53 protein-coding genes and 1 pseudogene are annotated in these 54199 nt (G+C 71.8%); 25 read left to right on the forward strand and 29 right to left on the reverse strand.

Going from position 1 to position 54199, the window contains the following annotated elements; all coding sequences use genetic code 11:
- Nucleotides 1-133: 133 nt before the first annotated feature.
- Nucleotides 134-1030 carry a GntR family transcriptional regulator gene (locus tag ACIO5D_RS28600; protein ID WP_400798775.1) on the reverse strand — a complete coding sequence of 299 codons (897 nt, stop codon included), beginning with the start codon at nt 1028-1030 and terminating at the stop codon, nt 134-136.
- A 384-nt stretch (nt 1031-1414) separates the two neighbouring features.
- Between ACIO5D_RS28600 and ACIO5D_RS28605 the strand changes: the two genes are divergently transcribed.
- The 7 genes from ACIO5D_RS28605 to ACIO5D_RS28635 all read left to right on the forward strand — a co-directional run bounded on the left by ACIO5D_RS28605 (nt 1415) and on the right by ACIO5D_RS28635 (nt 7170).
- Entirely contained in the window at nt 1415-2587 is a 1173-nt protein-coding gene (locus ACIO5D_RS28605; RefSeq protein ID WP_363615229.1) for an ABC transporter substrate-binding protein, read from the forward strand.
- Nucleotides 2588-2625: 38 nt separating this feature from the next.
- A complete protein-coding gene (locus ACIO5D_RS28610; protein WP_363615231.1) occupies nt 2626-3603 on the forward strand; it encodes an ABC transporter permease subunit in 978 nt (325 codons plus the stop codon).
- Complete coding sequence (locus ACIO5D_RS28615) at nt 3591-4436, forward strand: ABC transporter permease subunit (protein ID WP_363615233.1); 846 nt, start codon at nt 3591-3593, stop codon at nt 4434-4436. Before ACIO5D_RS28610 ends, ACIO5D_RS28615 begins: the two co-directional genes overlap by 13 nt.
- Before the next feature lie 89 nt (nt 4437-4525).
- Nucleotides 4526-5605, forward strand: a complete 1080-nt coding sequence (locus tag ACIO5D_RS28620; protein WP_363615235.1) for an ABC transporter ATP-binding protein — start codon at nt 4526-4528, stop codon at nt 5603-5605.
- A 76-nt stretch (nt 5606-5681) separates the two neighbouring features.
- Nucleotides 5682-6356 (forward strand): HAD family phosphatase, encoded by a 675-nt coding sequence (locus ACIO5D_RS28625; protein WP_363615237.1) that lies wholly within the window; start codon nt 5682-5684, stop codon nt 6354-6356.
- A gap of 5 nt (nt 6357-6361) precedes the next feature.
- Nucleotides 6362-6682, forward strand: coding sequence for a DMT family transporter (locus ACIO5D_RS28630; protein WP_400798734.1), 321 nt, complete (start codon nt 6362-6364; stop codon nt 6680-6682).
- Nucleotides 6683-6720: 38 nt separating this feature from the next.
- Nucleotides 6721-7170, forward strand: a complete 450-nt coding sequence (locus ACIO5D_RS28635; protein ID WP_400798736.1) for a hypothetical protein — start codon at nt 6721-6723, stop codon at nt 7168-7170.
- Between the two features lie 617 nt (nt 7171-7787).
- Here the strand turns inward: ACIO5D_RS28635 and ACIO5D_RS28640 are convergent.
- The 3 genes from ACIO5D_RS28640 to ACIO5D_RS28650 all read right to left on the reverse strand — a co-directional run bounded on the left by ACIO5D_RS28640 (nt 7788) and on the right by ACIO5D_RS28650 (nt 10940).
- Complete coding sequence (locus ACIO5D_RS28640; protein ID WP_400798739.1) at nt 7788-8552, reverse strand: hypothetical protein; 765 nt, start codon at nt 8550-8552, stop codon at nt 7788-7790.
- A gap of 250 nt (nt 8553-8802) precedes the next feature.
- The gene (locus ACIO5D_RS28645) at nt 8803-9525 is read right to left on the reverse strand and encodes a toll/interleukin-1 receptor domain-containing protein (RefSeq protein ID WP_400798742.1); all 723 of its coding nucleotides are present in this window, start codon (nt 9523-9525) and stop codon (nt 8803-8805) included.
- Between the two features lie 191 nt (nt 9526-9716).
- Complete coding sequence (locus tag ACIO5D_RS28650) at nt 9717-10940, reverse strand: helix-turn-helix domain-containing protein (protein WP_400653908.1); 1224 nt, start codon at nt 10938-10940, stop codon at nt 9717-9719.
- Nucleotides 10941-11252: 312 nt separating this feature from the next.
- Here ACIO5D_RS28650 and ACIO5D_RS28655 point away from each other — a divergent pair, with 312 nt between their 5' ends.
- Entirely contained in the window at nt 11253-11756 is a 504-nt protein-coding gene (locus tag ACIO5D_RS28655; RefSeq protein ID WP_400653906.1) for a hypothetical protein, read from the forward strand.
- Nucleotides 11757-11884: 128 nt separating this feature from the next.
- Nucleotides 11885-15733 carry a hypothetical protein gene (locus ACIO5D_RS28660; protein ID WP_400798745.1) on the forward strand — a complete coding sequence of 1283 codons (3849 nt, stop codon included), beginning with the start codon at nt 11885-11887 and terminating at the stop codon, nt 15731-15733.
- 489 nt (nt 15734-16222) lie between these two features.
- Here the strand turns inward: ACIO5D_RS28660 and ACIO5D_RS28665 are convergent, their stop codons facing one another.
- The 3 genes from ACIO5D_RS28665 to ACIO5D_RS28675 form a co-directional block, all read right to left on the reverse strand.
- A complete protein-coding gene (locus tag ACIO5D_RS28665) occupies nt 16223-16903 on the reverse strand; it encodes a phosphonatase-like hydrolase (protein WP_400798747.1) in 681 nt (226 codons plus the stop codon).
- Nucleotides 16904-16915: 12 nt separating this feature from the next.
- A complete protein-coding gene (locus tag ACIO5D_RS28670) occupies nt 16916-18037 on the reverse strand; it encodes a TIGR03364 family FAD-dependent oxidoreductase (protein WP_400798750.1) in 1122 nt (373 codons plus the stop codon).
- A 146-nt stretch (nt 18038-18183) separates the two neighbouring features.
- A complete protein-coding gene (locus ACIO5D_RS28675) occupies nt 18184-19425 on the reverse strand; it encodes an alpha/beta hydrolase (protein ID WP_400798753.1) in 1242 nt (413 codons plus the stop codon).
- A gap of 96 nt (nt 19426-19521) precedes the next feature.
- Between ACIO5D_RS28675 and ACIO5D_RS28680 the strand changes: the two genes are divergently transcribed.
- A complete protein-coding gene (locus ACIO5D_RS28680; RefSeq protein WP_400653897.1) occupies nt 19522-20016 on the forward strand; it encodes a MarR family winged helix-turn-helix transcriptional regulator in 495 nt (164 codons plus the stop codon).
- Nucleotides 20017-20143: 127 nt separating this feature from the next.
- On the opposite strand, the gene ACIO5D_RS28685 is transcribed toward ACIO5D_RS28680, so the two are convergent.
- The 3 genes from ACIO5D_RS28685 to ACIO5D_RS28695 all read right to left on the reverse strand — a co-directional run bounded on the left by ACIO5D_RS28685 (nt 20144) and on the right by ACIO5D_RS28695 (nt 22137).
- Nucleotides 20144-20656 (reverse strand): pyridoxamine 5'-phosphate oxidase family protein, encoded by a 513-nt coding sequence (locus tag ACIO5D_RS28685; protein ID WP_363613549.1) that lies wholly within the window; start codon nt 20654-20656, stop codon nt 20144-20146.
- A 144-nt stretch (nt 20657-20800) separates the two neighbouring features.
- The gene (locus ACIO5D_RS28690) at nt 20801-21466 is read right to left on the reverse strand and encodes a phosphatase PAP2 family protein (protein WP_400653895.1); all 666 of its coding nucleotides are present in this window, start codon (nt 21464-21466) and stop codon (nt 20801-20803) included.
- Nucleotides 21466-22137: a DedA family protein gene (locus tag ACIO5D_RS28695; protein WP_400653893.1), complete on the reverse strand. Its 672-nt coding sequence runs from the start codon at nt 22135-22137 to the stop codon at nt 21466-21468. The genes ACIO5D_RS28690 and ACIO5D_RS28695 overlap by 1 nt, the downstream gene beginning before the upstream one ends.
- 114 nt (nt 22138-22251) lie before the next feature.
- Here ACIO5D_RS28695 and ACIO5D_RS28700 point away from each other — a divergent pair, with 114 nt between their 5' ends.
- From ACIO5D_RS28700 to ACIO5D_RS28710, 3 genes are all read left to right on the forward strand, one after another.
- Entirely contained in the window at nt 22252-22728 is a 477-nt protein-coding gene (locus ACIO5D_RS28700) for a BlaI/MecI/CopY family transcriptional regulator (protein WP_400653891.1), read from the forward strand.
- Entirely contained in the window at nt 22725-23879 is a 1155-nt protein-coding gene (locus ACIO5D_RS28705; RefSeq protein WP_400653889.1) for a M48 family metalloprotease, read from the forward strand. The genes ACIO5D_RS28700 and ACIO5D_RS28705 overlap by 4 nt, the downstream gene beginning before the upstream one ends.
- A gap of 252 nt (nt 23880-24131) precedes the next feature.
- A complete protein-coding gene (locus tag ACIO5D_RS28710) occupies nt 24132-25712 on the forward strand; it encodes a GAF domain-containing protein (protein ID WP_363613539.1) in 1581 nt (526 codons plus the stop codon).
- On the opposite strand, the gene ACIO5D_RS28715 is transcribed toward ACIO5D_RS28710, so the two are convergent.
- Entirely contained in the window at nt 25634-26131 is a 498-nt protein-coding gene (locus tag ACIO5D_RS28715) for an SsgA family sporulation/cell division regulator (protein ID WP_363613537.1), read from the reverse strand. The two genes, ACIO5D_RS28710 and ACIO5D_RS28715, sit on opposite strands and share 79 nt — an antisense overlap.
- Before the next feature lie 372 nt (nt 26132-26503).
- On the opposite strand from ACIO5D_RS28715, the gene ACIO5D_RS28720 reads away from it, so the two are divergent.
- From ACIO5D_RS28720 to ACIO5D_RS28735, 4 genes and pseudogenes are all read left to right on the forward strand, one after another.
- Nucleotides 26504-27706, forward strand: a complete 1203-nt coding sequence (locus tag ACIO5D_RS28720) for a hypothetical protein (protein WP_400798756.1) — start codon at nt 26504-26506, stop codon at nt 27704-27706.
- A gap of 178 nt (nt 27707-27884) precedes the next feature.
- Nucleotides 27885-29126, forward strand: a complete 1242-nt coding sequence (locus ACIO5D_RS28725; protein WP_400654044.1) for a TerD family protein — start codon at nt 27885-27887, stop codon at nt 29124-29126.
- A 176-nt stretch (nt 29127-29302) separates the two neighbouring features.
- On the forward strand, nt 29303-29791 hold the full coding sequence (locus ACIO5D_RS28730) for a GNAT family N-acetyltransferase (RefSeq protein ID WP_400653881.1): 489 nt from the start codon (nt 29303-29305) through the stop codon (nt 29789-29791).
- 31 nt (nt 29792-29822) lie between these two features.
- Nucleotides 29823-30020, forward strand: a pseudogene (locus tag ACIO5D_RS28735) (Uma2 family endonuclease); the annotation flags it as partial.
- 75 nt (nt 30021-30095) lie between these two features.
- Here ACIO5D_RS28735 and ACIO5D_RS28740 read toward each other — a convergent pair.
- On the reverse strand, nt 30096-31025 hold the full coding sequence (locus tag ACIO5D_RS28740; RefSeq protein ID WP_400653879.1) for a proline dehydrogenase family protein: 930 nt from the start codon (nt 31023-31025) through the stop codon (nt 30096-30098).
- Nucleotides 31026-31117: 92 nt separating this feature from the next.
- Nucleotides 31118-32746, reverse strand: a complete 1629-nt coding sequence (gene pruA / locus ACIO5D_RS28745) for an L-glutamate gamma-semialdehyde dehydrogenase (protein ID WP_363613529.1) — start codon at nt 32744-32746, stop codon at nt 31118-31120.
- A gap of 301 nt (nt 32747-33047) precedes the next feature.
- Here pruA and ACIO5D_RS28750 point away from each other — a divergent pair, with 301 nt between their 5' ends.
- Nucleotides 33048-34652 carry a helix-turn-helix domain-containing protein gene (locus ACIO5D_RS28750; protein ID WP_363613527.1) on the forward strand — a complete coding sequence of 535 codons (1605 nt, stop codon included), beginning with the start codon at nt 33048-33050 and terminating at the stop codon, nt 34650-34652.
- A gap of 51 nt (nt 34653-34703) precedes the next feature.
- Here ACIO5D_RS28750 and ACIO5D_RS28755 read toward each other — a convergent pair whose 3' ends face one another.
- Both ACIO5D_RS28755 and ACIO5D_RS28760 read right to left on the reverse strand, forming a co-directional pair.
- Nucleotides 34704-36182 carry an alkaline phosphatase PhoX gene (locus ACIO5D_RS28755; protein WP_400798758.1) on the reverse strand — a complete coding sequence of 493 codons (1479 nt, stop codon included), beginning with the start codon at nt 36180-36182 and terminating at the stop codon, nt 34704-34706.
- Between the two features lie 251 nt (nt 36183-36433).
- Nucleotides 36434-37816, reverse strand: a complete 1383-nt coding sequence (locus tag ACIO5D_RS28760; RefSeq protein ID WP_400798761.1) for a hypothetical protein — start codon at nt 37814-37816, stop codon at nt 36434-36436.
- A gap of 120 nt (nt 37817-37936) precedes the next feature.
- On the opposite strand from ACIO5D_RS28760, the gene ACIO5D_RS28765 reads away from it, so the two are divergent.
- A complete protein-coding gene (locus tag ACIO5D_RS28765; protein ID WP_400653875.1) occupies nt 37937-38380 on the forward strand; it encodes a VOC family protein in 444 nt (147 codons plus the stop codon).
- Between the two features lie 82 nt (nt 38381-38462).
- Here ACIO5D_RS28765 and ACIO5D_RS28770 read toward each other — a convergent pair whose 3' ends face one another.
- Nucleotides 38463-40088 carry a hypothetical protein gene (locus ACIO5D_RS28770; RefSeq protein ID WP_400798764.1) on the reverse strand — a complete coding sequence of 542 codons (1626 nt, stop codon included), beginning with the start codon at nt 40086-40088 and terminating at the stop codon, nt 38463-38465.
- A 364-nt stretch (nt 40089-40452) separates the two neighbouring features.
- Here ACIO5D_RS28770 and ACIO5D_RS28775 point away from each other — a divergent pair, with 364 nt between their 5' ends.
- Nucleotides 40453-41775, forward strand: coding sequence for an MFS transporter (locus tag ACIO5D_RS28775; protein WP_400653873.1), 1323 nt, complete (start codon nt 40453-40455; stop codon nt 41773-41775).
- Here the strand turns inward: ACIO5D_RS28775 and ACIO5D_RS28780 are convergent.
- The 9 genes from ACIO5D_RS28780 to ACIO5D_RS28820 form a co-directional block, all read right to left on the reverse strand.
- The gene (locus tag ACIO5D_RS28780; protein ID WP_400653871.1) at nt 41772-42431 is read right to left on the reverse strand and encodes a Uma2 family endonuclease; all 660 of its coding nucleotides are present in this window, start codon (nt 42429-42431) and stop codon (nt 41772-41774) included. The genes ACIO5D_RS28775 and ACIO5D_RS28780 overlap by 4 nt on opposite strands.
- Nucleotides 42432-42575: 144 nt before the next feature.
- Nucleotides 42576-42995 (reverse strand): metal-sulfur cluster assembly factor, encoded by a 420-nt coding sequence (locus ACIO5D_RS28785; RefSeq protein WP_363613513.1) that lies wholly within the window; start codon nt 42993-42995, stop codon nt 42576-42578.
- 22 nt (nt 42996-43017) lie between these two features.
- On the reverse strand, nt 43018-43470 hold the full coding sequence (sufU, locus tag ACIO5D_RS28790; RefSeq protein WP_363613511.1) for a Fe-S cluster assembly sulfur transfer protein SufU: 453 nt from the start codon (nt 43468-43470) through the stop codon (nt 43018-43020).
- 18 nt (nt 43471-43488) lie between these two features.
- Entirely contained in the window at nt 43489-44748 is a 1260-nt protein-coding gene (locus ACIO5D_RS28795; protein ID WP_363613509.1) for a cysteine desulfurase, read from the reverse strand.
- Entirely contained in the window at nt 44745-45509 is a 765-nt protein-coding gene (gene sufC, locus ACIO5D_RS28800) for a Fe-S cluster assembly ATPase SufC (protein ID WP_363613507.1), read from the reverse strand. Before sufC ends, ACIO5D_RS28795 begins: the two co-directional genes overlap by 4 nt.
- Before the next feature lie 6 nt (nt 45510-45515).
- The gene (locus ACIO5D_RS28805) at nt 45516-45833 is read right to left on the reverse strand and encodes a bifunctional 3-phenylpropionate/cinnamic acid dioxygenase ferredoxin subunit (protein ID WP_188303622.1); all 318 of its coding nucleotides are present in this window, start codon (nt 45831-45833) and stop codon (nt 45516-45518) included.
- Nucleotides 45833-47065, reverse strand: coding sequence for a Fe-S cluster assembly protein SufD (gene sufD, locus ACIO5D_RS28810; RefSeq protein ID WP_363613505.1), 1233 nt, complete (start codon nt 47063-47065; stop codon nt 45833-45835). The genes ACIO5D_RS28805 and sufD overlap by 1 nt, the downstream gene beginning before the upstream one ends.
- 58 nt (nt 47066-47123) lie before the next feature.
- Nucleotides 47124-48539 carry a Fe-S cluster assembly protein SufB gene (gene sufB / locus ACIO5D_RS28815; protein ID WP_400653865.1) on the reverse strand — a complete coding sequence of 472 codons (1416 nt, stop codon included), beginning with the start codon at nt 48537-48539 and terminating at the stop codon, nt 47124-47126.
- A 9-nt stretch (nt 48540-48548) separates the two neighbouring features.
- Complete coding sequence (locus ACIO5D_RS28820; RefSeq protein WP_400653863.1) at nt 48549-49391, reverse strand: helix-turn-helix transcriptional regulator; 843 nt, start codon at nt 49389-49391, stop codon at nt 48549-48551.
- 164 nt (nt 49392-49555) lie between these two features.
- Here ACIO5D_RS28820 and ACIO5D_RS28825 point away from each other — a divergent pair, with 164 nt between their 5' ends.
- A complete protein-coding gene (locus ACIO5D_RS28825) occupies nt 49556-50482 on the forward strand; it encodes an ABC transporter ATP-binding protein (RefSeq protein ID WP_400757817.1) in 927 nt (308 codons plus the stop codon).
- 50 nt (nt 50483-50532) lie between these two features.
- Nucleotides 50533-51252 carry an ABC transporter permease gene (locus ACIO5D_RS28830; protein ID WP_363613565.1) on the forward strand — a complete coding sequence of 240 codons (720 nt, stop codon included), beginning with the start codon at nt 50533-50535 and terminating at the stop codon, nt 51250-51252.
- An 87-nt stretch (nt 51253-51339) separates the two neighbouring features.
- On the opposite strand, the gene ACIO5D_RS28835 is transcribed toward ACIO5D_RS28830, so the two are convergent.
- From ACIO5D_RS28835 to ACIO5D_RS28850, 4 genes are read right to left on the reverse strand one after another with little or no spacing between them, the layout of a single operon-like run.
- Complete coding sequence (locus tag ACIO5D_RS28835) at nt 51340-51627, reverse strand: hypothetical protein (protein WP_400798768.1); 288 nt, start codon at nt 51625-51627, stop codon at nt 51340-51342.
- Nucleotides 51624-51872 (reverse strand): hypothetical protein, encoded by a 249-nt coding sequence (locus tag ACIO5D_RS28840; RefSeq protein WP_363609341.1) that lies wholly within the window; start codon nt 51870-51872, stop codon nt 51624-51626. Before ACIO5D_RS28840 ends, ACIO5D_RS28835 begins: the two co-directional genes overlap by 4 nt.
- Nucleotides 51860-52120 (reverse strand): hypothetical protein, encoded by a 261-nt coding sequence (locus tag ACIO5D_RS28845; protein ID WP_400756299.1) that lies wholly within the window; start codon nt 52118-52120, stop codon nt 51860-51862. Before ACIO5D_RS28845 ends, ACIO5D_RS28840 begins: the two co-directional genes overlap by 13 nt.
- Nucleotides 52117-52539, reverse strand: a complete 423-nt coding sequence (locus ACIO5D_RS28850) for an ATP-binding protein (protein WP_400798770.1) — start codon at nt 52537-52539, stop codon at nt 52117-52119. Before ACIO5D_RS28850 ends, ACIO5D_RS28845 begins: the two co-directional genes overlap by 4 nt.
- A gap of 284 nt (nt 52540-52823) precedes the next feature.
- Here ACIO5D_RS28850 and ACIO5D_RS28855 point away from each other — a divergent pair, with 284 nt between their 5' ends.
- The 3 genes from ACIO5D_RS28855 to ACIO5D_RS28865 are packed head-to-tail and all read left to right on the forward strand — an operon-like array spanning nt 52824 to nt 54104.
- On the forward strand, nt 52824-53687 hold the full coding sequence (locus tag ACIO5D_RS28855) for a helix-turn-helix domain-containing protein (RefSeq protein WP_400798778.1): 864 nt from the start codon (nt 52824-52826) through the stop codon (nt 53685-53687).
- Nucleotides 53680-53871 carry a DUF397 domain-containing protein gene (locus ACIO5D_RS28860; RefSeq protein ID WP_400798773.1) on the forward strand — a complete coding sequence of 64 codons (192 nt, stop codon included), beginning with the start codon at nt 53680-53682 and terminating at the stop codon, nt 53869-53871. Before ACIO5D_RS28855 ends, ACIO5D_RS28860 begins: the two co-directional genes overlap by 8 nt.
- Nucleotides 53872-53912: 41 nt before the next feature.
- The gene (locus tag ACIO5D_RS28865; RefSeq protein ID WP_400653851.1) at nt 53913-54104 is read left to right on the forward strand and encodes a DUF397 domain-containing protein; all 192 of its coding nucleotides are present in this window, start codon (nt 53913-53915) and stop codon (nt 54102-54104) included.
- Nucleotides 54105-54199: the final 95 nt, after the last annotated feature.

Below are 54199 nucleotides of genomic sequence, written 5' to 3' on the forward strand. Positions count from 1 at the left end.
CGCCGCCCATGGCGGCGGCCGCCGGGCCGCGGGGGTGCGCGCCCTCCGGGCGGGCGCGCCCCGCCGGGATCATGCCGCGCGCGGGGGGGGGGGGGGGCCGGGGGGGGGCCCGCCCCCCCCCCGGCCCGGCCGCTCAGTCGGTCTCCCGCGCGTGCCGCGAAAGCGCCGACGTGGCCAGCGAGTTGTGCACGCTGAACGCCACCGTCCCGGGCAGGTAGCGGTCCTGGGACCACTCCACCGGCGTCCCCGTCGGGTCGGTGGTCCGGCGCCGCTCGCGCAGCAGCGGGCTGCCGCGCCGGCAGCCGAGCAGCCGGGCGTCCTCCACGTTGGCGGCGACGATGTCGATGGTGTGGTCGGCGTCCGTGAACAGGATGCCGTGCTCGCGCAGCACTTCGGTGTGCGAGACCACGTCGGGCGGCAGCTGGGCGACGATCTCGCCGACCCGCGGCGGGTAGACGGTCCGCTCGACCATCACCGGCGTCCCGGACAGGGTGCGCAGACGGACCGTCAGATAGACCTCGGCGCCCGGCTCCAGGCGCAGCTGCTCACGCTCGGCGGCGTCGGCGGGGCGACGGACCAGCGAGTCCAGGATGCCGCCGGGCTCCTCGCCCATCGAGTACGCCCAGTGCGTGAAGCTGAGCAGCTCGGAGAAGCTCTGCACCCGCGCAGTGCCCAGCACCACCCGCCGGGTGCCGCGCCGGGAGGTGACCAGCCCGTCCGAGCGCAGCACGGCCAGCGCCTGGCGGACGGTGCCGCGCGAGACGCCGTACTGCTCGGCCAGCGCGCCCTCGGCGGGCAGCCGGCCGGCCTCGCCGTACGCGCCGGTGGTGATCGCCTCGCGCAGGTCGGCGGCCACCTTGCGGTAGAGGGCGCCGGCGGCGCGGTCCTCGGCCGGTGCGGCGGCGGCACGGCCACGGCCCGGCGGCGGGGCGGGCTCCGAGGCCGTCGTGAGGTCCTCGCCCGGCGCGGCCGAGCGGCCCTGGCCCGGCGCGGTTCCTGCGGCCGCGGGGCGGTCGGGCTCCAGTGCCACGTCAGTCAATGTCCCTCCTGGGGCGGTGTCCTGCGCAACCGTACCGGCGCGGACAGCCCGACCTTATCCCGCTGCGCCCTCGAAGCATCGCACTCGGCCGATCACTCCCGGACGGCCCGATTCGACCGTTCCCGCAGCCGACCCCGGTTCCGGGCCGTCCGTTCACCTTCCCGTCACCGGGCTCCGGCGTACTTACCCCCGTCAGCGAAGTTGGCTAGTCAACTCGGCCCCGTCCGAACCGCCTCTCCGCCCGACTCCGGCCCTCGCGAAGGCCACTCTCAGGACCCCCGGGCCCCCTGAGGCCCCTCGCGAAGGCAGCCCTCGCGAACCTCCCCCTCGCGACCGGCACCCCTCGCAGTACGCCCCCGATCAGGAGACTGACCCGTGACCGTGCACCGTGCCCGCGCCGCCGCCTTCGCGGCCGTACTGACCGCCGCCGCGCTCTCCCTCACCGCCTGCGGCTCCGCCGGTTCGACCACCGCGAAGTCCGGCGACGCCGCCAAGGCCGGCACCAAGGACGCCAAGGACGCCACCTCGCTCGCCGACTTCGGCGGCATGGACGGCCTGGTCGCCGCCGCCAAGAAGGAGGGCAAGCTGCACGCCATCACGCTGCCCCGGGACTGGGCGAACTACGGCAAGCTCATGGACTCGTTCAAGGCCAAGTACGGCATCGAGATCGAGGACGAGAACCCGGACGGCTCCAGCCAGGACGAGATCAACGCGATCACCTCCCGCAAGGGCCAGGACCGCGCCCCCGACGTGGTCGACCTCGGCAGCGCCTTCGCGCTCCAGGCGGTCAAGGACGGCCTGCTCGCCCCCTACAAGGTCGCCACCTTCGACAAGGTGCCGGACACCATGAAGGACGCGAACGGCGCCGCCGTCAACGACTACGGCGGCTACGTCTCCATCGGCTGCGACGCCAAGAAGATCGCCAACTGCCCGAAGACGTTCGCCGATCTGCTCAAGCCGGAGTACAAGGGCCAGGTCGCCCTCAACGGCAACCCGACCAAGTCCGGTTCCGCCTTCGGCGGCGTCTACGCGGCCGCGCTCGCCAACGGCGGCTCGCTGGACAACATCCAGCCCGGCATCGACTTCTTCGGCAAGCTGAAGCAGTCCGGCAACTTCAACCCGGTCGAGTCCACCCCGGCGACCGTCGAGAAGGGCGAGACCCCGATCTCGATCGACTGGTCCTACCTGAACGCCGGCTACACCGACGAGTTCAAGGAGAAGGGCGTCGACTGGAAGGTCTCCGTCCCCAGCGACGGCAGCTACGCCCAGTTCTACAACCAGGGCATCAACAAGTGGGCCCCGCACCCGGCGGCCGCCCGCCTGTGGCAGGAGTACCTGTTCAGCGCCGAGGGCCAGAACCTCTTCCTCGGCGGCTACGCCACCCCGTCCACCTTCGAGGCCCTGAAGAAGGACGGCACCCTGGACACCGCGGCCGCCGCCAAGCTGCCGGCCATCGAGAAGCCGTTCACCACCTTCCCGACCCAGGACCAGATCACGGCCGCCAAGAAGGTCGTCACCGAGAACTGGACCAAGGCCATCGCGGGCTGACATACCGTCACCTCACCTCGAACGGGCTGATCCCACTCATGACCACGGCTCCCACCCCGGTGCCGACCACCCCCGCCGCCACCGTTCCCGGTGGCGGCGCGGGGGCGTCCGCCACCGACACCACCACCGCCACGACCACCACCCCCACCCCGCGCCGCGGCCCGGCGCTGCGCCTCGGCGGCGGCTCCTGGCTCGCCACCGTGCCGCTCTTCGTCTTCTTCGCGATCGGCTTCGGCCTGCCGGCCGTCGCGATCGTGATCGGCGCCTTCACCACCTCCAGCGACGCGGAGGGCGGCGGCGGCCGGTTCACCCTCGACAACGTCACCGCCTCGGTCCAGGGGGCCTACTGGACGGCGATGGTCAGCAGCCTCAAGCTGTCCGCGCTCACCGCGCTGCTCTCCACCGTGATCGGCCTGCCGATCGCCCAGGCCGTGGTGACCTCCCGGTTCACCTGGCTGCGCCAGGCGGTGCTCACCGCCTCCGGCGTCCTGGCCAACTTCGGCGGACTGCCGCTGGCCTTCGCCTTCGTCGCCACCCTCGGCAACGCCGGCGAGATCACCAAGCTGCTCCACCTCACCGACCACGGCTGGTCGCTCTACTCCTTCACCGGCCTGACCGTCGTCTACCTGTACTTCCTCGTCCCGCTCATGGTGCTCACCATCACCCCGGCCCTGGACGGCCTGCGGGTGCAGTGGCGCGAGGCGGCCCACAACAACCGGGCCACCACCGTGCAGTACTGGCGCCACGTCGCGCTGCCGATCCTGCTGCCCTCGCTGCTCGGCGGGTTCGTCCTGCTCTTCGGCAGCGCCTTCGCCGCGTACGCCACCGCCGCCGCCATGGTCGGCGCCACCGTGCCGCTGGTCAGCCGCTCGATCGCCGACGCGCTCTCCGGCAACGTCCTGGTCGGCCAGGGCAATCTCGCCCTCGCCCTCAGCCTCAACATGATCGTGGTGGCCGTCCTGGTGATGGCCGTGTACCTCCCCCTCCAGCGCCGGAGTGCCCGATGGCTCAGCTGACCTCCGCCCGCACCTCGTCCGGGCGCCCGAAGGTGCGCTGGTGGCGCGGTGCCGTCCTGCTCCTCGCGGGCGTCTACTTCGTCGTCCCGCTCGCCGCCTCCGGATACTTCTCCATCGACGACCCGAAGGGCTACTCCTTCGAGGCGTACACCGGCCTGCTGAGCGCCCCCGGCTTCCTCGACAGTCTCTGGCTGACCCTCCAGCTCGCCGTCGTCACCGTCCTGGTGCTGCTGCTCCTGCTGGTGCCCGCGCTGATCGCGGTCCGGCTCGGCGCGCCCCGGCTGCGCCCGGTGATCGACGTGCTCTGCACGCTGCCGCTGGTCGTCCCGCCGGTCGCGCTCACCGCCGGCCTGATCGGCGTGCTGCGCTGGGGCCCGGACTACCTGATGGACACGCCGTTCTTCCAGACCTTCGTGTTCATCCAGGACCCGGACTTCCCGCTGGTCCTGGTCATCGCGTACGTGCTGATGTCGCTCCCGCTCGCCTACCGGGCGCTGGACGCGGGCCTGCGCGCGGTGGACGTCCGCACCCTGGTCGAGGCCGCCCGCAACTGCGGTGCGAGCTGGCCGCGCGCGGTGTTCACCGTCGTCCTGCCGAACCTGCGCGGCGCGCTGCTGAACGCCTCCTTCCTCACCCTGGCCCTGGTGCTCGGCGAGTTCACCGCCGCCTCGATCCTCGGCTACCAGCCCTTCCCCGTGTGGATCTACTCGGTCGGCAACAGCCAGGCCCACATGTCGGTCGCGGTCTCCATCCTGAGCCTGCTGATCACCTGGCTGCTGCTGCTGCTGCTGGCCGCCGTCGGCCGCGAGCGCCGGCACAGGACCACGTCCTGACGTCCGCACCGCTCGGCCGCACCGTTCGGCCTCACTGTTCGACCTCCCGACGTCCCGAGCTCCTGAATTCCACGGAGAAACGAACCCCCATGACTTCCCTCGCAGTTGAGAAGACCGCCACCGCCCCGGGCGGCGCCACCGTCGAGTTCCGCACCCTGCGCCGGGCGTTCGGCACCACCACCGCGCTGGACGGCCTGGACCTCACCGTCCGGCCGGGCGAACTCCTCGCCCTGCTCGGCCCGTCCGGCTGCGGCAAGACCACCGCGCTGCGCATCCTGGCCGGCTTCGAGCAGCACGACTCCGGCCAGGTGCTGGTGGACGGCGAGGACATCACCCGGATCCCCGCGCACCGGCGCGACGCCGGCATGGTGTTCCAGTCCTACAGCCTCTTCCCACACCTGACCGCCGCCGACAACGTCGCCTTCGGCCTTCGGATGCGCGGCACCGGCAAGGCCGAACGGCGCGGTCGCGCCCAGGAGTTGCTGGAACTGGTCGGCCTGCCGCAGCACGCCGACCGCTACCCGCACCAGCTGTCCGGCGGCCAGCAGCAGCGCATCGCGCTCGCCCGCGCGCTCGCCCTGCAGCCGCGCGTCCTGCTGCTCGACGAGCCGCTGTCCGCGCTGGACGCCAAGGTCCGCCTCTCGCTGCGCGAGGAGATCCGGCGCCTCCAGCAGGAGTTGGGCATCACCACCCTGTTCGTCACCCACGATCAGGAGGAGGCGCTCTCGATGGCCGACCGGGTCGCCGTGCTGCGCGCGGGCCGGCTGGAGCAGTGCGCCACCCCGTCCGAGCTGTACGCCCGCCCGGCGACGGCCTTCGTGGCCGAGTTCGTCGGCACCATGAGCCGCATCCCGTGCACCCGGACGGCCGACGGCGTCGAGGTGCTCGGCCGCCGCCACGCCGTGGACGGCACCGCGCCCGCCGAGGGCGAACTGGAGGTCCTGGTCCGGCCCGAGAACGTGTCGCTGGCCCCGGCCGGGGACGGCCCGGCCCTGGTGGTCTCCGCGTCCTTCCTGGGCGCCGTCACCCGGCTGACCGTCCGCCTCGCCGACGGCACCGAGGTCAAGGCCGACCTGCCGACCGAGGCCGCCGCCACCCTGCCGATCGGCTCCCGCGCCGCGCTCACCCTGCCCGAGCGGCCGGTGCTGGTGGACCGCCGTACCGTCTGAACCGACCTGTCCGTCCCTACTGCACTGCCTCTGCCGCCTCTACTGCCTCTGCTGCTGAACCACCGAAGGTACCGCCATGCCTGAGACCCCCCTGCCCGCCGCCGTCCTCTTCGACATGGACGGCACCCTGGTCGACACCGAGCACCTCTGGTGGCAGGCCGCCGCCGAACTCGCCGAGGAACTCCAGCACCCGCTGACCGACCAGGACGCCCCCGAGGTGCTCGGCCAGGCGATCGAGCACACCGCCGCCCATCTGCACCAGGTCAGCGGCACCTCGCTCAGCGAGGCCGAACTCGCCCACCGCCTCGGCGAGTCCTTCTTCGGCAAGGTCTCCGCCGAGACCGTCCCGCGCCCCGGCGCCCTCGCGCTGCTCGCCGAACTGCGGGACGCCCGGGTGCCCACCGCACTGGTCTCCGCCTCGCCGCGCCGGGTGGTGGAGCTCGTCCTCTCCACCATCGGCCGCGACTGGTTCGCCGTCACCCTGGCCGCCGAGGACACCGAGCGCACCAAGCCCGCGCCGGACCCGTACCTCGCCGCCGCCGACCGCCTCGGCCTGGACCCGGCGGCCTGCGTGGCCGTCGAGGACACCCCGACCGGCGTCGCCTCCGCCACGGCCGCCGGCTGCGCGGTGCTCGCCGTGCCGTCCACCGCCACGCCCATCCCCGACGGCTCCCGGGTCACCCTGCTCGACAGCCTGGTCCACGCCGACCTCGCCCTGCTCGGAAAGCTCGGCGCCCGCCCGGCCGGCTGACCACCGTGCCCTACCTCCTGCTCGCCCTCGCCATCACCAGCGAGGTCTGCGCCACCAGCTGCCTCAAGCTCACCGAGGGCTTCACCCGCCTCTGGCCCAGCCTGGGCGTGGGCATCGGCTACGCGCTCTCCTTCCTGCTGCTCGGCCGGGCCCTGAAGCACATCCCGGTCTCCGTCGCCTACGCCGTCTGGTCGGGCGCGGGCACCGCCGCGGTGGCCGGCATCGGCGTCATCGCCTTCGGCGAGTCCCTGGGCCGCCTCCAGTGGCTGGGCATCGCCCTGGTGATCGTCGGCGTCGTCGTCCTCAACCTCAAGGGCGGCCACTGACCGCCGGCGTGTCGGTGCCGGGTGCGAGCATCGGGCCCATGGGAGTTCTCTTCAACTACTACACCGCCGCCGACGACCGGGCCGCCGCCGGGGCGATCGTGCGCGACGACGACGAGCCGTTCGGCACGGGGTACGACGAATTCACGGTGAAGGGGATCGACCCGATGGTCGGCCTCCTTCCCGCCGAGTCCCTCCTCACCGGCAGGCCCGAGGCGCAGCTCGCGGCCGATCCCGGGCGCAACCGGCTGGTCGCGATGCTCGAGGACGGCGAGATCGTCGCCCTGACCATCCCGGACGCGCTCCGCGACGCCCTGACCGCCGCCGACCACCACACGCTGACCGCCGCCGGCCTGTCCTGGTCCCGGTCCGACACCTTCGACATGCTCCCGGACGAGGCCCACCTCACCGAGTTCCTGGAGCAGTTGGCCGCCCTGGCCCGCCGGGCGGCGTCCCGCGGCCACCACCTCTACTGCTGGATCTGCCCGTAGCCACGCACAGCCCCTTCCACCCAGGGCCGGCCCCACCCGTGTACAGGAAGTCGACGCGTCCGACTTCCTGTACACGGACTCCTGGTCGTACGACGGTCAGTTGGGGACGTCATCCAGGTCGAACACGCTGCCGAGCTCACCGGCGGCGGGCGTCTCGACCTTCGGAACGGTGCCCAGACCCGAGTACGTCACGCACGATATCGAAGAGCCCCACCGCTTGCGGTGGGGCTCTTCGACGTTGCCGAAGGAAGCCCGTGCCCATACGCACCGATCCCTTTATCGCCGGTGATCGCTGCAGCGTCCGGTTCACCCTGGTAAGTGACCCGTTCCGGGTGATCATCCTCCCTGCGCGTCAGGTGTCGGTCATCCCGCCGGCGAACCGCGCCCCTGCTTCGAAGTCGTCGTGGTGCACCCGCACATCCTGGATGCCGAGAGCCCACATCAGATCCGACATCCGCACCACATACGTTCGCCCGATCTTTCGCAGCGGGCAAGGGAAGTCACCGCGCCTTGCTCGCTTGTACGCAGTGGTCAGGCCCAGGCCCAACGCATCCGCAGCAGTCCGTAGCCCGACCTCCGCGGGGAGACCGAACACTGCCGAGAAAGACACGGACTCATCACGATGACGCTTCATGAGCAGGCCCCCACATCTCGAACAAGGTGGGCTGCTCGCTCAGTGCGTGATGGTCCCCGCCATACGGTCGTCGCAGCCGGGACCGGCTGATCCGACGCACCTGACGCACATGCGCCAGAAGACCCAGGCGGTATGCCAGTGCGCCCAGACGTTCACCCTGCGCCTGTTGGACGAGAGTCCTGGACATCACGTCAACGAACACGACGCTGGCGGGCGTCCTGGTCATAGGCTGAGGCACGACCTCTTCCCGCGCCATGCCCCATCCCCCTACCGGGGTCTCCTTCGGACCGCGTCGTCCGGTCTGCCACCCGGTGGTGAACACCGCGTCCATCAGGTGTTGCTCGATGTCCGCCGGAGCCTCTCTCTTGATAGCCCGTGCGCCTTCCAACACTCCTTGCAGCAGTGCGGAGCCGACATCGGCCCGCTCGGCTCCCGTCTGCCGGGCGATCGAGTACGCCACTCCACGCAGTCGAGGCGCGAGCAGCCACACGGCAATCAGCGTCCAGCTCCGTTCACCCCCGACCTCGGCCTCCTCGCGCAGGTGGCGCGCGATATGACGCCAAGCGGCAGTTCGTTCCGGGTGGCCTGATTCGCCACTGCGGGCCTGGGACCGGAGGTCGTCCAGCGAAATGGGTCCTCCGCTCCCACATAGGGCCGCAGGCCCACACAACAGCACCGTGTCGGCGTACTGCTCCTCAACGGATCTGCAAATACGCGCGAAGACATCGGGGGTCTGCGGCGCACTCACCACTTGCCTCCTTCCCGATCCGCACCGGGACCGTCCTGCCCCACGCCCCCACGACCCGACCATGTGGGCTCATCGGCTTCAAACACCAGGCCCTCAGACGTAGCCTGCGAACCACCGGCACGCGGCGGCTGCGCCCCTTCGGACTGGTAGTAGGTGTCCGAAGGTCGCAAGTAAGCACGCTGCCCGTCCACAGGCCGTCCGTTCCGGTCCGTACCCTGCTCTAGGCTTCCGTGGTTGTCGGCCGCGTAGTTCACGGCGCCTCCGTCGCTGGAGATGCGCGGCCCAGGTACTTTTCGCGCGCCTGGTAGAGGTGACCGCTCCCCGTGTGGACCGGCCCCTGGGGCTCGCTGACGAAGGTTCCGGAGAGGTCTCCGTTGAGGTTCCCGATCCCGCCGCGCTGACGGTGCTTGATCCCCCTGGCCCTCACCCCGGCGCCTCCGGCCCCGTCTGCGCCCTCCTCCAACGGGGCCGAGGCGGACTGATACCCGTTGCTCCGCGCGGCAGCTGCGAGTTCGGGCAACAACTTCACGAGGTCGTCGGCCAGTCCCATCAGGTCGGCACCCGCGTTGCGGTGGTTGATCCTGCGGTACTGGCAGTCGGCGAGACCTCCGATCTCCGCAGGAAGGTCCTCATGCCGAAGCCGCTTCACTCCCCCGACCAGCAGGGGGATGACGACGGCTCCGGTTTCGAGCGCCTCGGAGATCTCCCGCCGGGTCCAGTCTTCCTTGTCCTCCAGGAGGCTCTGCCCGCCGGAGCCCCCGACCTCCAGCCAGCGGGGGCCAATCACAGCCAGCAGAACACTGCTGCGCCGGACGGCGGCGAGCAGTTCCTGGGGAAAGCAGCTCCCCGGCCCGATGGACTTGCTCGCCCGGAAGACGTTCTCATTACCGAACACCCGCGACAGCTCCCTGTCCACGAGTTTGGCGGTTGCCTCCTCGTCGTTGGTCCGGTAATTCACAAAGATCAAATGCATGCAGGATTCCGTCCTGTGTGATGCGCTCAGTCTGGTGAACAGTGCCTCGCGGGCCTCCGGCATCCAAATTACGGGCGCCATTCTGCCCGCATGATGCATACAGGATCACCGTCGGGCAACATTTGCTTCCGGCCCGGCGAACAGACATAAGGCGATATCCAGTCCACGCCACGGCGACGGGAAATCGGTAGTCAGTTGGCGCCGTTCAGGGCATTGACCAGTGCAGGACGAAGCTCGCGCACCGCCGGGCTTCCCCGGAACCGTGACCATTCACAGCCCAGCCGACACACGTCCGTTCGCACGGTAGCGGAGGGCATGACGCTCATGAAAGCCAGCAGATCCCGAGCTGTTTCGCAGGAGTTCTCGACCTCGCCCGACGCCGCCAGCACCAAGGCATGTCGAAGTCCGTACCGCGTTCGGGTATTCAGAGCGTGCGGCGCGATGCGCCGACACTCCCGTTCCAGCACGTCGGCTGCCTGCCGGGGTCGGCCCAGGTCGTACAGACACCACCCCGTCACCATGGAAACGGGGTCCACCAACTGCGTTGTGCCGAGAACCAGGTTGTCCTGCGTGCTCCCCTCTACAGCCAGGAGATCACGTGCCTGGTCCAGCGCTCGCCCGCAAGCCCTCTCGTCGCCAGCGAGCGCATGCCCCTGAGCCTCCCGCTGGGCTGCCAGACCCCTGATCCGGGGAGGTGCGCCGCTGTGCTGTGCCTGCTGCGCAAGTGCGATGGTCCGGGCTGCGTTTCCGTTGTAGTACGAGACGAGCGCGCGACGCACCAGCACGTAGTCCGCCAGGTGTTCGTCGCCACCGGCGCGAGCCAGTTCAACCGCCTCGGCGGTGGCGTTCAGCGCCCCAGCCTCATCACCGTCCTCCTGAGCCACCCACCCGATGTACTCGGCGAAACGGGAGGCCGTAACGAGCAGACCGGCCCGCGAGGGACCAGTGGTACGGGAAGCCAGCGCGATCACGGTCGATGCCTGTGAGCGGAGTACGGGCAGCATCGCGGAGGGTGCCAGGCTCTGCCCCAACTGCTTCATCCGGTGCAGCTGGTCCTGGTGAAGAGCGCCCGGAGGTAGCTCGCCATCACTGACGCGATCAGCCCGTTCCCCCTCCGCAAGACGAGCCGCGAGCAACGAGCCGACCCCTGTAGCGATCACTTGCCGACGCGCCGGCTTCGACTTTTTCGCTGCGGATTCCACCTCGGCTGAGAACGTCCACCGCAATCGTCCTCCGGCGTCGAAATAAGCATCGCAGCACTGGACCAGATTCATGGTGGGAGAAACGGCTCCCCGCTCGATCTTCGAGAGGTCTGCTCTGCCGCAGCTCGTGACATCGGCCAACTGCTGAAGCGTCATACCCGCGCCCTCACGCAACCGACGCAGCTCCGGACCGAAACGTAACGAGATGTCCATGAACCTGCCTCTCCCCATTGCCCTGATAGGCCGCCGGATCACCCTTAGGCCACCTCTGCTGAAGATTCTGGCACGGCCGGACGCTGTTCTGCCGAGTAGAGCGATGTTTCATGTTTCCTCCTTCTTCACGGTTGGGCGGAACCGTCGCGCGCATACGCGTCCATACCCCTGTCGTCTGCGGGCACCGACCGTTCGACCTGCGGGAACCCGTTGAGGTCGCGACGGCGTAGCGGCACTCTCGGAGGGCGGGGCACCACTCCGCATCCGCCGGGGCCCGCGAATTACCTCTGCCGACTGCACAGACCGACTATCGTGACGACGAACCAACCAGGGGGACACGTGTTGTCAGAAGCCTTACGCGCGATCGCGGCAGATGCGGGTTTTGCCATCATCGATACAGCAGGCACCGATCTCTGGCCGCCTTTTCGGTACCAGGTGGCCTCCTGGCTCGCCCAGGACGGCGGGCAGGCCGAACGGTCGGAGCTGGCCCGCCTGGCAGAAACCGCTGCTGCTCTGCGGGCAGCCGGCGACGCGGAAGCCCGGAGCATCGCCGCCCGCCACGCAGTAGTCTGGCAGGACCGCTTCATCGCCCTGCTGGAGCAGCTCGGTACTGCTGAGCGCGATCCGGCGGCAGCGCGTCTGCAGCGTCTCGTACGTGATCACTCCACCGGAAACACCGGAGCCACCACTGGCCCCGGCGTCATCACCGGTCAGAACGTACGCATCCAGGCCGACCGCAGTTCGCTCGCCGCAGGCATGGTGAACGGGGACGTGCACATCGGTTTCCCTCCCATCCCGGATCCGTCACGGGGCTGAGCGGACCGGGTAATTCAGTCCCAATCCACACGAATCATGCTGATCATCGCGTTCGTCCCCCCACCACAGCCGGGGCTGCGGCAGCTGGCCCGTCAGGCACCGTACAGGCATCCGACCACAGCGTTGCTGTGGGCTCCTGGACCCAGTACGTTTTCGTCGGACCACACCAGGCCGAAGAGAACGCTTCTCCCTGTCCGGACACCACCGACGCCGATCGGCGAGCTGTTCACGCGGCGCAACGACGCTTCCTGCGGCGCGCCGACCGGGTGCGACCACCGTTCGGTCTGGCCGTCCGCTCCCATGCGCAAGAACTGTTCGGACGTCTGGTCGCAGTGGACGGGCCGACAACCATCGTGTGTGAGGGTCCCGCGGGCATGGGGAAGTCGACGGTGGCGGGAGAGGTCATCACCATGGCGGAAGACCGGGGGTGGCCCGTCCTGCCCTTCCGGATGGACGAGGTGGAGGCGGACGACCGGACTGCCGAAGCCGTGGGACGGCGGCTGGGGCTCCCCGCTTCTCCCGCCACGCTGATCGCCCGGGTAGCGAAGGGCGCTCCGGCACTGCTCGTCGTGGACCAGCTAGATGCGGCGAGCAGCTACAGCGGCCGGATCCCCGATGTCTTCGAGGCTGTGGACGACATGCTGGAGGCGCTGGCCGCCTCGCCGAACATCAGGGTCGTCCTGGTAGCCCGGACCATCGATGTCGAGAAGGACCCACGCCTGACGAGCCTGGTCGGCAAGGAGGGAACGGCTGAGCGGTTCCGGCTGGGACTTCTCGACGACCAGGCCGTGAGTAACGTCCTTGAAGCGGGCGGTACATCTTCGCAGGTACTCGGCAGGGACACCCTGGATCTCCTTCGCACCCCCCTGCACCTCGCGGTCTTCAGCAGACTTTCGAAGAGGGCACGGACGACGCCGTACCGGAGCCTGCAAGAGCTCTACGCCCAGTACACGGACGAGTCCCGCCGCGAGGTCGAACGGTCACTCCCCGCTGATGCCTGGCCGGACATCACCCGTCAGTTGGTCGACGAGATGAGCCGACGCGAGACCGTCACTGTCCCGTATGCGCTTCTGGACCGGTTCGCCAGGACCGACCTGGCCGTGCTCGTCTCGGCGGGGGTCCTGCTCCATGCGGACAACGACCGCATCGGGTTCTTCCACGAGACGTACTTCGACTACCTCTTCGCCAGGTCCTTCGTCCAGTCCGGTAAGGATCTCCACGACTTCCTCGCGGCGAGCGGTCAGGCCCTGTTCCGTCGGGCCCAGACCCGGCAGGTGCTGGAGCATCTACGTGATACGGACCGGGCGGAGTTCAGACGCACGGTCGTCCGCCTGCTCACGTCGGACCTGGTCCGGCCTCATCTGCGGTTCGTCGTCCTCGCCGTACTCGAACAACTCGATGCCACGAGCGAGGACTGGGCAGCCCTGGACCCTCTCGCGTGGGACGAGGGAGTCACCGCAGGCAAGCTACGCGTTCTGCTGGCCCTGCCCGCATGGTTCGATGCGGCCGACACCGGGAGGTGGGAACAGTGGCTCGCCACCCCCCGATTGGTCCCTCTGGTCTTCCCGCAACTGACATGGTGCACCCCGCATCATCCCGCGCGCGTGCTGGAACTCGTCGCGCCGTACTCGGACGCCGACGAATCGTGGCGTCAGCGACTCCTCGGCTGGGTCTGCACGTGGCCTTCGGTGTTCTCCATGGACCTGGTCCGCACGCTCATCGACCGCGGTGACTTCGACAGCGGGCACGCCGGGGCCTCCGACACCGGCGCTGACTTCTGGTATCTGTTCGAACAACTCGCCGAACAGGAGGCGGCCTCCGCGACCCGCCTGCTGGGATCCTTCCTCGCGCGGGGGCTCCAACGGGCCGTGGCAGCCGGGCACGGTGATCCGTTCGATTCCGGTCATCTCTCCATGACCGGAGGCTCCCATGTGGGCACCCTTGTCTCCGAAACGGCCGCGGCGGCCCCCGAAGAAACACTCGAACACGTTCTGCCGTTCGTGATCGCCGTCGCAGAGGCGAGCCACGCGGCCCATGCGGACAGGGACACGGTGCGCCCCCGGTGGTCCTTTCCCCCCTCCCCGTTCGATCCTGACTTCGATGAAGCCCTGTACACGGCGGCGCATGACACCCTGCGCACACTGGCTCAACAGGATCCCTCCTCTGTCACAGAAGCCATGGGAGTCCTGGCGGCAAGTGGCGGGCGGGCCCTGGCCTTGCTCACCTGTCGGACCTATACCGTGTGGAACCAACCGGACGAAGCGCTCGCGTGGCTGATGGCGGACCCCGGACGCTTGCACCTCGACTGGCGGGACAGCGCGTGCTGGGCCTCGCGTGAACTCATCGCCGGGGCGACGCGGGATTGCCGGGACGACACCTTGAGCCGGCTCGTCCGGCTGCTTCTCCGCCACTACCCGAGCTGGGAGCGTCGCCCCGAGCACCGCCACATGTTCGGGCGCACGCAGTACGTGCTCCTCGGAGCAGTCGACGAGAGACGCCGAAGCCCGGAGGTGGCGAGACGTCTCGGCGAGTTGGAACGCAAGTTCGCGCGGTATCCCCCAGTTGGGCCGCGCCATGTGGAGGCCCACTGGGTCGGCCCCCCGATCGCCTCGTCCGCCGGCGAACACATGACGGATGCTCATTGGCTGAGCGCACTGAGAAAGTACACCGAGGAAGGCGTCGACTGGAGCAGGGGCCGCCCGAAGGGCGGAGCCCGCGAACTGGCCTCTCTGCTGGGGTCTCTGGCCAGTCGCCAGCCGGAGCGATTCGTCCGGCTGGGCTTCACATTCGACGAAAGCATCCCGCCTCCTGCGTTCACCGCCCTGATCAACGGGGTCGCCGGAAAGGTGCAGGTCAGCAACCTGTTGGACCTCTGCGCCCATGCCCGCCGCCTCGTTGGAGAGCACGTAGGCCGGGCCGTTTGCGGAGCGATCCTCACCGCAGCGCCGCACGCCGCGACGCACCTTGCCACGATCCGTCTGCTGAACAGCTGTGCCAACGATCCCCATCCCGCTTCTGAATCGGCGCGGACCGAGTCGCACCCAGGGCAGTACTACTACGGCGGGGACCTCCTGACAGCGGGAATGAACTCCACACGGGGGGAGGCTGCCCTCGCCATCGGTGCCCTCCTCAGGGCAGCAGACGCCCCTGTAAAAGATCTCCTCCCATTGCTCGACCGGCTTGCTCGGGACCCGGTCATGGCCGTTCGGGTGTGCGCCGCGGAGCCGGTGACCGCGCTCCTACGCCTTGCTCCGAGGGAAGCGCTGGATCTCGCAGAATGCCTCTTCACCGGAGTCCCGGTGGACGTCCACGATGCCCTCACCACCCACGAGCTGCTCACCTGGGTCCTCCTTCACGACACCGAGCGCTTCGCACCGGAACTGATCCGGGCGCTCGAAGGCCCCGCAGAAGCAGCACGACACGCCGGAGCGACTTGGTCCGTTCTGGCTATGCAGGGACGCCTGATTCCCTGCCTGCCCATAGGACCTGACGCACTGACCTCGGCGGCACGTCAGGGGGCCGCCGAGATGGCTGCCAGCGATCCCGTTCATGGCGCACCGCTGCTCCGAGGCATGTTCCATGACAGTGACACGGCGGTGCGTGAAGCGGCAGCACGCTCCATGCGCGCCGTGGCCGAGTTGCCACCGGAGGTCGCGGACGACCTCATCGGTTCCTTCCTCTCCAGCCCCGCCTTCTCCGAGCACCCCGAAGCCCTGGCTCAGTCACTTTCCCGGTCGACACTGCGCCTGCCCTCCCGGGGACTCGAAGCGTGTCAGGCACTGGCAGCGGTTTCGGAAGAGGGCAGCAGGGAGGGCCGACGCGGGTACGCTCTGATTCAGCGGTACCTGATCGAGACGGTGCTGCGTCTGTACCGGCAGGGGGATCCTGCGATCCGGACCCAGTGCCTCGGCATCATCGATGGCCTCTACCGCGTGGACGCACACGGACTGAACGACGCTCTTTCCGGAGAGCGCTGAACCCTCGTGACGTCACGATCGGCCGCGTGGGGAGCCGCTCGACCGCTTCAGCCGGGCCAGGCTGGTGAAACGCACCTCGGACGCCGCCGACCGCCGCAGCTTTGTCGCGCGTCAGCGGCCAGGCCGGCCCCCTGCCGCACGCCTGATGTTCCCGGACCGGAACGGTCCCCGACGGGGAGTTCCGCCAGCAGTACGAACACCTGTACCGGCCGTCACGCGGGCGGCGGAGCGACCACCAGCGACGAGGACGACAGCGCCCGCTTCGTTCAGCTAAAACGACCACCCCAGCATGTGTCAGCAGATCGGTGACCATCTTGCTGGTCCGTACTCCTCCTCGGTTGAGTAGCCAGCACCACCCGTCTCAAGAGCACTGCGCCAGATCCCCGTGTACCGGAACGGGAGAACTGGAACGGTGCCCACGTGACAAGGTCCGCCGAGCCGTTCGACGACGGCTCGGCGGACCGGGTGGCTCTCCCGTCCGGGCTCCGGTCAGCGGCCGGCCAGCAGGCCCGGCAGTTCGGCGATCGAGGCGAGGACGTGGGTCGCGCCGTCCGCCCGCAGGCGGGCCTCGTCGTGGGCGCCGGTCAGGACGCCGGCGACGACGGAGGCGCCCGCGCGGGTGCCGGTCAGCATGTCGTAGCCGGTGTCCCCGGCCACCGCGACCTGGCGGACGGAGTCCGTGGCCGTGCGCAGCAGGGCGGTGAGGGCGAGGTCGGGGTACGGGCGGCCGCGGCCGGCCTCGGCGGGGCAGAGGGTGAGGTCGGCGACGGACTGCCAGCCGAGGGCGGTCAGGATGCGGTCCTGGGTGGCCCGGGAGAAGCCGGTGGTGAGGACCACCTTCCGGCCCTGGCCGCGGAGTTCGGCGATCGCCTCGGCCGCGCCCGGCAGTGCGGCGCAGTGGCCCGCGTCGACCAGGTCGTGGTAGGCGGCCTCGAAGGCCGCGTTGGCCCGTTGGGCCTTGTCCTCCGCGCCGAACAGGTGGCGGAAGACGGAGATCTTGGACTCGCCCATGGTGGCCCGGACGTGCTCCAGCATGCGGGCGTGCTCGGGGCTGCCGGCCTCGACGCCGAGCGAGCCGGCGGCGGCCTGGAAGGCCTGCTCGACCAGGCCGTCGTCGGCGACGGTGGTGCCGGCCATGTCGAGCACGACCAGGCGGATGTCAAGCGACATGTTCGGTTCCTCCTACAGGTTGGCGAGGTCGGCGGTGGTCTCGGCGATGGCGGGCGAGCAGGTCATGCCGCGGCCGCCCGGGCCGGTGACCAGCCAGACGCCGTCGCGGACCCGTTCACGGTGGACGACCCGGGTGGTGTCCACGCACTGCGCGTACACCCCGGCCCAGCGGCGGCGCACCCGGGGCAGCGGGCGGCCGAGCAACTCCTCGGCCACGCCCACCAGGTGGTCGTACGGGTCCTCGACCACGTCGAAGCCGAACGGCTGGTCGTACTCGTGGGTGTCTCCGATGGTGAGGCCCCCGTCGCGGCGCTGGACCATCAGCAGCTGCATCCTGTGTTCGGCGGCGACCGACGGCTGCGGCTGGACGGCCTTCAGCCGCTCCAGCGCGGCGCCCGCGAAGGCGGGGTAGTAGCGGAAGCTGTCGCCGTCGGCGACCGAGGTGGTCAGCGTCTCGCCCAGTGGGTCGGTCTGCATCATCTGCAACCGCACCTTGCGGACGGGCAGTCGGGGCGCCAGCTCGCGGACCAGGCCGCCCAGCCAGGCGCCGGTGCAGAGGACGACCAGGTCGCCGGTGTGCACGTCGCCGTGGTCGTCGCGGACGGCGTTCTCGCCGATCACCTCGCGGACCTCGCGCCCGGGCAGGAAGGTGTAGCGGCCGCTGGCCAGCAGGGCGGCGCGCAGGGCGGGTTGGGCGGTGCGGGGTTCGACGGCGGCATCCCGTTCGCATGCCAGCGCGCCGAGCAGCCTGCCACGCAGCGCCGGGTTCTGCGCCCTCGTCTCGTCGGCGTCGAGCATCCGGTAGCCGCGCGCCTCGGCGTCGGGGAGGGTCAACGCTTCTTCCGCGACGGCGAGTTCGGCCTCGGTGCGGATCGCGGTGAGCGATCCGTTGGCCCGGAAGCCGAGGTCGGGCACCCGGGCGCCGATCCGCTCCCACAGCTCGCGGGCGCGCAGCGCGGTGTCCAGTTCCTCGCCCTCCGCCCGGCCGCTGACCCAGACCAGGCCGAAGTTGCGCACGGAGGCGCCGCGCGCCTCGGCCTCGCGCTCCAGGTGGACGACCTCGTGGCCGCGTTCGACGGCCTGCCAGGCGTGCATGGTGCCGAGCACGCCCGCTCCTACGACGATGACTCTCATGCGGCCAGACTGGTGCGGCGAGGTGTCCGAGGGGAGTCCGATCAGCGGCGCCGAGGTGAACCGGCCGAAAAGTTGTACAGACAACCCATGGCCGGTGCGCCGGGTGACACCGCGGCGGCCCGCGATGTCACCCACGGCCCGCCCGGTCAGGCGGCCCGGACCGGGTCGGTGCCGAGCCACCAGGCCGGGGCGGCGGTGCCGTCCGTGGTGCGGCCGTCCGCGTGCACGTAGTGCCGCACATCGCGGCCGGGCTCGCGCAGTTCACCGTCGAGGGCGCGCTCCAGCCACTCCGCACCGAAGCGGAACACCTCGGCGGCGGTGCCGCCCAGCGGGTGGAACTCGTTCTCGTAGACCCGCATCTCCTTGGGCGCGCGGATCCGGTCGTAGGTCGCCATCGCCTGCTCCAGCCGGGTCAGTTCGTCGAACTCGCCGATGCCCACGAGGACCGGACAGGTGATGTCCGCGACGAGGTCGCCGAGCGGCATCCGGGAGGCGAGCTCGCGGTCGAATGCCTCCTCGTCCTCATAGCCGGCCATGAACATGTAGTTGTTCTTGAAGGTCGGCTGCGCCCGGTTGAAGATCGTCTCGAAGTCGCCGCTGACGCCCTCGAAGCCGGCCAGCGCGGCCAGTCGAGGGTCGGTGGCCGCCGCCCGCATCCCCCAGTAGCCGCTCATGCTGATGCCGAACATGCCGATCCGCTGCGGGTCCACCTCGGGCAGGTCGGCCAGGTAGTCGATGTAACGGCCGATGGCACGCTCGTAGTTGGTGAGGTCGACGGTGAGCCCACCGGCCCGGGACTCGCCCTGGCCGGGCCCCTCGATCGAGAGCGCGACCACACCGCGGGAGGTGTAGTAGCGCTCCGCGGCGTAGATGTAGTCCTCCTTGATCATGTCCATCCCCGGGCCGAGGATGACCGCCGGCGCGCCCTCGACGGCCCCGGCCGGCAGGTGGAGCAGGGCGTGGATGTGCGAGCCCTCGAAGTCCAGCACCACCCGGCGCACCCGGCGGCCGCGCAGCTCGCCGAGCCGCGCCACGCAGTGGTTGGTCCGCTCCCGGAACGCCCGCTTGCGCGGGTCGGCGGCGTCGAAGACGGAGTACTGCGCCCGGCCCCACATCACGGCGGCACGCAGGTAGAGGTCGGCGGCGGTGCGGTCGTAGCCGCCGGCCTCGTGGTGGGCGGCCCGCTCCTCGGCCTGGCCGGCCACGGTGGCCCACGCCTTGGGCAGCATGGCGCCGCTCCGGACGAGGGCGAAGACCTTGTCGAAGTCGGTGTGGTCGTGGCCGAGCTGTTCCATCGTGCCCTTGGCCTGCGGGTGCAGGGCGTCGAAGCCGCCCTGCGCGAGGGCGATGTCCAGGGCCCAGCTCTGTCCGGTCGATCGCATGGTCATGGGAGGTACGCTCCGTTCGGCGCAATTACATAAGTACTTAATCATTAAGTGCTTATACTTGCCGTGCTGTCAACCCGCCGCCGAAGGAGCACCCTCATGACCGACCCGGAACACCCTCGACCCAGCGCCGACCACCGGCCCTCCGACCGGGGCGGCACCCGCGCCCTCGCGCTGGACGGGCTGGCCCGCGCCGCCTACAGCCTCAGCGCGGCGGACGCCCGGCTGCGCGGCCGGGCCACCCGCACCCGCGGCGCGCTCTCGCTCACCCACGCGCGGGCCCTGCGCGTGCTCGCCGACGAGGGGCCGCTGCCGGTCAGCCGACTGGCGGCGGGCACCGAGACCACCGCCGCGGCCGCGACTCAGCTGGTCAACGGCCTGGAGGAGGCCGGCTACGTCACCCGCGAGCGGCCGGAGCACGATCGCCGGTCCGTCGTGGTCACCCTCACCCCGGACGGCCGCGAGCGGCACCGCCTGCGCCAGCAGGCACTGGCGCAGGCCCTGGAACGGCTGACGGCCGGCCTCGACGCCGCCGAGGTCGACACCGTCACCACCGTCCTGCGCGGCCTGGCCGAGGTCTACGACGAGCTCTGAACGCCCGCGCCCACGGAGAAGAGCCGGGGCCACCGACGAGGACCGGCCGACGAAGCCCGACAGGACAGGCCCCCCCGGGCCGGGAACCGCACCCCTCCCGGCCCGGGGGGCCACGCCCACCGCACCGCTACCGCAGCACGCCCGCCCGCAGGTAGTTGCGCCGCCCGAAGACCGGCTCGTCCACCGCCGTCAGCTCCTCCACCTGGAACCGGTACAGGGCCGCCGCGCCGCCGCCCGTCAGGAACTGCCGCCGCACCTCCGCGTCCTGGGCGAAGGACGGGAACCGGCCCTGGTACGCGGCCAGCGCCGCCTCCGCCTGCCGCCCCCACGCCTCGCCCGCGCTGCCGGACAGCTGGACACCGCGCAGCTGCTCGCCGAAGACCGGCGGCGGCAGGAAGACGGTGGCGGCGGCCCGGGCCTCCTCCGCGAGGTGGTGGCTGTGCCGGGTGGAGCGCTCGCTGACGAAGTACAGGACGAGGTCGTCGTCGTGCGCGAAGAAGGCGAGGTTGGCGTGCGGGCCGCGCTCGTGGCCGGCGGTGGCGAGGGTGAGCACCATGGCCTCGGCCAGCAGCCCCTCCACGCCCTTGCGCAGCTCCTCGGCGGGCCGGTCCCCCTGGGTGACGTCGAGTCGGTACGGCATTGGCACATCCCTCCCGCCGGCACGCCCACGGCGCGCCCCTGGCACGACTGAGCCGGGCGGGCGCCCCTCGGGAGGGGCCCCACGCCCGGCTCACATGCTCTCCCCGCCGCCCCGGCCGCACAAGGGCCGTGCGGGGCAAGGGAATCAGCGCCGCTGCGCCTCCAGCGGCGCACCGCGGCCACCCGTCGCCATGGCGCCCGTGCAGAGCAGCGGCCGCAGCGGGCCGCTGCGCGCCCGGTCCACCAGGGGCGCCGCGCGCCCGGCGGCCAGTGCCAGCGGGATCGCGACCAGGACGCCGACCAGCGCGCCGACCAGCACGTCGTGCGGGTAGTGCACACCGACCCAGACCCGGGAGGCGCCCATCAGCACGGCGGCGATCCCGGCGATCAGGCCCAGCCGCCGGTTCACGAACCAGAGCGCGGTCGCGGCGGAGAACGCGATCACCGTGTGGTTGCTCGGGAAGGACCAGTCACCGGCGCCCGGGCAGGCCTCCAGCGAGACGCTGCCGGCGATCTGCGCGCACGGCCGGACCTCCTCCACCGCCCCCTTGAACACCGAGTTGACGGCATAGGCGACGATCACGATCAGCGGCGAGGCCAGCACCTTGGCCATCAGCGCCGACCCGGTGCCGCGCGCCCGCCACCACGCGTAGACCATGAAGACCGCGAACAGGCCGAGCCCGAGCGCGGACCAGACCTTGACCAGCTCATCCAGCCAGTGCGGCGCGGCGTCCGCCCACCCGATCACCCGGGTGTAGAGGCCGCCGTCGATACCGCTGCCGTCGTACACGGCCAGCGCCCGGGAGGACATCACGCGTCACCTCCGTGACGCCGCGCCGTACGGGCGCGGAACAGTTCAAGAACAATCGGGATCACGGAGACAACTACTACCAGACCGATGATGGGGAGCAGATAACGGTCGATGCTGGGTACGGACGAGCCGAGCGCGTACCCGGCCAGCACCACTCCGACGGTCCAGACCGCCCCGCCCGTCACCTGCCAGAAGGTGAACGAGCGGACCGGCACCTCCAGCACGCCACAGAGCGGATTCAGCACCGTTCGGACCACCGGGATGAACCGGGCGAGCACGATCGCCTTGCCGTAGCCGTACTTGGTGAGCAGTTCCTCGGCGCGCTCGACGCCCTGCTGGAGGCTCTGCCGCCTGGAGCGGCGCAGCAGCGCCCGCCCGCCGCGCCTGCCGATCACATAGCCCACCTGGGCACCGGCCAGCGCCCCGATCAGGGCGGCCGGCAGCACCTGGTACAGCTCCAGCTGCGGCCCCTTGGTCGCGCCGGGCACACAGAGCAGGCCGGCGGTGAACAGCAGCGAGTCGCCGGGCAGGAAGAACCCGACCAGCAGGCCGGTCTCGGCGAAGAGCACGACGGCGATGCCGAGCGCGCCGAACGCGGCGAGCAGCGACGAGGCGTCCAGCAGGTTCACGGCGAGGGCGTGAACGGCCGGAACGGCGGGCGACTGGAGCAAGGCTGGCGGACCTCCCGTACGTTGGAGGGCGCGCCCGCGAGGCGCACCCTCGACCGTCTACAGTGACGTAGACGGTCTACATGACTGTAGACGAAACCTGGAGGAATCGCCGCCATGTCCGACGTACCGTCCGCCCGCCGGCCCGCCGGGGAGCTGGAGGCCGAGGTGCTGGCCGCCCTCTGGTCAGCGCGTCACCCGCTGACGCCGCAGGACGTCCAGGCGGCCCTCGGCGGTGACCTCGCCCGGACCACCATCGCCACGATCCTCGCCCGGCTGCACGACAAGGGCACCGTGGAGCGCACCCGGACGGGCCGCGCCTACGCGTACATCCCGACCGTCCAGGACCCGGCCGGCCTCGCCGCCCGCCGGATGCACACCGAGCTGGGCCGCGAACCGGACCGTTCGACCGTGCTGGCCCGCTTCGTCTCCGACCTCTCCGTCGAGGACGAGCGGCTCCTCCGCGAACTTCTCGGCGACGGCGACGGCGACGGCGACGGCGAGCCGACCGAAGCGGGCCACATGACCGGCACGGCCGGCCCGGCCGGCCCCGACCAGTACGGCGGGGGCGCGCCCGGAGCGGCCGCGTCATGATGATCGCCGTCTGGGCGCCGCTGCTGCTCCCCCTCCTCGCCGCCCCGCTGGCCCGCCGCCTCGCCGACGCGCTGTCGCCCCGGGCGGCCGCGTGGACGCTGGCCGGCACCGCCACCGTCCTGGCCGGCGGCACGCTCTGCTCGCTCGGCCTGCTCGCCGCCGCCGGACTGCTCCAGCTGCCGCCGGTCGCCGCGCTCGGCCACCTCTCACTGCCCTGGCTGACCTCGGCCGCGCCCGCCGCCGCGCTGTCGGCCGTGCCGGCCGGTCTGGCGCTGGTGGCCCTGGCGGCGCTGGCCGTCCGGACCGCGCGGCACCGCCGGCTCGACCTGCGCACCGCCCGGGCGGCACTGCCCGCCCCGGCCGCGCACCCCGGGGACCCGCGCCCCGACGACGCACACCGCGAGACCCCGCGCCCCGACCGGCATCCGGACATGCGCCCCCCACGCGCCTCCGTGCGCCGGGCGCGCACCGAGCACCCCCGGGGCCTCCGCGCCCTCCGCGCCCTCCTCGACCGGGCCCGCGCCCTGCTCCGCCCGGACCACCACCCGCTCGCCGTCCTGGACGACGAGTGCGCCGACGCCTTCGCCCTCCCCGGACGGCTCCGCCGCCCCGGCCGGCCGGGCGAACCGGGCCGGATCGTGGTCACCTCCGGAATGCTGCGCGCCCTCACCGCCCCGGAACGGGCCGCGCTGCTCGCCCACGAGCGCGCCCACCTCGCCGGCCGCCACCACGTCTTCCTCGCCCTCGCCGAGCACGCCGCCGCCGTCCACCCCGCGCTGCGGCCGCTGCGCGCGCCGCTCGGCTACCACCTGGAGCGCTGGGCCGACGAGGTCGCCGCGGAACGGGTCGGCGACCGCACCGTCACCGCCCGCGCGGTCGGCCGCGCCGCCCTGGCGGCCAGCCGCTCGCCCTGGCCGGCCCGGCCCCGGCTGGTCCCGGCCGCCCACTCCGGGCCGGTTCCGCGCCGGGTCGCGGCCCTGCTGCAGCCGACCACCGCCGCGCCCGCGGCCCGGTCCGGCACCGGCCGCCGCGCCGCCGCGTTCGCGCTCGCCGCCTGCCTGGCGCTCACCACCGCCGCGGCGCTGGACGCCACCGCCGACCTCCACCACACGGTCGAGGCCGCCCAGCAGGGCGCCGCGACCGACCGGTAACCACCCGCCGGAAGCCCCCGCCCCAACCCCCGCCGCACCCCTACCGCACCCCCAGCGCGATCCTCACCGCGATCCCCGACCCGCAGGTACCGCAGGCGCCACCAACCGCCCCAGCAACACGACATGTCCATTTTCATACCGTCGGGTATGCCGACTTGGCAGACCCCATGCCCAGGATCGAACAGCCCCCGTACGCTTTCGTCAGCGCGTCGGCCCCGACGCGTCCTCGAACGGCGGCGAGGAGCAACCCGAGTGCGGCAGACCGGACGGCAGACCCGACGACCCGAGCGTCGAACTCCGCAGACCGCGGCGGAGCTGGCCAAGGTCCACGACCGCACCCTCGCCGAGGCCACCGCCAGGGACCTGGCCCCGGACGCCCCGCTCGACGACGACCCGGCCCGGCTCCAGCCCCGCCCCGAGATCGGCGACTCCTGGGCCCGGCTGCGCCGCCTGGGGCTCGACCCGGACGCCGGCGCCGCCGCCGTCCACCTCGGCCCCGCCGAGATCGAGCACCGCCGCCGCACCAGCGGCCTCGACGCCGTCCTGCCCGTCCTGCGCGACACCCTGCTCGAACCGGTCGGCCAGACCCCGCTGATCCTCGCCATCGCCGACGCCGAGGGCCACGTCCTCTGGCAGGAGGGCGAGCGCGGGCTGCGCCGCAGCGCCGACCGGATCGGCTTCCTCACCGGCGCCCGCTGGGTCGAGGAGAGCGTCGGCACCAACGGCATAGCCGCCGCCCTGCGCGCCCAGCGCCCCATGCACGTCCACTCCTCCGAGCACTACCTGCGCAGCCACCACTCCTGGACCTGCGTCGCCGCACCGGTGCGCGACCCGGGCACCGGGCGGCTGATCGGCGCCATCGACCTCAGCGGCCCGGCCCACAGCGTCCGGCCGTACCTGCTGCAGCTGACCGCCACCGCCGCCCGGCTCGCCGAGACCGAACTGCGCGCCCGCCGCCTGGAGTCGCTGCACCACCTGCGCACCCTGGCCGCCCCGCTGCTGGCCCGGGTGAACGGCCCGGCGCTGGTGGTGGACGCCGCCGGCTGGACCGCCGCCGCGGCCGGCCTGCCGCCGCCCACCCGGCTGCGACTGCCCGCCGAGGGCTGGGGCTCGGCCGCCGTGCACTGGCTGCCCAGCCTCGGCGAGTGCGTCATAGAGCCGCTGGCCGACGGCTGGCTGGTCCGCCCGGTCCGGCCGCAGGACGATGCCCGGGCGGAGGACGACGACGGCGCCGCCGAACAGGCCGAGGGCGCCCGGCTCCGGCTCGACCTGCGCCGGCCCGACCGGCCGGAGCTCTCGGTGCACGGCGCGGCCGGCGGCTGGTCCCACGCGCTCAGCCCGCGCCATGCCGAACTGCTGCTCCTGCTCGCCGCCGAGCGCGACGGCCACACCGCGGCCCAGCTCGCGGACGCCCTCTTCGGCGACCCGGGCCGGACGGTGACGGTTCGTGCCGAACTCTCCCGGCTCCGCCGCTACCTGGGCGGCCTCCTGGCCCACCGGCCGTACCGGTTCGCCGAATCGGTGCTGGTCAGCGTGGTCGGGCCGGACGACCCGTACGACCTGCTGCCGGTCTCCTCGGCGCCGGCCGTGCGCCGGCTGCGGGTGGGTCTGGCGAACGGGACGGTCCGGCTGCCGGGCACCCCGCCCTTACCCGGTCCGCGCACGCCGGACGATCTCCCGTTGCCGGACGACCTCCCACGAACGGGTGAGCTCCCACCGCCCGGCGAACCCCCACGGCCGCCGGGGCCGCCCGCTCAGCCGCCGAGCAGCGCGGACAGCTGGGCGTCGGTCGGACCACAGGCTCGCTCGGCCTCCTCCGAGACCAGCGCGTAGGTACGGTCCAGCCAGGCCTGCACCCGGGGCTTGGAGGCCTCCAACAGGGCGCTGCCGTGCGGGGATTCGAGGGCCAGGTGCAACGTCGAGCCGTGGCAGGGACAGTACGCGGGCCACAGCTTGACGTCGCCCTGGCCGCTCAAGGAGCGCAGGCCGTCGCGCAGAAGGTCACGCGAGAACACCCAGTCGGCCTCGTCCGGCCGCCCGAGATGGAACGTCAGCAGCACCTCGTACGGGCGCTCGGTGTCGAACCGGAACCTGGTCCGAACCTCCCCGACGACCTCCTCACCCAGCGAGATCCGCAGCGTCAGCACTTCCTCCACCGCCGCCGGAGCGGCGGTGGAGCCTGCCTCATCGCCGCCCGTGGGGGTAGCGGCGAGAGGGGCACTGGAAGGTGCGGGCAGCGGGTCGGACGGCATGACGGTCTCTCCGGGACGGCGTGGGATGTCACCAGGGTGCGCCACCGACGACCGCCGGGCAAGGGTTGCAAGGAGGTTGCAATAATCCCCGACCCGGCCGGGCGGCCCTTACCGGCCTTGTCGGATGGATCGTCAATTTCCTTTCCCCAGAAGGCTGTCCACGTATTGGATCAATTCGGTTCAAGGTCTGGTCCGGGCCCGGCCACCCGCTGGTACGCTCGTCCCCCTGCCGGCGCGCGCGAGCGCGCGAACACCGGCGGACCCGCACGGGCGCGCCCGGCGGCAGTCCGCCCGTGACGGCGATTCGGGCCTTCCCGCAGCGCGTGGGAGGATACGGCGACCGCAACGCCGACTTCGGGGAGGGAGGGTCCGGTGGCTCTGCGCGAGGACACCGAGCGGGGCGTACGCCACGAGCGCGACCAGTGGCACGAGCGCCACGGCCGGCACGGCAGACGGAAGCCGTTCGGCGGCCGGCTCCGGCTGCCCACCCTCCGCTTCTCCGGGGCCGCGATGGCGATGTCCACCGTGGTCGGCATCAGCATCGCCACCACCTACCTGCTCAACGAGCAGCAGGGCGTCGGCCGCCGGGCCGGGGTCGCCCGGGTCGGCTCCAGCCCTCCCCCGCCCAGCCCGGCCCCCGATCAGGCCGCCACGGGCCAGGCCGCCGCCGATCAGTCCACCACCGATCAGGCCGACGGCGCCGCCGACCGGACCCCGGCCGCGCCCTCGTCGCGGCGGCCCTCGGCCGGCCCCTCGGGGACGGCCTCGCCCAGCGTCTCCACCGCGCCCCGCCCGGGCCCGTACGAGGCCGGCTCCCCCTCGCCCGGTACGCACGACGCCGACACCCACGGCAAGGGGACGGGCACACCCGGGGCCGCCGTCCACGGGCCCCTCGCCGCCCCCTCCGACACCGGCCGGGGCGCCTTCGCCGATCCGTCCGCCGAGGCCCTCGGCCCGGTCCGGGAGCGGCCCACCGCACCCCCTGCCGGCCCGGCCGCCGAACCGCCCGCCACCCCACGTCCGTTCACCAAGTCCTCGCCCGCGCCCGCCGCACCCGACAGCCGCTCGACCGACGAGGACCCCGCCGACCCGTCAGTCCCGGACGATCCCGTCGAGCCCGCCGATCCGGCCGACGACGGTGCCACCGACGCGGCCCTGACCGGCCGCGCCCTCGTGCAGCCGGTCGGCCGCGACGGCCTCCGGCACCTGCTCTCCCTGACCGTCGCCGAGCCGCTCACCGCGCTCCAGGCCGAGTTCCGGCTCGCCCCCGGCGAGTTGGCCCCCGGCACCGGCACCGCCTGGACCGATCTGCCCGGCACCGTGGTCACCGCCCACCAGGAACGCGGTGTGCTGGTCTACCGGTTCACCACCCCGGCCGGCACCGACGTCCGCCCCGGCCACTACACCTTCGGCGTGCGCGGTACCCGCCCGGCCGCCGCCCCGGAACGGACCGCCGGGCCGGAGCACCGGGCGGCCGGGAGCCGGAGCACCGAGAGCTGGAACGCCGCCGCGTTCGGCATCCACCGCCCCCGGGCCGTCGCCGCCCTCGGCACCTTCACCGCGCCGTCCCGCTGAGCCGCCGTCCACCGAACCAGCACCCGGCCGCGATCCGACAATCCGACAGGTCACGGCCCTTCTCGGGCTCGTCCCGGCAACCCCGTTCGTTACTGTGGGTACCAATCGGCACAGGGGCCCCGACTCGGGCCCCGAACGCCGTGCCACCGCATCCGAGGAGGAGTTCGTGTCCACGGTCCTGACCCAAGGCGGCAACGCCCCGCTGACCGCCGCGCGGGTGACCGTCGAGGTCACCGCACCCAAGGCGCTGGACGTCTCCGGCCTGTTGCTGACCGACGCCGGAAAGGTCCGCTCGGACGCCGACTTCGTGTTCTTCAACGCCCCCGACGGCCCCGGTGTGACCCACCGCCCGGCCGGCGGCGGCACCCCGGACGCCATCACCATCGACACCGGCGCCGTCCCGGCCGGCATCACCAAGGTCGTGGTGACGGCCAGCCCCGACGAGGCCGGCGCCACCTTCGCGGGCATCGAGCCGACCGCGACCGTCCGCGACGCCGACACCGGCCAGGTGCTGGTCACCTTCACCCCGCCGGCGCTGGGCCGCGAGACCGCGCTGATCGTGGTCGAGGTCTACCAGCGGGGCGGCGCCTGGAAGGTCCGCGCGGTCGGCCAGGGTTACGCCAACGGTCTGGCCGGCATCGCCACCGACTTCGGCGTCAACGTCGAGGACGAGCCCGCGCCGGTCACCGCCGCGCCCGTCGCCGCACCGCCCGTCGCGCCCCCCGCACCGCCCGTCGCGCCGCCCATGGCCCCGCCGCCGGCCGCCCCGCCGATGCCGCAGACCGCTCCCCCGGTACCCCCGGCCCCGCCCGCGCCCCCGGCGCCCCCCGCGCCCTCGCTCACCAAGATCACCCTGGACAAGGGCCGGGTGAACCTCACCAAGGGCGGCTCGGTCTCCCTGGAGAAGAACGGCAAGCCCTTCCTCTCCTCCGTTCGGATGGGCCTCGGCTGGGAGCCCGCCGGCCGCGGCCGCAGCATCGACCTCGACGCCTCCTGCATCGCCTTCGACGGCAAGCGCGAGAAGCTGGAGACGGCCTGGTTCATGAAGCTGTCCGTCTTCAAGGGCGCCATCGCCCACTCCGGCGACAACCTCACCGGCGAGGGCGGCGGCGACGACGAGTCGATCACCGTCCACCTCGACGGCCTGCCGCCGGAGGTCTGCGGCCTGGTGTTCGTGGTGAACTCCTTCTCCGGCCAGAAGTTCACCGACGTCAAGAACGCCTACTGCCGCCTGGTGGACGCCGGTTCCGGCCAGGAGCTGGTCCGCTTCGACCTCACCCACGCCGAGCCGCACACCGGTGTGGTGATGTGCAAGCTGGTCCGCCAGTACTCCGGCGAATGGGTGATGACCGCCATCGGCGAGTACGTCGACGCCAAGACCGCCCGCGCCATGGTCAAGCCCGCCGCCGCGATGCTCTGAGCAGGCTCCCCCCGCGCGTCGTCCGGCCCGCCCCCGAAGCCCCTTTCCCGGGCACCGGGGGCGGGCCGCCGTCCAGGGCCGTCGTCCAGGACCACCGCCCAGGACCACCGCCCAGGGCCGCCGCGCCGGGCGCAAAACCGGTGGCGGCGCCGCCACCCGGCCGTCATCCTGTCCGGATGCTGATCAGGGAAGCCACCACCGAGGACTGGCCGGCCATCTGGCCCTTCTTCCACGCCATCGTGGCCGCCGGCGAGACCTTCACCTACCCGCTGGACCTCTCCTCCGACCAGGGCCGCGACTGGTGGCTGCTGGCCGCCCCGTACCGGACGGTGGTCGCCGTGGACGAGGCGGGCACCGTCCTCGGCACCGCCAAGATGAACCGCAACCACCTGGGCAACGGCTCGCACATCGCGAGCGCCGGCTACATGGTCGACCCGGCGCACGCCGGCCGGGGCGTCGGCCGCGCCCTCGCCGGGTACTCGCTGGAGTGGGCCCGCCGGGCCGGGTACCGGGCCATGCAGTTCAACGCGGTCGTGGCCTCGAACGAGCCCGCGGTGCGGCTGTACCGGTCCCTCGGCTTCGACATCCTCGGCACCCTCCCCGAGGGCTTCCGCCACCCGGTCCACGGCTACGTCGGCCTGCACATCATGCACCGCGCACTCTGAACCAGGCCCGAGGCCGGCCTACGACCGGGACCGGATCACCAAGCGGCACTGCTACGCCCGCGCCGCCGTCCCGCTCCACCTCCTGATCGACCGCGACAGGTCCCAGGTCAGCATCTTCAGCACGCCGCACGGCGACGAGTACACCGAAGTGCACCTCGCCCCGCTCGGCCGACCGCTCGTGCTGCCCGCCCCGTTCGGCTTCGAGCTGGACACCAAGCCGTTCCTCTGAGCACCGCCCCGCCACGCCGTACGGCCCGCACCCCCCTTCCACCGGGGGTGCGGGCCGTACGAGCACGGGAGAGCCTCAGCCGCGCGTCGCCATGGCGCGCAGGAAGAAGGTCAGGTTGGCCGGGCGCTCGGCGAGCCTGCGCATGAAGTACCCGTACCACTCCTGGCCGTACGGCAGGTACACCCGCATGGTGTTGCCCTCGGCGGCCAGCCGCAGCTGCTCCTCGGGGCGGATGCCGAAGAGCATCTGGTACTCGAAGGAGTCGCGCTTGCGGCCGTTCCACTGGGCGAGCTGCCCGGCGATCTTGATCATGTTGGGGTCGTGCGAGGCGATCATCGGGTAACCCTCGCCGGCCATCAGGACCTTCAGCGCCCGGACGTACGCCAGGTCGACCTCGTGCTTGCCCTGGAAGGCGACCGACTCCGGCTCCTTGTAGGCGCCCTTGCAGAGGCGCACCCGCGAGCCGGGGCCGCTGAACTCGCGGCAGTCGGCCTCGGTGCGGCGCAGGTAGGCCTGGAGGACGACGCCCAGCCACGGGAAGTCGGCGCGCAGCTCACGCGCGATGGCCAGGGTGGAGTCCGTGGTGGTGTGGTCCTCCATGTCGAGCGTCACCGTGGTGCCGGCCACGGCGGCCGCCTCGCAGATCCGGCGGGCGTTCTCCAGCGCGATCTTCTCGCCGTCCACCGGGAGGAACTGGCCGACGGCCGACAGCTTCACCGACACCTCGGCACCCGCCGCGAGGCCGGTCTCCTTGAGCGCCGTGAGCAGGTGCTCGTAGGCCTCGGCGGTGCCGGCGGCCTGGGCGGCGTCCTGGGTGTCCTCACCGAGGTGGTCCAGGGTGACCTTGCGGCCGGTGGCGACCAGGTCGTCGCAGGCGGTGACGGCGTCGTCGAGGGCCTCACCGGCGACGAAGCGTTCGACTATCGCGTGGGTCGGCGGGAACTTCTCGACGACGGTGCGGACCTGCGGGGAGCGGGAGGCCGCGAGGAGGGCGGAACGGAGCATCGTGACTCCTGGAGCTGGTGCTTCTAAGGGTGGCAGAAGGAAAGCGGCGGGCGGGCCTGTGGGGTGGGCCCGCCCGCCACGTGGGCGGGCGCTCAGCCCATGTGCGGGTAGCGGTAGTCCGTCGGCGGGACGAAGGTTTCCTTGACCGAGCGGGTCGAGGTCCAGCGCGCCAGGTTCTGCTTGGCGCCGGCCTTGTCGTTGGTGCCCGAGGCCCGGCCGCCGCCGAACGGCTGCTGGCCGACGACCGCGCCGGTCGGCTTGTCGTTGATGTAGAAGTTGCCGGCCGCGAACCGCAGCTTGTGCATGGCGTCCTGGGCGGCGGCCCGGTCCTGGGCGATGATCGCGCCGGTCAGGCCGTACGAGGACACCGACTCCATCTGCGCCAGCATCTCCTCGTACTTCTCGTCCTCGTAGACGTACACCGCGAGGACCGGGCCGAAGTACTCGTCCCGGAAGTACTCGCTCGCCGGGTCCTCGCAGACCAGCACGGTCGGGCGGACGAAGTAGCCGACCGAGTCGTCGTAGGTGCCGCCGGCCAGGACCTCGACCTTCGGGTCCGCCTGGGCCCGGTCGATCGCGGCCTTGTTCTTGGCGAAGGAGCGCTCGTCGATGACGGCGGACATGAAGTTCGCCAGGTCGGTGACGTCGCCCATGGTCAGGCCCTCGACCTCGTCGCGGAACGCGTCCTTGAGGCCGGCCCAGACCGACGCCGGGACGTAGGCCCGGGAGAGCGCCGAGCACTTCTGGCCCTGGAACTCGAAGGCGCCGCGGGTCATCGCGGTCTTCAGCACGGCCGGGTCGGCGGACGGGTGGGCGACCAGGAAGTCCTTGCCGCCGGTCTCGCCGACGATCCGCGGGTAGGTGCGGTAGCCGGAGATGTTGGTGCCGACCTCGCGCCACAGGTGCTGGAAGGTGGCGGTCGAGCCGGTGAAGTGGATGCCGGCCAGCGCGGGGTGCTTCAGCGCGACGTCCGAGACCGCCAGGCCGTCACCGGTCACCATGTTGATGACGCCCCTGGGCAGCCCGGCCTCCTCCAGCAGCTGCATCAGCAGGTGCGCGGAGAACTGCTGGGTCGGGGAGGGCTTCCAGAGCACCACGTTGCCCATCAGCGCGGGCGCGGTCGGCAGGTTGCCCGCGATGGCGGTGAAGTTGAACGGGGTGATCGCGTAGACGAAGCCCTCCAGCGGGCGGTGGTCGCTGCGGTTCCACACGCCCTCGGAGGAGAGCGGCTGCTCGGCCATGATCTGGCGGGCGAAGTGCACGTTGAAGCGCAGGAAGTCGACCAGTTCGCAGGGGGTGTCGATCTCGGCCTGCTGCGCGGTCTTGGACTGGCCGAGCATGGTGGCGGCGGCCAGGGTCTCGCGCCAGGGGCCGGCCAGCAGGTCGGCGGCCTTGAGGAAGATCGCGGCGCGGGAGTCGAAGGAGAGCGCCTGCCAGGCCGGGGCGGCGGCCAGGGCAGCGTCGATGGCGTCCTGCGCGTCGGCCTGGGTGGCGTTGCGCAGCGTACCGAGCCTCGCCGCGTGGTTGTGCGGCTGGACGACGTGGATCTCGGTGCCGCCGCCGAGGCGGCGCTCACCGTTGATCGTCATGGTCAGCTGGACCGGCTCCTGGCCGCCCAGCTCCTTCAGCCTGGCCTCCAGACGGGCCCGTTCGGGGCTGCCCGGGGCGTAGCTGTGGACCGGCTCGTTCACCGGCGCGGGGACCTGGGTCACAGCATCCATGAGCGCACGCTCTCCTTCGGTTCGCGGGGGGGGGATGCCGACGCGGGTCGCGCGTCGGCCACAGCACGAACGCTATTCCTGCCCGGCGGCCCACTTGATTGGCCGGGCGGCTAAAGTCCCCCGTACGGCGTTGTCCGGCCCGACGAAGGGATCACGGGGCGGTCACGGTTGTCCCCTGGTCAGCGCCCCGGCCACCGCGTCGGCTGCCCGGCGCCGGCCGGTCCGGCGGCCCGGCTCCCGGTTTCGTCCGCCCGGCTAAAATCGTCCGTACACCGTTGTCCGCGTGGATGAAGGAGGCCCGGTGTCCCAGCCCCTCGGCCTCCCGCTCCGGCAACTGCTGATGTCCCTCGGCGAGCCGCTGGTCGAACTCCAGGCCGCCCCCCAGGGGTTGGACGTACCGGTCCGCGACGTGGTGATCCTCGACCCGGAGGACCCGCCGGTCGCCGCACCGGGCGAGCTGGTCCTCGCCATCGGCGCCCGCGGCCGGGCCGCGCTGCCGGCCCTGCGCGCGGCCGGCCGGGCCGGCGCGGCGGCGGTGGCCGTCAAGCTGGACGGCCCCGGCCAGGCGGACGCGCTGCGCGAGGCGGCCACCGAGGCGGGCGTCGCGCTGCTCTCGGTCCGCCGCGAGACCCGCTGGGAGCACCTGGACTCGCTCGCCCGCGCGATCATCGCCGGGCCGGACGCACCGGACGGGCCGGGCGCCCCCGAGCACAACGCGGGCGACCTCTTCTCGCTCGCCCAGACCGTCGCCGTGCTCACCAACGGCATCGTCTCGATCGAGGACACCTCCAGCCGGGTGCTGGCCTACTCCCGTTCCTCCGACTCCGACGAGGTGGACGACCTCCGGCGGCTCTCCATCCTCGGCTGGCAGGGGCCCGAGCCGTACCTCTCCAAGCTCCGCGAGTGGGGCATCTTCCAGCATCTGCGCAGCTCGGACACGGCGATCGCGGTCGACCCGCACCCGGAGCTGGGCCTGCGCCGCCGGCTCGCGATCGGCATCCGGGCCGGGGCGCAGCCGCTCGGCACTATCTGGGTGCAGGAGGGCGCCCAGCCGCTCGCGCCGCTCGCCGAGCAGGCGCTGGTCGGCGCGGCCCGGGTGGCGGCGGCGCAGTTGGTGCGACGGCGCCGGGAGCTGTCGGCGGACGTCCGGCTGACCCGGACCCTGCTCACCGGGCTGCTGGAGGGCTCGACCGGCCCGCAGTCCCTGGCCACCCATCTGGGCCTGGACCTGCGCCGCCCGGCCACCGTCCTGGCGTACAGCGCGCACACCACGGAGGCCCTCACCCGGGCCGAGGTGACCGGTCTGATCTCGGTGCACACCGCCGCCCGGCACCGGGCCGCGCTGCTCGCGCCGATCGAGTCCCGGGTGTACGTGCTGCTGCCCGAGCTGCCGGCCGGCCTGCCGATGACGACGGTCCGGGACTGGGCGCGGGGGGTGGTCGAGGCCGCCCGGGAGCACCTGGGCGTGCCGCTGCGGGCGGCGATCGGCTCGACGGTGGACGGCCTGGCCCAGGTGCCCGAGTCCCGTGCGCAGGCGGACCGCATCCTGGACGCGATGGGCCGCGGCGGGGTGGACCTGGAGGTCGCGGCGCTGATCGACGTCCAGGCGGAGGTGCTGGTCAGCGAGATGCTGGCGCTGCTGCAGGAGCGGAGCGGCCTGCGTGACCCGCGGCTGACCGCGCTGGCCGGGTACGACCGCCGGCACGGCACCCGGCTCGCCGAGTCGGTGCTGGCCTGGCTGGACGCGCTCGGCGAGGTCCGGGTCGCCGCGGACGCCTTGCACATCCACCCCAACACCCTGCGCTACCGGGTGCGCCGGGCCGAGCAGTTGACCGGCATCGACCTGACCCAGCCGCAGCAGCGGCTGCTGGCGATGCTGCAACTGCGGCTGCCCGCGGACGACTGAAGACGACTGAAGGGGCCCGCCGGAGCGGACCCCTTCCCGTCATACCTCGGGTCAGGCGCCGTAGCCCTGGCCGCGCTTGTGCTCGTTCAGCCGGTGCCAGGGGCCGGTGATGGCCAGCTGGATGCCCGGCACCTGGATGTTGGCGAACAGCGTCTTGCCGTCGTCCGAGAAGGTCACCCCGGTGAACTCGCTGAACTCGGGCTTCTCGGCGGTGCCGATGTTCAGCTCGTTGCGGGCGATCGGGTACAGCCCGTCCTCGGTGGCGCCGAACAGGTGCGAGACGCCCTCGCCGTCCTCGGCGATCACGATGCCGCCGTAGGGCGAGACGGTGATGTTGTCCGGGCCGTCGTAGTTGTCGTGGTCGCCGAACACGTCGGTGTTGACGCCGAGCAGCACCTTCAGGGTGATGGTGCGGCGGGCCGGGTTGAAGAACCAGACCTGGCCGTCGTGCTGGACGGGGCTCTCCGACCGGGCGAAGGAGGAGACGAAGTAGAAGCCGCCGTCACCCCACCACATGCCCTCCAGCTTGCGGGCACGGGTGACCTCGCCGTCCTTGAACTGCTTGCGGACGGAGACCGTACGGGCGTCGCGGTCCTCGACCTTGACCCAGTCCACGCCGTAGGTGGTGCCCACCTTGGTGGCGCGCGACAGGTCGTCGATGAACTTGCCCTGCGAGTCGAAGACCTTGAAGGCCTCCAGCACACCGGCGTCGGCGGCGAGCTTGCGCAGCTGGTAGCGGCCGTGCTTGAAACCGGCCGGCGGGGTCCAGCGGAACAGCAGGCCGTTGGGGTTGGAGGCGTCCTCGGTCAGGTAGACCTGGCCGCGCTTGGGGTCGACGACGACGGCCTCGTGCGCGTAGCGGCCGAAGGCCTTCACCGGCTGCGGGTTCTGGTTGTACTCGTCGTCGAACGGGTCGACCTCGAAGATGTAGCCGTGGTCCTTGGTGAAGCCGTTCTTGCCGGCCTTGTCCTCGGTCTCCTCGCCCGACAGCCAGGTGCCCCACGGGGTCACGCCACCGGCGCAGTTGGTGGAGGTTCCGGCGATGCCGACCCACTGCTCGACCTTGCCGTTGGCCTTGGCGTGCACGATGGTGCAGCCGCCGGCCGCGCCCGGGTCGTAGACGTGGCCCTCGGTCAGCGGCACCGGGTACGGCCAGTTGGCGCGGGCGCCGCTCAGCTCGTGGTTGACGACCAGCAGGTTGCCGCCGCGCTCGTCCTCGAAGGCGGAGGTGCCGTCGTGGTTGCTGGGGGTGAACTCGCCGGTGCGCAGCTTGGTGACGCCGGTCCGGTTCACGACGGTGTACTTGAAGCCCTTGGGCAGCGAGAGCAGGTTCTGCGGGTCCTGGACCAGCGGACCGTAACCGACGGCGGCACGCTCGGCGTCGGCGGTCGCGGCGGCCTGCACCTCGCCGCCCACCGGGGCGGCGATCGCGCCGGGGGCGCTGGCCAGGGCCTCGGCGCTGCCGGCGATCAGAACGCCGGCCCCGACGAGGGTGGAACGGTTGACGAAGTCCCGGCGGGACAGCGACATGGCAGTCACTCCTGAGGGGTGGGCCGCCGACCGGGACGGTGCCCGGTGCGTGGCGTACGAGTTGTCGAGGCAGACCGTCGACGCCCAGCAGACTCCGCCGCCCCGGTGAACTCCCGGTGACGTGGACACCTCGTCGGGGTGGTCATTTGCGGACCGTATGCCAATCCATGACCGCCCCTTTGCCGTCCTGCCGCCGGGCATCCCGCCTGCCACACCTCCCGGCCGCACCGCCCGGCCGCACCACCCCCCGGCTACCTCCCCGCCCGCGCCGACCGCCACTGCTCCCAGGCCGACAGCCACAGCTGCTCCTCGATCCGCCGCTGCTCCTCCCGGTCGAACGGGTCTCCCCCGCCGGGCCGGTTCCGCCAGAGCTGCTCCCACGCCCGCTGCGCCGGCAGGCTCGCCACCTCGCTGGCGAACACCGTGTACCGGATGACCTCCTCGACGGCGGCCTGCCCCTCCGGCGTGCCGACCACCCACTGGGTCTGCCGGGAGAGCCGGTTGAGGTGGTTGACCATCGCCGTCACCGCCGCGACCGCCTCCTCCCGGGTCTCCGTGGCGAGCCGCATCTGCTGGCGCACCGCGGCCTCCCAGCGCAGCGCGCCGTTCTCCCCGCGCAGCCCGCGCGGCAGCCGCGGCGTACGCCCCGCCCGGACCTGCGCCTCGACGGCGGCGGACTCCCTGATGCTGTGCTCGATCACCGCCCGGTGCGCCTCCAGTCCGACGGCAGGGGCGAGGTCGCGCTCCTCCACCGGCACATGGCGGCCGCGCCGGGAGGCGAGGGCGCGCAGCAGCCCGGTCCGGCCGAGCAGGTACCGCTCGAAGTCCCCGATCCGGGCCAGTTCGACGCCGCCGGGCGGCACCCCCCGCCCGCAGACCGTGACGGTCAGCCCGTCCACCCGCAGCCGGGCCGCCCAGACCGGGCCGGTGCCGGGGGCGTCCGGGCGGTGCCAGAGTTCGCGCCGGTCCTCGTGCAGTTCCACCGCGCGGGGCTCGCCCTCCACGGTGATCCACTCGCGCAGCGCCCGGACCCGGCCCGGGCCCTCGCCCTCGTCGACGCCGAGCTGCTCGTAGACCCGGTCGCGCTCGTCCTCGACCACGTCCTCCAGCTCCGGCAGCCGGCCGCGGTTCTCGGCGCCGGGCCGGTAGGTGCGCACGGTGACGTACGGGCCGTCGGCGCTGGTCCGGTCGCCGGAGTGGACCTCGACCCAGCACAGCTCGCCGTCGGCGGTCTCGAACGCGGCCAGCGCGTCGCCGTCCCGGCCGGCCCCGGCCGCCACCCCGTACACCGGGAAGTCCGCCGCGGCGAGGGTGCGGCGCGCGAACTCCTCCTGGTCGGCGAGCCGCTCCTCCTGGCCGCGCGGGTCCGTCCCGCGCGGGCCGTGGCCGACCTGACCACCCACCGCGGGACCACCCACCGCAGGACCGCCCGCCGCGGAACCGCCCATCGCGGAACCACCCGCCGCGGTCCCGCCCCCGAAGGGTCCGCCCCCGGCGGAGCCGTCCGCCCGGGGGCCGTTCTGCTCCTGGGGCCTGCCGCCGCTCTCCCGCATCATGCTGTGCCGCACCCCCGAGTCCTCGCCGCCCTCGCGCCGCCTCGGGAAACGATACGTGGCCGGTACCTGCCGGGTCATCAGCTCCCGCTGCACGCCCGGCTGATCGGCCCGGACGACCGGCCCGACCGGGGGCGGACGGGCAGGGCGGGGCCGTGTCAGGGCGGGCCCCTGTCAGTCGCCCTGCCTACGCTGTCGGGCATGACAGCGAACAGCAACGTTCCGGCCCGGATCAGCATCGTCACCCTCGGGGTGAGTGATCTCGACCGCAGCACCCGCTTCTACGAAGGCCTCGGCTGGAAGCGGTCGTCCGTCTCCAGCCCGGAGATCGTCTGGTTCCGCACCGCCGACTCCGTGCTCGGCCTCTTCCCGCACGACGAGCTGGCCGCCGACGCGGGCGTGCCCGCCACCGGCGAGCCGGCCTTCCGCGGCGTCACCCTCGCGGTGAACCTGGAGTCCCCCGAGCTGGTGGACGCCGCTCTGCGGACGGCCGTCGAGGCGGGCGCCAGCGTGGTCAAGCCGCCGGCCACGACCAGCTGGGGCGGCTACTCCGGCTACTTCGAGGACCCGGACGGGCACCTCTGGGAGCTGGCCCACAACCCGTTCTTCCCCTTCGCCGAGGACGGCTCGCTCGACCTCCCGTAGGGCGTGTCCGACGGTTCCCGCCGCATGCGCGCCGTCGGACACGTCCTGGGGCCCGTCCGGGCCCGGGCTCACCGCCCCGGGCTCACTTCTTCGACCGCGCCTTGAAGGCCGCCTTGCGGGCCTCCTTGGCCACCGCCCGGTCGAGGTGCAGCTCGCCGACGGCCTCCAGCACGTCCGCCGTGTACGGGTGGTCGACCCGCCAGAGCTCGCCGAAGTAACTCGCCGGATTGTCCGTCACCGGCAGCCCGGCGATCAGCTCGCGCAGCAGCTCCGCGTCGCCGCCGCTGTCCAGCAGCTGGGCGGCGAAGGTGTCGACCACCGTCCACAGCACCATCGCCCGTTCCGGCGTCGGCACGTCCGCCGCCCCGATGGAGGCCAGCCAGGCGCGGGCTCCGCCGCCCAGCTCCGGGTCGTCCAGCACCTCCTGGACGGCGGGCTCGGCGGCCCCGCCGAGCATGGTCAGCGCCAGCTGGCAGAGCATCCGGCGCAGCGGAGCGTACGTGTCGTCGCCGCGCGCCGCCGCGAGCAGTTCGCGCGCCGCCTCGACCGGCTCCCGGCCGGTGACCCAGACCCGCAGCTCCTCCTCGGGCAGCACATTGGCCGCCTCGCAGACCGTCCGCAGCAGCTCGACGGCGTCGCCCTGGGCCAGCTCGCCGACCAGCGGCGCGTCGTACCCGTCCTCCAGCAGCCACTGCCGGATCCCGTACTGGCCGAGCGGGGTGAGCCGGACCAGGCCGAAGCGCGCGGACTCCTCCTCGTCCAGCGGCTCCTCCCCGGCCGGGGCGCCGCCCTCCGGCTCCTCCTCGTCGAACAGCTCCGGGTCGATCGGGCGGTAGTCCAGCAGGCCCAGCTCGGCGAGGTCGCCGAGCATCGGGTCCAGGGTGACCATCACATCGGTGATGTCGCCGAGCAGTTCCTCGCTCGGCTCCTCGCCCTCCGGCACGACCAGCAGCGCGGCCAGCACGCCCAGCGGCACGGTCTCACTGCCCGGGTCGGCGAAGGCGGTGGTCTCGTACAGCACCTGGAGCGCCTCGTCGAGCAGTTCGGCGGCCTCGTCCCGGGCCTCCTCGACCTGCGTCAGCCGGTCCTCGTCCTCCTCTGCCTCGCCCTCGCCCTCGGCCCCTTCCTCCTCCGGCAGCGAGTCCGCCTCCGCGGCCAGCTCCCGGACGATCCCGGCGGCCGTCAGCCAGAGCTCCAGGACGGTCTCCGCGTCCCCCTGCTCGGCGGGCTCCAGATCCGGCCCCGGGACGGCGACGTGCTCGCCCTCGGCGGTGGTGCCGATCTCGACCAGGTCCAGGTCGCACGCCAGCGACCAGGCCCGCATCGCCTCGACCACGGCCTCCTCCGGTACTTCCCCCTCCTCGGGGGCGAGGCCGAGCAGCCGGGCCGCCGGCGCCCGGTCCGGGCCGGTGAGGTCGCCGAACTCGTCCACCGCCCGGTGCGGGGCGGTCCAGCGGGCCAGCGTCAGCGCGTACCCGAACATCGGGACGGCCTTGGCCTGCTCGGCCAGCTCCTCCTCGGACGGCAGCTTCACCGGCGGTACCAGCACGGCAGCGTCGTCGAGGTCCTCGTCGTCCATCCCGTGCGCGGCGAACGCCCCGTAGAGGTCCTCCAGCTCCAGGTCGGCGGGCAGTACCGCCTCGCCCGGCCCCTCACCCGGCGCACCCGCCGACGAAACCCCAGCGTTCTTACGACGTCGTCCGGCCATCGTTGCGCGTTCTCCCTACAGCCAGCAGTCGGTCGATCAGTGCCCGGCCCGAACGGATGAGCTCCGTGTGCCGGTCCATCACCTCAGCGTATAGGCCTGGCAGCGCCGACGCCCGGCCCCAAGGGGCGCGCGCCGCAACAGTGCGCCCACCCCTTATCCTTCGAATCAGTACCGCGCACACCCCGCGCGGACCACCGGGCGACGAAGCCCTTTCCCCTCCTCGCCCGGTCCGGGCAGGAGGGGCCCACGCTCACCCGCTCCACCAGGGAGCCCCGCACCGAGGCCACCACCACAGCGCCGCAGGACGGGCGCACCGGCACACCCAGCCGACCCCGGTGGTGCCCGGCCACAGGAGACCCCTGCCATGGCGGACCTCTCCCCCGCCGGCTCCGGCCTGCGCACCGCGCAGTTCGACGGACGCCGACTGTCGGAGGCCCTGCTTCCCCTGGAGCTCGCGCCCCGCACCCAGCTCCAGCTCTCCGCGATCAGCCGCTGGAACGCGCTGCGCGGGATACGCGTCGGCCTTGTCGCCGCCGCCCTGCTCCTCATGCTGATCGGCGCCAATCTGGCCACGCCGATCTACCCCCTGCTCCAGCAGCGGCTCGCGCTGACCCCGCTCGACACCACCGTCCTGTTCACGGTGTACGTGTTCGCGCTGGTCCCGGTGCTCGCCGTGGTCGGCCACTGGTCGGACCACCTCGGCCGACGGGCGCTGATCCTGCCCGCCGTGACCCTGGCCGCCGCCGGTGACGTGGTCTTCGCCACCTCCGGCAGCTTCTGGCAGCTGGCCCTCGGCCGGGCCGTCCAGGGCATCGCGGTGGGCCTGTCCACCGGCGCCGCCGGAGCGGCCCTCGGCGACCTGCTGCCCGACCGGCCGACCCTCGCCGCCAAACTCACCCTGGCCTGTTCCGCCGGCGGCGTCGCGCTCGGCCCGGTCGTCGGCGCACTGCTGGCCGACGGCTCCGACCCGCTGCTGACGCCCTTCCTGCTGCACGCCGTCGCCCTGCTGGCGCTCTGTGTGCCGCTCGCCCTCGTCCACCCCCGGATGCCCGGCCGCCGCCGCCCTCCGGCCTCCCCGCCGCGCATCACCACCCCGGCCCACCTACGCCCGCAGCGGCTCGCCCTGCCGGCCTCCGGCCGTCGCGAGTTCCTGCTGGCCTCCGGCGCCGGCTTCGTCTCGTACGCCGTCTTCGGTGTCTACCTCAGCCTGGCCCCGGCCTTCTCCGCCAAGCTGCTGCACACCGACTCGCACCTGGTCGGTGCCGTGGTGGCGGCCCTGCTGCTCGGCTCCTCGGCCGCCGCCCAGCTGCTCGTCCCGCCGACCGCCGACCGGCTGGTCGTCGCCCTCGGCATGGCCGGCCTCGCCGCCGGGCTCGGCCTGGTCGTCGCCGCCCAGTACACCGGCACCCCCGCGCTGCTCTTCATCGGCAGCGTCCTCGGCGGCGCCTGCCAGGGCATCGCCTTCCGCTCGCTCTTCACCACCGCCGTCGCCGCGATGAACCCCGAACGCCGGGGCTCCGAACTCAGCTCCCTCTGGGTCATCGTCTACCTCGGCAGCTCCCTCCCCATCGTCGCCGTCGGCGCCCTCGTCCAGCGCTACGGCCTCCTCCCCGCCACCAGCGGCTTCACCGCCCTGGCCGCCGCACTCTGCCTCGCCCTGGCCCTGGCGGTGGCCCGCAAACGCTAGTCGGACCAGGGACGCCGGCGGTCCGTCGGGATCTCGAACCGGAACGGCTCGGGCAATGAGACCGTTTCACCGAACTTCCAGGTCTCGAGCACACCGTACGTACCGGCCCCGCGGTCCGGCTCACCGAACAGCGTGATGCCGGGCCGCTCGGGGTCACGGTCGACCAGGAGGTAGTGCGGCACACCGCCCCGGGCGTACCCGTTCCACTTGGTGGCCTGCATCCGTCGGCTGAGCACCGGCTCCCGGTCGTTGTAGGCATTGGAGGGAGAGGTCACCTCCACCACCAGGTTCACCTGCTGCGGGTACAGGTGACGTACGTCCTCGGCGCAGCCGTGGTCGACGGTGTCCCGGTGCAGGACGACCAGGTCCGGGACATAGCCGTCGCCGATCTCGACCAGGTCGACGTTGACGCCCTGGACCACCCGCCAGGGGAACGAGGGGTCGGTGAACTCCGCGTAGTCCACCGCGCGCTGGATGTTGGAGAGAATCACCGCATGCGTGAACACCGGCGCAGGCGACACGACGAACTCCCCTCCGATCACCTCGACCCGTGTGCCGTCCTCCGGGATCCGCAGATACGCGGCAAGCTCGTCCCGGACCCACATGGCGTACGGCGAGTCGGGCAACGTCCACCGTCCGGACGCAACCACAGACATCACATCGCTCCCTTCACGGTCGCAGGGCCAGCGTGACCACCCACTCGCAGATATACCACTGCCGCGTGACGCATTCCCCCGAAGGGGAGCGTCACGCGGCAGTGGGTTGACGAGCGGCGTCCGTCAGACGTTGAAGCCCGTCCGTCAGACGTTGAAGCCGAGGGCGCGGAGCTGCTCGCGGCCGTCGTCGGTGATCTTGTCCGGGCCCCACGGCGGCATCCAGACCCAGTTGATGCGCAGGTCCTGGACGAGGCCGTCGGTGGCGGACTTGGCCTGGTCCTCGATGACGTCGGTCAGCGGGCAGGCCGCCGAGGTGAGCGTCATGTCGATGGTGGCCACGTCGGACTCGTCGATGTGGATCCCGTAGATCAGGCCCAGGTTGACGACGTCGATGCCCAGTTCGGGGTCGACGACGTCCATCAGGGCCTCGGTCAGGTCCTCGACGGAGACGGTGCCGGCGGTGGTGCCGGCGATGAGGCCCTGGCCCTCCTCCGCAGCGGGGGAAGCGGGTGCGCCGGTGGTGCCGGCGATGTCGGTGGTGTCGGTGGTGTCGGTGTCACTCATGGTTCTGTCCTCCTCTGCGGTGTCAGTCGTTGACGGCGGGTTGCCCGGCGAGCGCCTTGGCGGTGGCGTCCTTCCAGGCCATCCAGCTGAGCAGGGCGCACTTGACCCGGGCCGGGTACTTGGAGACACCGGCGAACGCGACCGCGTCCTCCAGCACCTCCTCGTCGCCCTCGCCCTGGCCCTTGCTCTGCATCAGCTCCAGGAACGCCTCCTGGACGGCCTGCGCCTCGCCGACGGTCTTGCCGACCACCAGGTCGTTCAGCACCGAGGCGCTGGCCTGGCTGATGGAACAGCCCTGTGACTCGTAGGAGACGTCCGCGACCGTGGCGCCGTCGAGCCGCACCCGCAGGGTGATCTCGTCACCGCAGGTCGGGTTGACGTGGTGCACCTCGGCGTCGCCGTCCCGCAGCCCCTTGCCGTGGGGGTTGCGGTAGTGGTCCAGGATGATGTCCTGGTACATCGAGTCGAGCTTCATGTGGTGGGCCCAGTCCCGTCAGCCGAAGAAGTTCCGGACGTGGTGCAGACCGTCGATCAGCGCGTCGACCTCGCCCGGCGTCGAGTACAGATAGAACGACGCCCGCGTGGTCGCCGGAATTCCGTACCGCAGGCAGACCGGCCGCGCGCAGTGGTGGCCGACGCGCACGGCGATGCCCTGCTCGTCCAGCACCTGGCCCACGTCGTGCGGGTGGATGTCGCCGAGCGTGAAGGAGATCGCGGCGCCCCGGTCCACGGCCGTGCGCGGACCGATGATCCGCAGGTCGGGGACCTCCAGCAGGCGCTCCACCGCGTACTCGGTGATGGCGTGCTCGTGCGCGGCGATCTTCTCCATGCCGATGCCCGACAGGTAGTCGATGGCCGCCCCGAGCCCGACCGCCTGCGCGATCGGCGGGGTGCCCGCCTCGAACTTGTGCGGCGCCGGGGCATAGGTGGACGAGCCCATCGTGACGGTCTCGATCATCTCGCCGCCGCCCAGGAACGGCGGGAGGTCCTCCAGCAGCTCCTGGCGGCCCCAGAGCACGCCGATGCCGGTCGGGGCCAGCATCTTGTGGCCGGTGAAGGCGACGAAGTCGGCCTCCAGCGCCTGCACGTCCAGCACCATGTGCGGCGCGGCCTGCGAGGCGTCGATGACGACCAGCGCGCCGACCGACTGGGCCTTGCGCACGATGGTCTCGACCGGGTTGACGGTGCCCAGCAGGTTGGAGACCAGGGTGAACGAGACCACCTTGGTCTTCTCGGTGATCAGCTCGTCGATGTTCGACAGGTCGAGCCGGCCCTCGTCGGTCAGCCCGAACCACTTCAGCTTCGCGCCGGTGCGCTGCGAGAGCAGCTGCCACGGGACGATGTTGGAGTGGTGCTCCATCTCCGTGATGACGATCTCGGAGTCGGCGTCCACCCGGTAGGGCTCGTCGGCCCAGCCGAGCATGTTGGCGACCAGGTTGAGCGACTCCGAGGCGTTCTTGGTGAAGATCACCTCGTTGCGGCTGGGCGCGTTGACGAACGCCGCGACCTTGTCGCGGGCGCCCTCGTACAGCGCCGTGGCCTCCTCGGCCAGCACGTGCACCCCGCGGTGCACATTGGCGTTGTGCTGCTCGTAGTAGGCGGTCAGGGCTTCCAGCACCTGGCGCGGCTTCTGCGAGGTGGCCGCGTTGTCCAGGTAGACCAGTGGCTTGTCGCCGTGCAGCACGCGCTGCAGGACCGGGAAGTCCTTGCGGATCGCGTCGGTGTCGAGCAGGCCCGACAGGGGGTTGGTCACTCGGAAGCGCCGCCCTTCACGTAAGCCTCGTAGCCCTCGTTCTCCAGCTTGTCGGCCAGCTCCGCGCCGCCGGACTCGACGATGCGGCCGGCCGCGAAGACGTGGACGTAGTCGGGCTTGATGTACCGCAGGATGCGGGTGTAGTGCGTGACCAGCAGGGTGCCGACCTCGCCGGTCGAGCGGACCCGGTTGATGCCCTCGGAGACGACCCGCAGCGCGTCGACGTCCAGGCCGGAGTCGGTCTCGTCGAGGATCGCGATCTTCGGCTTGAGCAGCTCCAGCTGGAGGATCTCGTGGCGCTTCTTCTCGCCGCCGGAGAAGCCCTCGTTGACGTTGCGCTCGGCGAAGGCCGGGTCCATCTGGAGGGCGGCCATCGCCTCCTTGACCTCCTTCACCCAGGTGCGCAGCTTCGGGGCCTCGCCGCGGACGGCGGTGGCGGCGGTCCGCAGGAAGTTGCTGACCGAGACGCCCGGGACCTCGACCGGGTACTGCATGGCCAGGAAGACGCCGGCCCGGGCGCGCTCGTCGACGGACATCTCCAGGACGTCCTCGCCGTCCAGCAGCACCGAGCCGCTGGTGACGGTGTACTTCGGGTGACCGGCCAGCGAGTACGCGAGGGTGGACTTGCCGGAGCCGTTCGGACCCATGATCGCGTGGGTCTCGCCCTGCTTCACGGTCAGGTCCACGCCCTTCAGGATCTCCCGGGGGCCGTTCTCGGCCTCGACGGAGACGTGCAGGTCGCGGATTTCAAGGGTTGCCATGTGTACTCAGGACTCCTGGTTGACGGAGACGAGCACATCGTCCCCTTCGATCTTTACGGGGTAGACAGCGACCGGCTTGGTGGCGGGCAGGCCGGAGGGCTTGCCGGTGCGCAGGTCGAAGCTGGAGCCGTGCAGCCAGCACTCGATCATGCAGTCCTCGACCTCGCCCTCCGAGAGCGAGACGTTCGCGTGCGAGCAGGTGTCGTTGATCGCGAACACCCCCTCGTCGGTACGGACGATGGAGACCGGCACACCGTTGAGGTCGACGCGCTTGGGCACGTCCTCCTGCAGGTCGCTCAGCGCGCAGGCACGCAGGAAACTCATCAGACCGCCGCTTCCAGCTCGGCCTCGATCTTCTCCATCAGCTGGTCCTGGATCTCGGCGACGCCGATCTGCTGGACCAGCTCGGCGAAGAAGCCGCGGACGACCAGGCGGCGGGCCTCGCCGGCCGGGATGCCGCGGGCCTGCAGGTAGAAGAGCTGCTCGTCGTCGAAGCGGCCGGTCGCGGAGGCGTGGCCGGCGCCGACGATCTCGCCGGTCTCGATCTCCAGGTTGGGGATGGAGTCGACCCGGGCGCCGTCGGTGAGCACCAGGTTGCGGTTGTGCTCGTAGGTGTCGGTGCCCTCGGCGGCGGCGCGGATCAGCACGTCGCCGACCCAGACGGCGTGCGCGTCCTGGCCCTGCAGCGCGCCCTTGTACACCACGTTGGAGCGGCAGTGCGGGGTGTCGTGGTCGATGACCAGACGGTGCTCCAGGTGCTGGCCGGCGTCGGCGAAGTAGAGGCCGAAGAGTTCGGCCTCGCCGCCGGGCGCGGCGTACCTGACCCGCGGGTGGATGCGGACCAGGTCGCCGCCGAAGGTGACGACCACGGACTTCAGCGAGGCGTCCCGGCCGATCAGGGCGGTCTGCTGGGCGGCGTGCACCGCGTCCCGGTCCCAGTCCTGGACGGAGACGAAGGTGAGCTTGGCGCCGTCGCCGACCAGCAGCTCGACGTTGGCCGCGCGGGTGCCGGTGCCGGTGTGGTTGATCACGACCACGGCCTCGGCGAACGGCTTGACGTCGATCACCACGTGGGCGAAGCGGGTGCCGCCCTCGCCGTGCACGTCGATCTTCACCGGCTCGGTGAGCACCGTCTCCTTGGGGACGGTGACCACGAGCGCCTGCTCGAAGCCGCTGAACGCCTGCGCCGCGACCCGGTCGACCGGCTTGCCCGCCTTGCCCAGGCGGGCGTCGTCGCGGCCGACGGTCTCGGCGGTGACGCCGTCCGGCAGGCTCAGCTCGACCTTGTCCTCGCCCTGGGCGGCCTGCGCCGCGGAGCCGTCGTGCAGGCCGCCCAGCCGGTGCAGCGGGGTGAAGCGCCAGTCCTCCTCGCGGCCGGTCGGCACCGGGAAGTCGCCGACCTCGTACGAGGGCTCGACGGCGACGCGGGCGTCGATCGGCTGCTGGACGGTGGCGCGGCCGGTGCCGGGGCCGGCGAGCTGCGCGCCCGCGCCGGCCGTACCGACCTCGATCGAACCGGCGGTGGTGGAGCCGGTGGGGGTGTTGACGTCAGCCATGGCTGTCGTGGTGCTCTCTTCCTCAAAAAGTGCGGACTGGACTGCGTGCGGCCGTTCGTCAGCCGACGGAGCCCTCCATCTGCAGCTCGATCAGCCGGTTCAGCTCCAGCGCGTACTCCATCGGCAGCTCGCGGGCGATCGGCTCGACGAAGCCGCGGACGATCATCGCCATCGCCTCGAACTCGGTCATGCCCCGGCTCATCAGGTAGAACAGCTGGTCCTCGCTGACCTTGGAGACCGTCGCCTCGTGGCCCATGGACACGTCGTCCTCGCGGACGTCCACGTACGGGTAGGTGTCCGAGCGGGAGATGGTGTCGACCAGCAGCGCGTCGCAGAGCACGTTGGACTTGGCGCCCTTGGAGCCCTCGCCGATCTCGATCAGGCCGCGGTAGGAGGTGCGGCCGCCGCCTCGCGCCACCGACTTGGAGACGATGTTGGAGGAGGTGTTCGGCGCCATGTGGACCATCTTGGCGCCGGCGTCCTGGTGCTGGCCCTCGCCGGCGAAGGCGATCGACAGGGTCTCGCCCTTGGCGTGCTCGCCCATCAGGTAGACGGCCGGGTACTTCATGGTGACCTTGGAGCCGATGTTGCCGTCGACCCACTCCATGGTCGCGCCCTCGTACGCCACGGCGCGCTTGGTGACCAGGTTGTAGACGTTGTTCGACCAGTTCTGGATGGTCGTGTAGCGGCAGCGGCCGCCCTTCTTGACGATGATCTCGACGACCGCGGAGTGCAGCGAGTCGGAGGAGTAGATCGGCGCGGTGCAGCCCTCGACGTAGTGGACGTAGGCGTCCTCGTCGACGATGATCAGCGTCCGCTCGAACTGGCCCATGTTCTCGGTGTTGATCCGGAAGTAGGCCTGGAGCGGGATGTCGACGTGGACACCCTTCGGCACGTAGATGAAGGACCCGCCGGACCAGACCGCCGTGTTCAGCGCGGCGAACTTGTTGTCACCGGCCGGGATGACGGTGCCGAAGTACTCCTTGAAGATCTCCGGGTGCTCGCGCAGCGCGGTGTCGGTGTCCAGGAAGATGACGCCCTGCTGCTCCAGGTCCTCGCGGATCTGGTGGTAGACGACCTCGGACTCGTACTGCGCGGCGACACCGGCGACCAGGCGCTGCTTCTCCGCCTCCGGGATGCCCAGCTTGTCGTAGGTCGCCTTGATGTCCGCGGGCAGGTCCTCCCAGGACTCGGCCTGCTTCTCGGTGGAGCGGACGAAGTACTTGATGTTGTCGAAGTCGATGCCGGAGAGGTCGGAGCCCCAGGTCGGCATGGGCTTCTTGCCGAACAGCTTCAGGCCCTTGAGACGCAGGTTGAGCATCCACTCGGACTCGTTCTTCTTCGCCGAGATGTCGCGGACGACGTCCTCGCTGAGCCCTCGCTTGGCGGTGGCACCGGCGGTGTCCGGGTCCGCCCAGCCGTACTCGTAGGTGCCCAGGCCTTCGAGCTCCGGGTGCGAAACGGTGTCAGTCATGCGAGCTTCCTAACGCGCGGACGCTGAATCTTCGGTGGACGTACCGGCAGTCGGCACTGCATCGGAGTCCTCGCCTGCGGTACGCGGGGTGGACGACGATGCGGCACCGGGTGCCGGCACATAGGTGGTGCAGACCCCGTCGCCGTGGGCGATGGTGGCCAGTCGTTGCACATGGGTGCCCAGGAGCCGGGAGAAGACCTCGGTCTCCGCCTCGCAGAGCTGGGGGAACTGCTCGGCGATGTGCGCGACCGGGCAGTGGTGCTGGCAGAGCTGGGCGCCCGCCGGGGCCTTGGCCGCGGCCGACGGGACCCGCCGCACCGTGGCAGCGTACCCGTCCGCGCTCAGCGCCTGGGCGAGCGCCTCGGTGCGCTCGCCGGCCGCCGCCTGCCGCAGGGCTTCGAGATACTTCTCGCCCTGCTTGCCGAACCGGGCCCGGGCGAAGGCGGCGACCGCCTCCTCGCCCGCCTTGCCGCCGCCCACCGAGTCGGCGATCCAGCGCAGCGCGTCGGCCGCGAGCTGGTCGTACGCCTGGTAGAAGGCGTCCCGCCCGCCGTCGGTGAGGGCGAAGACCTTGGCCGGGCGGCCCCGGCCGCGGCTGCCGTAGACCCGCTGCTCGCGGGACTCGACCAGGCCGGCGACGGTCAGGCCGTCCAGGTGGCGGCGGACGGCGGCGGTGGTCAGACCGAGCCGGTTCGCCAGGTCGGCGGCGGAGGAGGGGCCGTGGTCGAGGATCGACCGCGCGACCCGGTCCCGGGTGGCGCGGTGGCCGTCCAGCAGCACCTCGGCCGCCGTCGCGGGCACGGCGCAGCCGGGGGCCGTCTCGGCCTCCTGGTGCGTGGTGTGCTCGCGCATGTTTTTCACAACACCAGTGTTGCGTAATTACTTCCGTCGGGACAAGCCGTGACCGATACCTCATCGGTGGCATCTGTCACGCAGGCAAGCCTTACCTGGCCTGGAAAAACGATCAAAGAGGCCGCCGTCGGGGTGCGGCGTGCGCGCCTCTTACACTCGCCGGTATGCACTCCGGACCCGCGGTCCAGATCACCGGGCTGGTCAAGCGCTACGGCGCGAAGACCGCGGTGGACGGTCTCGACCTCACCCTCGCACGCGGCGCCATCACCGCCGTCCTCGGCCCCAACGGCGCCGGCAAGACCACCACCATCGAGACCTGCGAGGGCTACCGCCGCCCGGACGCCGGCACCGTCCGCGTCCTCGGCCTCGACCCGGTCGCCCAGAGCGCGCGGCTGCGGCCCCGGATCGGCGTGATGCTGCAGTCCGGCGGCGTCTACGCGGGCGCGCGCGCCGTCGAGATGCTCCGGCACACCGCGAAGCTGCACGCCCACCCGCTGGACGTGGACGCCCTGGTCGAACGCCTCGGCCTCGACTCCTGCGGCCGCACCACCTACCGCCGGCTCTCCGGCGGCCAGCAGCAGCGCCTCGCCCTCGCCATGGCCGTGGTCGGCCGCCCCGAACTCGTCTTCCTGGACGAGCCCACCGCGGGCCTCGACCCGCAGGCCCGCCGCGCCACCTGGGACCTGGTCCGCGACCTGCGCCGGGACGGCGTGACCGTGGTCGTCACCACGCACCACATGGACGAGGCCGAGCAGCTCGCCGACCAGGTCGCGATCGTCGACCGGGGCCGGGTCATCGCCACCGGCACCCCCGACGAGCTCTGCCGCGGCGGCGCCGAGAGCAGCCTGCGCTTCGACGGCCCGCCCGGCCTCGACCTCGCCACCCTGCTCAAGGAGCTGCCGGACGGCGCGACCGCCGCCGAGACCGCCCCCGGCAGCTACCGCGTGGAGGCCCCCGTCGATCCGCAGCTGCTGGCCACCGTCACCGGCTGGTGCGCCGCCACCGGCATCCTCCCCGAGCGCCTCACCGTGCAGCGGCGCAGCCTCGAAGACGTCTTCCTCGACCTGACCGGACGGGACCTCCGCTCGTGACCACGACCACCGACTACTCGCCGCGGCCGGGCGCCGCCCCCGTCGGCCGGATGCTGCTCGCCCAGACCGCCTTCGAGACGAAGATGCTGCTGCGCAACGGTGAGCAGCTGCTGCTCACCGTGATCATCCCGACCGTGCTGCTGGTGCTGTTCTCCTCGGTGGACATCGTCGCCGTGGACGGCCCCGGCAAGCGGGTCGACTTCCTGGCACCCGGGCTGCTCGCGCTCGCCGTGATGTCCACCGCCTTCACCGGGCAGGCCATCGCCACCGGGTTCGAACGGCGCTACGGGGTGCTGAAGCGGCTCGGCGCCAGCCCGCTCCCCCGCTGGGCGCTGCTCACCGCCAAGACGGGCTGTGTGCTGGTCACCGAGGCGCTGCAGGTAGCGCTGCTCTCGGTGATCGCCCTCGCCCTCGGCTGGTCCCCGCAGGGCAACCCCCTCGCCGTTCTCGCCCTCCTCGTCCTCGGCACCGCCGCCTTCTCCGGGCTCGGCCTGCTGATGGCCGGCACCCTGCGGGCCGAGGCCACGCTGGCCGCCGCCAACCTGGTCTTCATCCTGCTGCTGCTGGCCGGCGGGGTGATCGTCCCGCTGAGCAAGTTCCCGTCCGCCGTCCAGTCGGTGCTGGAACTCCTCCCGATCGCCGCCCTCTCCGACGGCCTGCGCTCGGTGCTCCAGACCGGCGCCGGCGTCCCCTGGGCCGACCTCGGCATCCTGACCGGCTGGGCCGTCCTCGCCCTGGCCGCGGCCGCCCGCTTCTTCCGCTGGGAGTGAGCGGGGCGACGACGGGCAACCGGTCGCCGGACACAGAGCAGACGGGCCCTCGCCGCTTCGGCGAGGGCCCGTCCGCTGTCTGCGGGGTCAGGCGGGTATGCGGTGACGTCCCTGGGGGGTGGGGTTGTGGGTTTCGGGGCCGTAGTGGCCGGCCTGGCGGGCGATCCAGGTGTATTCGGCGGTGCCGTCGGGGAGTTGGCGCAGTTCCCAGCGGCCGTGGTGGGTGATCGGGGGCGGTGGCGGGGTGGCTGCCCGCTCGCCGGGGTGCGGCATCCTCAGGGTCGCGAGGACGCCGAGGACGACGGTGGCGATCGCGAGGGCGAGGAGGGCCACGAACGCCGTGCCGATCAGGAAGTTGACGGTGCCGGGTGTCATCGGCGGATTCCGAGGACGCGGGTGCCGAGGTGGGCGGCGAGGCCGTGGAGGAGTTCCTCGGCCTGGTCGCGGGTGAGGGGGAAGGCGAGCTGTTCGCCGGGGCCGGCGGCCACGTCCAGGTCGACGGCGAGGCGGAGCTGGACGGTGGCGTCGGGGACGTGTTCGACGGTGAGGTAGGGGACGGTGGTGCGCTCGACGTGGGCCGGCTGGGTGGAGCTGGTGGCGAGGGGGATCACGACTCCCACGGGTCACCGCCCCGCCCGGCTTCGTGGAGCAGGTGGAGGAGGTTGAGGAGCGTGCTGACGGGCGCGTTGCCGAAGTCGATCAGGACGCGGCCGTCGACGGTGCCGTTGTGGGTGGTGGCGGAGCCCCAGAGGATGCCGTGGGGGCGGCCTCGCTCGCGGAGTTCGCCGAGGAGGGCGGTGACCTGGGCGTCGGTGTAGTCGCGCATCCGGGGGTCGTCCGGGGCGAGGGGCCGGTGGCGGGCGTTCACGCGGCCGCGTCCAGCTCGAACCATACGATTTTACCGTTTTTGCGGGGCGTGGTGCCGAAGCGGTGGGTGAGCTCGCGGACCAGGTGCAGGCCCCGGCCGGACTGCGCGTAGGGGTCGGCGCACTCGTGCGGCTCGGGCAGCACGGGGTTGTCGTCGCTGACGCAGACGCGCAGGCTGCGGCCTTCGAGGAGGAGGATGACGACGGTCGGCGCGGGGCTCCCGCCGTGCTTCCAGGCGTTGAAGTACAGCTCGTGGAGGGCGAGTTCGGCGTCGTGGATGGCGTCGTCCGGCCATCCGGCGAGGGACATCGCGTCACTCAGCTCCGCACGGGCGGCGGACCAGTCGGGGATTTCGGGCAGGCTGAAGGCACACATAAGGGGAACCTCCGTGAGGGTGCGGGTGTGGGGTTCGTCGTTCACCGGCGGAAACATCGCCGTGAGCCAGGCCAGAACGGGACTGGTGACGCCACGCATGGCTGCTCTGCGGTGCGGGGGCAGCAGGCGCCTACTGCCCGGGAAACAGGCGTTACTGACGATCCGTCGGATCGACCTGGCGACGACCATAACGCACATCGATGGTAACTTTTACATGGATTCGCGATGTTCCCTCTAACGTGGCAACGACAGCCCGAACACCGGCTCCGAATGGACCGATGTCCAGCCAGCACGGCAGACTGAGAACACCCCTGGCCCGGAAGGAACCCATGGCTCGACCGAATCCAACGCTCCGTCAACGAAGGCTGGGCGCAGAGCTGCGAAGGATGCGCGAGCAAGCCGGCTTCGGCGGAAGCCAGCTCGGCCGCGCGGTCGGAATGAACCCCGCCCAGGTGACGCAGATGGAGTCAGGGAAGATCGGCATCAGCGTGGAACGCCTGCGTACGATCGCCTCAGCGTGCATGTGCGTCAATCAGCCTCTGATCGACGCTCTCGCCGACATCATCACGGAGCGCGAGAAGCCCGGCTGGTGGGAGGAGTACCGCGGAACCCTGGCCACGGACTTCCTTGAGGTCGCGGAGCTCGAAGGCCACGCGCGGAGGCTCTCGACCTACACGATCACGTTCGTCCCTGGACTACTTCAAGCCAGCGTCTACGCCTCTGCGGTATTTTCCCAAGCCTTCCCACCCCCGCCACGCCATGAGGTCGACCTCAGGACAGCCTTCCGCATACAACGGCAACGGGTTGTCCGCTCTGGCGGAACTTCATACTCTGCGTTCATCCATGAGGCGGCACTGCGCATGCAGTTCAGCGGACCAAAAGTCCTCACTGAACAACTCGACGCGCTACTTGAGGATTCAGAGCACCCGGGAATCTCGATCCGAGCGGTACCTTTCGACATCGGTTCCCTACCTGGCCCCAGCGAAAACTTCACCTACGCTGAGGGTCCGATCCCTGAACTGGATGTCGCACAGATGGACACGGGACATGGAAGCCAGCTCTACGACTCCCCGGCCCACCTGGCAAGCTTCCGAGAGATCCTCACTCGGACGGCGTCCGTCGCCCTCTCGGAAGACGAGTCCCGAGACTTCATTCGCTCCATCAAGAAGGAAATGGAAAGCAAGCGTGGCTAGCTCCGTTTGGCAGAAGTCCAGCTACTCCGCCGCAAACGACACGTGTGTCGAAGTCCGCACCGTCAACGGGCTGGTCGAGCTTCGCGAATCCGACACCGGCGACATCATCGTCCGCACCACCCCCACCAAGTTCGCCAAGTTCCTCCAAGGCATCAAGGCAGGCGAATTCGACCACCACGCCTGACCCACGCCAACCAGCAACACCCCTCACGACCTGGGGCTGAGATGTTCAACACCAACTGGCAGAAATCCAGCTACTCCGCCGCAAGCGACAACTGCATCGAAGTGCGTACCGTCAACGGCCTGGTCGAACTACGCGAATCCGACACCGGCGACATCATCGTCCGCACCACCCCCACCAAATTCGCCAAGTTCCTCCAAGGCGCCAAAGCCGGCGAATTCGACCACCACGCCTGACCCACCGCCTGACCCCCACACCCACCGGCGGGCCCCCCCCCAACCCCCCCGGGGGCCCCCCGGTCCCCCCCCCGCAAACACCAGTGCCCCACACC

This window comes from Kitasatospora sp. NPDC087315 (assembly GCF_044744345.1).
Taxonomy (GTDB): Bacteria; Actinomycetota; Actinomycetes; order Streptomycetales; family Streptomycetaceae; genus Kitasatospora.

Excerpts from the sequence above, each read along its gene's own strand:
- sufC (WP_363613507.1), bottom strand. The coding sequence starts at position 45,509 with ATGGCAACCCTTGAAATCCGCGACCTGCACGTCTCCGTCGAGGCCGAG.
- ACIO5D_RS28680 (WP_400653897.1), top strand. The coding sequence starts at position 19,522 with ATGACCGACCCGGAACACCCTCGACCCAGCGCCGACCACCGGCCCTCC.
- ACIO5D_RS28635 (WP_400798736.1), top strand. The coding sequence starts at position 6,721 with ATGGGAGTTCTCTTCAACTACTACACCGCCGCCGACGACCGGGCCGCC.
- ACIO5D_RS28775 (WP_400653873.1), top strand. The coding sequence starts at position 40,453 with ATGGCGGACCTCTCCCCCGCCGGCTCCGGCCTGCGCACCGCGCAGTTC.
- sufD (WP_363613505.1), bottom strand. The coding sequence starts at position 47,065 with ATGGCTGACGTCAACACCCCCACCGGCTCCACCACCGCCGGTTCGATC.
- sufB (WP_400653865.1), bottom strand. The coding sequence starts at position 48,539 with ATGACTGACACCGTTTCGCACCCGGAGCTCGAAGGCCTGGGCACCTAC.
- ACIO5D_RS28650 (WP_400653908.1), bottom strand. The coding sequence starts at position 10,940 with ATGGACATCTCGTTACGTTTCGGTCCGGAGCTGCGTCGGTTGCGTGAG.
- sufU (WP_363613511.1), bottom strand. The coding sequence starts at position 43,470 with ATGAAGCTCGACTCGATGTACCAGGACATCATCCTGGACCACTACCGC.
- ACIO5D_RS28685 (WP_363613549.1), bottom strand. The coding sequence starts at position 20,656 with ATGCCGTACCGACTCGACGTCACCCAGGGGGACCGGCCCGCCGAGGAG.
- ACIO5D_RS28610 (WP_363615231.1), top strand. The coding sequence starts at position 2,626 with ATGACCACGGCTCCCACCCCGGTGCCGACCACCCCCGCCGCCACCGTT.
- ACIO5D_RS28705 (WP_400653889.1), top strand. The coding sequence starts at position 22,725 with ATGATGATCGCCGTCTGGGCGCCGCTGCTGCTCCCCCTCCTCGCCGCC.
- ACIO5D_RS28805 (WP_188303622.1), bottom strand. The coding sequence starts at position 45,833 with ATGAGTTTCCTGCGTGCCTGCGCGCTGAGCGACCTGCAGGAGGACGTG.
- ACIO5D_RS28670 (WP_400798750.1), bottom strand. The coding sequence starts at position 18,037 with ATGAGAGTCATCGTCGTAGGAGCGGGCGTGCTCGGCACCATGCACGCC.
- ACIO5D_RS28625 (WP_363615237.1), top strand. The coding sequence starts at position 5,682 with ATGCCTGAGACCCCCCTGCCCGCCGCCGTCCTCTTCGACATGGACGGC.
- ACIO5D_RS28760 (WP_400798761.1), bottom strand. The coding sequence starts at position 37,816 with ATGACCCGGCAGGTACCGGCCACGTATCGTTTCCCGAGGCGGCGCGAG.
- ACIO5D_RS28690 (WP_400653895.1), bottom strand. The coding sequence starts at position 21,466 with ATGTCCTCCCGGGCGCTGGCCGTGTACGACGGCAGCGGTATCGACGGC.
- ACIO5D_RS28700 (WP_400653891.1), top strand. The coding sequence starts at position 22,252 with ATGTCCGACGTACCGTCCGCCCGCCGGCCCGCCGGGGAGCTGGAGGCC.
- ACIO5D_RS28740 (WP_400653879.1), bottom strand. The coding sequence starts at position 31,025 with ATGCTCCGTTCCGCCCTCCTCGCGGCCTCCCGCTCCCCGCAGGTCCGC.
- ACIO5D_RS28755 (WP_400798758.1), bottom strand. The coding sequence starts at position 36,182 with ATGTCGCTGTCCCGCCGGGACTTCGTCAACCGTTCCACCCTCGTCGGG.
- ACIO5D_RS28865 (WP_400653851.1), top strand. The coding sequence starts at position 53,913 with ATGTTCAACACCAACTGGCAGAAATCCAGCTACTCCGCCGCAAGCGAC.
- ACIO5D_RS28730 (WP_400653881.1), top strand. The coding sequence starts at position 29,303 with ATGCTGATCAGGGAAGCCACCACCGAGGACTGGCCGGCCATCTGGCCC.
- ACIO5D_RS28830 (WP_363613565.1), top strand. The coding sequence starts at position 50,533 with ATGCTGCTCGCCCAGACCGCCTTCGAGACGAAGATGCTGCTGCGCAAC.
- ACIO5D_RS28675 (WP_400798753.1), bottom strand. The coding sequence starts at position 19,425 with ATGACCATGCGATCGACCGGACAGAGCTGGGCCCTGGACATCGCCCTC.
- pruA (WP_363613529.1), bottom strand. The coding sequence starts at position 32,746 with ATGGATGCTGTGACCCAGGTCCCCGCGCCGGTGAACGAGCCGGTCCAC.
- ACIO5D_RS28855 (WP_400798778.1), top strand. The coding sequence starts at position 52,824 with ATGGCTCGACCGAATCCAACGCTCCGTCAACGAAGGCTGGGCGCAGAG.
- ACIO5D_RS28645 (WP_400798742.1), bottom strand. The coding sequence starts at position 9,525 with ATGCATTTGATCTTTGTGAATTACCGGACCAACGACGAGGAGGCAACC.
- ACIO5D_RS28825 (WP_400757817.1), top strand. The coding sequence starts at position 49,556 with ATGCACTCCGGACCCGCGGTCCAGATCACCGGGCTGGTCAAGCGCTAC.
- ACIO5D_RS28615 (WP_363615233.1), top strand. The coding sequence starts at position 3,591 with ATGGCTCAGCTGACCTCCGCCCGCACCTCGTCCGGGCGCCCGAAGGTG.
- ACIO5D_RS28780 (WP_400653871.1), bottom strand. The coding sequence starts at position 42,431 with ATGTCTGTGGTTGCGTCCGGACGGTGGACGTTGCCCGACTCGCCGTAC.
- ACIO5D_RS28765 (WP_400653875.1), top strand. The coding sequence starts at position 37,937 with ATGACAGCGAACAGCAACGTTCCGGCCCGGATCAGCATCGTCACCCTC.
- ACIO5D_RS28770 (WP_400798764.1), bottom strand. The coding sequence starts at position 40,088 with ATGGCCGGACGACGTCGTAAGAACGCTGGGGTTTCGTCGGCGGGTGCG.
- ACIO5D_RS28665 (WP_400798747.1), bottom strand. The coding sequence starts at position 16,903 with ATGTCGCTTGACATCCGCCTGGTCGTGCTCGACATGGCCGGCACCACC.
- ACIO5D_RS28835 (WP_400798768.1), bottom strand. The coding sequence starts at position 51,627 with ATGACACCCGGCACCGTCAACTTCCTGATCGGCACGGCGTTCGTGGCC.
- ACIO5D_RS28820 (WP_400653863.1), bottom strand. The coding sequence starts at position 49,391 with ATGCGCGAGCACACCACGCACCAGGAGGCCGAGACGGCCCCCGGCTGC.
- ACIO5D_RS28620 (WP_363615235.1), top strand. The coding sequence starts at position 4,526 with ATGACTTCCCTCGCAGTTGAGAAGACCGCCACCGCCCCGGGCGGCGCC.
- ACIO5D_RS28785 (WP_363613513.1), bottom strand. The coding sequence starts at position 42,995 with ATGAGTGACACCGACACCACCGACACCACCGACATCGCCGGCACCACC.
- ACIO5D_RS28715 (WP_363613537.1), bottom strand. The coding sequence starts at position 26,131 with ATGCCGTCCGACCCGCTGCCCGCACCTTCCAGTGCCCCTCTCGCCGCT.